The sequence below is a fragment of the Pseudomonas sp. BF-R-30 genome (genome assembly GCF_019956175.1).
GTDB classification, from domain to species: domain Bacteria; phylum Pseudomonadota; class Gammaproteobacteria; order Pseudomonadales; family Pseudomonadaceae; genus Aquipseudomonas; species Aquipseudomonas jessenii.
In genome coordinates, this window is record NZ_JAHBDE010000011.1 from 286386 (window position 1) to 344056 (window position 57671).

Genomic DNA, 57671 nt, shown 5'->3' on the forward strand with positions numbered 1-57671 from the left:
CGACCGTGCACAGCCGCAGCATGGAAGAAGCCATCGCCAAGTGGGACATCACCCAGACCACCGACGAAGCCGTGCACCACTTCTTCAAGGCCGGTCCTGCGGGCATCCCGACGCAAACCGCGTTCAGCCAGTCGACCCGTTGGGAAACCCTGGACGACGACCGTGAAAACGGCTGCATCCGCAGTGTCGAGCACGCCTACTCGCAAGAAGGTGGCCTGGCCGTCCTCTACGGCAACATCGCTCTGGATGGCTGTGTGGTGAAAACCGCTGGCGTCGACGAATCGATCCACGTGTTCGAAGGCAACGCGAAGATCTTCGAAAGCCAGGACAGCGCCGTACGCGGCATCCTCGCCGACGAAGTGAAAGAAGGCGACATCGTCATCATTCGCTACGAAGGCCCGAAAGGTGGCCCGGGCATGCAGGAAATGCTCTACCCGACTTCGTACCTGAAATCCAAAGGCCTGGGCAAAGCCTGCGCCCTGCTCACCGACGGTCGTTTCTCCGGCGGTACTTCCGGTCTGTCCATCGGCCACGCTTCGCCTGAAGCGGCTGCCGGCGGCGCGATTGGCCTGGTGCAGGACGGCGACAAAGTGCTGATCGACATTCCGAACCGCTCGATCAACCTGTTGGTCAGCGACGAAGAACTGGCGGCACGCCGGGTCGAGCAGGACAAGAAAGGCTGGAAATCGGTGGAAGTGCGTCCACGTAAAGTGACCACCGCCCTGAAAGCCTACGCCCTGCTGGCCACCAGCGCCGACAAGGGTGCTGTGCGTAACAAGGCGATGCTCGACGGGCTGTAAGGCTTAACCGTCGGACAAAAAATGCCCCGCCCAGTGCGGGGCATTTTTGTTTCTGCCGGTCACCTATCACCTGTAGGAGCGAGCCTGCTCGCGATGGACTGGAGAACGCCGCTGGGTGTCAGGCTTCCAACGTTATCGTTAACGACCATCGCGAGCAGGCTCGCTCCTACAAGGGCAGAACTATTCCTGTGGATCGAGATTATCGAGAGCCTGATTCACCGCCAGCTCGCCCAGCATGATGACCTGCGCAATCCCCAGCATCGTGCTGCGTTGGGAGCCTTCCAGCAGGCCGGCAAAATCGTTGGCCATGACATTGGCCGAGGCGAGTGATTCGCAGGCGTGGGCCAACAGGGTTTCGGTGTCGAGGCCGGGCGCAATCAAAAATGTTCGGCTGGGTTTGCGCGGGGTGGCGTTGATGTGGGCGCAGAGGTTGTTTGATTCGGGAGGATCGGGGGTAATTTTTAGCATTGATAAAACTCCTTACACCATAAGACAAGGAGCCTTCACCCTCGCTACCAAACGAAGGTGGCGGCCATGCGCAGGTTGGTAGACCGGGGTGTAAGGAAACCGGCGCGCCCGAAAGCGCCCTGTGCATGACCACCATAAAAAGCAGAGACGCAAGAACGTCTGCAAATCATGATGCTTTGCACCCTACACAGCCGGGCTACCAAACCCGATCACTGATGTTCAGCGACAGGTAGACGGTAGAGTCCGGGAGTAAGGCGCACAAGCCGGCGGATTCTGGCGTAGTCGTAGTCCCTTACGCAAGAAAGCGTAGGTTGCGACTGTCAGGGGATGGCGATCAAACAGAGGCTTTCATTGCACCGACTGGCCTCTTCGCGAGCAAGCCCGCTCCCACAGGGGATCTGCTTTGATCACTGGATTGGGGAACAACACTGATCAAACTGTAGGAGCGAGCTTGCTCGCGATGAACGCAAGGACACCGCGTCAAATCAGACAGCACGCGTCATCGTTAACGACCATCGCGAGCAAGCTCGCTCCTACAATTACTGGATTTCTTCAGGCTTGACGATCACCCAGTTCTTGTCGGCAGTCACCGTCATCCCTTCCTTGGCCTGGGCCGCGGCATTCTTGGCCATCATGCCGTTAATCTGGGTCATGTACTTGTCCTTGCGGTTGACCCACAGGTGGATGCCACCCTTGGCCACGTCAACACTGTGGAACAACATGTAACCATCACTGGTCGGGGTATCGCCGCCGACCAGCACCGGTTTTTTCCACTCGTCGATGTAGGTCAGGATTGCCGCGTGCTTGCCGGCCATCCAGGTCGCCGGGGTCCACAGGTACGGGGTCAGTTCAAGGCCGAGGTTGGCCTTCTCGTCATACTTGCCGGCGGTGATCTGCTTGCGCGCAGTGGTCAGCTCGCCCGTCTTCGGGTCCTTGAGCAGCAGCGACACGCCGATCACGTTCTGCGGCTTGACGTTGTAGCCGTACTTCGGATCGGCCGCGACCATGCGCACCAGTTCTTCGGAGGCGGCGGTCATCACGTAGACCTCGATGCCGTTCTCCATCAGTTTGTTGTACAGCTCTTGCTGGCCCGTGAAGATTTTCGGCGGGTTGACGTCGAGCTTCTTGACCACATCGCCTTCGTAATAGGTGGCCGGCACCGGTTTGCCGGACGCCATCATCTCGTCGACGTAGCCCTTGAGCTCCTTGAGCGTAAAGCCGGAGAACACTTGGGCGACCCATGGATAGCAAACCATGTCGTCGAGTTCACAGAGGCGGTAGTAGTAGCTGAACAGGCTTTCCTTGTGGTCGGCGGTGTCCTTGAACGGCATCAGTTTCAGGGAGGGATCGAGCTTGTCGCGGGTGATCAGGCCCTTGTTCTCCATGAACGGCAGCAACGACTCTTCCAGGTCATAGCGGTAACTGGTGTTGTCCATGTCAAACACCGCGTAGTTACCTTTGTTGGCGTTGGCCGCGATCATCGCGTCCAGTGCCTTGGCCTGATCGGCTGGCCAGTGTTTCAGATCCGTTGCGAAAACCTGGCCGGCAAGGCCCAGGCAAAGTGCTGCAGCCAGTAATTTCGGTGCGAACTTCATTAGCGTTTCTCCCTGAATGTGAAAGAGATCGACGCTAACAAATAAGTGTGACAGTCCCCGCCTGTCAGCGACCGCCTGTGTCCCTTTCGCGCCAGTTGCATTTCTGACAGCGACATCCGCTTATTCCAAAAACGACGGATACCATACGTTTTTGATATTAATTCATTAGTTTTCAAGCTGTTAGGCTTGCCGGTTCGCAGCTGCCCCGGAAGGCAGCTGGCAAAAGTCTAATGGGAGTTCCAATGAATCTGCCGCTGATTCTCAATCTGCTGGTGTTCCTCGCCCTGCTCCTGGGTCTGGCGCAAACCCGCCACACCACTTGGAGCCTGGCGAAAAAAGTCCTGCTCGCACTGGTGCTGGGCGTGGCATTCGGTGTGGCCTTGCACACTGTTTACGGTGCCGGTAATCCGGTGCTGAAAGCCTCGATCGGCTGGTTCGATCTGGTGGGCAACGGCTATGTGCAATTGCTGCAAATGATCGTGATCCCGCTGGTGTTCGCCTCGATCCTCAGCGCCGTGGCCCGCCTGCACAACGCCTCATCGCTGGGCAAGATCAGCTTCCTGACCATCGGCACGCTGCTGTTCACCACGGCCATCGCGGCGTTGATCGGCATCGGCCTGACCAACCTGTTCGGCTTGACCGCCGAAGGCCTGGTGGCCGGCACCCAGGAAATGGCGCGCCTGCAAACCATCCAGACCGATTACGCCGGCAAGGTCGCCGACCTGAATGTGCCGCAGCTGTTGCTGTCGTTCATTCCGCAAAACCCGTTCGCCGACCTGGCGCGAGCCAAGCCGACGTCGATCATCAGTGTGGTGATTTTCGCTGCGTTCCTGGGTGTCGCGGCGCTACAACTGCTCAAGGACGATGTCGAGAAAGGTCAGAAAGTGATCAACGCCATCGACACCCTGCAAGCCTGGGTGATGCGCCTGGTGCGTCTGGTGATGAAGCTGACCCCGTACGGCGTGCTGGCACTGATGACCAAAGTGGTCGCCGGCTCCAACCTGCAAGACATCATCAAGCTCGGCAGTTTCGTCGTGGTGTCTTACATCGGCCTTGGCCTGATGTTTGTGGTGCATGGCGTGCTGGTGTCGGCCGCCGGGATCAATCCGCTGCGCTTCTTCCGCAAGATCTGGCCGGTGCTGACGTTTGCCTTCACCAGCCGCTCCAGCGCTGCGACGATTCCGTTGAGCATCGAAGCGCAGACCAGTCGTTTGGGCATCCCGCAGTCCATCGCCAGTTTCGCCGCTTCGTTCGGCGCGACCATCGGCCAGAATGGCTGTGCCGGTCTGTACCCGGCGATGTTGGCGGTGATGGTGGCGCCGACCGTGGGCATCAACCCGCTGGACCCACTGTGGATCGCGACGCTGGTGGCGATTGTCACGCTGAGCTCGGCCGGTGTGGCCGGAGTGGGTGGCGGCGCGACGTTTGCGGCGCTGATCGTGCTGCCGGCGATGGGCTTGCCGGTGTCACTGGTGGCGTTGCTGATTTCGGTCGAGCCACTGATTGATATGGGGCGTACGGCATTGAACGTCAGTGGTTCGATGACGGCTGGGGCGATTACCAGCCAAGTGATGCAGCAGACTGATAAAGAATTGCTGGATGCGGATGAGCATTCGGCGTTGGCTCAGGCTTAAGTTCTTTAGCGACTGAGCGGGCCTCTTCGCGAGCAAGCCCGCTCCCACAGGGGATTTGTGTCGCTCACAGATCCAATGTGGGAGCGGGCTTGCTCGCGAAGCTTTTAGGCTTTTTCCCACACTTCGAAGCTGTACGCCGGTTTGTCACCTTCGGCCGGGTTCGGCACATTCGAAACCAGCTTCCACTGGCCCAAATCAAACTCCGGAAACCACGCATCCCCTTCCGGGCTCAGCGCCACGCGAGTCAGGTACAACCGATCAGCCTGTGCCAAGCCTTGCGCATACAGCTGCGCGCCGCCAATCAGCATCAACTCATCAACGCCCTGTTCCTTCGCCCATGCTTCGGCGCGGACAACGGCGGCTTCCAGCGACGGATAAACCTCCGCGCCTTCGAGCTGCAGATCCGCCTGACGGCTGACCACGATGTTCAAGCGGCCCGGCAACGGACGACCGAGTGAGTCCCAGGTCTTGCGCCCCATGATGATCGGCTTGCCCAGGGTGGTGGCCTTGAAATATTTGAAGTCCCCCGGCAAGTGCCAGGGCATGCTGTTGTCGACGCCGATCACACGGTTTTCACCGAGGGCTGCGATCAGGCTGAGGGGGAGTGATTTAGTCATGCCGGCGAGGATACCAGAGCCTCGCTTTCGCCGATAAGCGTCACAGCGGTTATGCTCACAGCTCAATTAAGCGACGGGATGCCGCGTGACTGAACTCAATACCCTCTGGCTGACAGAAACCATCCGACTGCGCGAAGAACACGCAGGCCCCTTGGAAGACCTTGAAGCCAACCGGCTGGCCCGCAGCGTCGGCGGTGATTTGCCGTCGCGCATTCAACGCCGGGCCCTGTGGCTGGCTGAACGCGATGGCCTGACCGCAGCCCTCCAACACTGGCTGCAGGGCGCACGACTGGCGCTGATCGTAATGGCGGTGCTGGCGGTGATCAGCGGCGCCGGCCTGGCCTTTGCTGCAATGGGCGATGGCCTGCACCCGGTGAATGTGTTCTGGGCCTTGGGCAGCCTGCTCGGGCTCAACCTGATCCTGCTGCTGAGTTGGGCCTTGGGCCTGGCGTTTGCCGGAGAACACGGCGCCAGCCTCGGGCGACTATGGCTGTGGCTAAGTGAAAAACTCGCCCGGGACGCCAAGGCCACGCAACTGGCCCCCGCCCTGCTCCTGTTGTTGCAACGGCAGAAGCTCAATCGCTGGGCCATCGGCGTAGTGGTCAACGGCCTGTGGTTGCTGGCGATGATCAGCGCCTTGGTCATTCTGCTGACACTGATGGCAACCCGGCGCTACGGCTTCGTCTGGGAAACCACCATCCTCAGTGCCGACACCTTTATTGCCGTAACCCAGGCGCTTGGCGCCCTGCCGGCCCTGCTCGGTTTCAGTGTTCCCACCGAGCAGATGATCCGTGCCAGCGGCGACGCCGCACTGAGTATCGAAAGCGCCCGCCAGGCCTGGGCAGCATGGCTGGTTGGCGTTCTGCTGGTTTATGGGATTTTGCCGCGCCTGCTGCTCGCACTGTTTTGCCTGTGGCGCTGGAAATCCGGGCAAACGGCGCTCCGCCTGGATTTGAACCTGCCCGGCTACGCACAGCTTCGCGAACGCTTGATGCCCACCAGCGAGCGTCTCGGCATCAGCGATGCGGCGCCTGAGCAACTGCATCGCGTGGAAAGCGGCGTCAGCGAACAACAAAGTGATGGTGCTCTATTGGTCGCCATCGAGCTGGACGACGACCGCCCGTGGCCACCGCAATTGCCGAAAAACGTCAGCAACGCTGGCATCCTCGACAGCCGCGAATCGCGACACAAACTCCTCGAACAATTGACCCGCTTTCCCCCGGCACGCCTGGCCATTGCGTGCGATCCACGGCGCTCGCCGGATCGCGGCAGCCTGGCCCTGATTGCCGAACTGGCCCGTAGCGCCAGCGCCACCCGCGTGTGGTTGTTGCAGGCGCCCCCCGGTGAAGCGCTGGACGCCGAACGCCTGGGCGACTGGCACGTGGCGCTGCAACAGCTTGAGCTGCCGTTTGCCGATTGTGCACCGATGAACTGGCTGGAGACGGGTCATGACTAATCCCCTGAAACTCGCCGTGGTCGGCCACACCAACGTCGGAAAAACCTCACTGCTGCGCACCCTGACCCGCGACGTCGGCTTCGGTGAAGTGTCCCATCGTCCCAGCACCACGCGGCATGTCGAGGGCGCACGGCTATCGGTGGACGGCGAGCCCTTGCTCGATCTCTACGACACTCCCGGCCTGGAAGATGCCATCGCCCTGCTCGACTACCTCGAACGCCTGGAGCGGCCTGGCGAACGCCTCGACGGCCCCGCGCGGCTGGCGCGTTTCCTGGATGGCAGCGAAGCCCGGCAACGCTTCGAACAGGAAGCCAAGGTGCTGCGCCAGTTACTGGCGTCGGACGCCGGGCTCTACGTGATCGACGCCAGGGAACCGGTACTGGCCAAGTATCGCGACGAGCTGGAAGTGCTGGCCGGTTGCGGCAAACCCTTGCTGCCGGTGCTGAATTTCGTCAGCAGCGCCAACCACCGCGAACCGGCCTGGCGTGAAGCGCTGGCGCGGCTGGGCTTGCATGCCTTGGTGCGCTTCGACAGCGTCGCGCCGCCGGAGGATGGCGAGCGTCGACTCTATGAAAGTCTCGCCTTGTTACTGGAAACTGCCCGGCCGCAACTCGAACGACTGATTGCCGATCAGCAAGCCCAGCGTCTGGCTCGCCAACAAAGCGCAGAGCGATTGATTGCCGAATTATTGATCGATTGCGCGGCCTGCCGGCGTAGCGTGGTCAGTGAAGCCGAGCAGGAACAAAAGGCAATCAGCGAACTGCGCAAAGCCGTGCGCCAGCGTGAGCAGCGTTGCGTCGAGGCCCTGCTCAAGCTGTACGCCTTCCGCCCACAGGATGCCGCGGCCGGTGATTTGCCGCTGCTAGACGGTCGTTGGGGCGACGATTTGTTCAACCCGGAAACCCTGAAACAACTGGGCGTTCGGGTCGGTGGTGGTATCGCAGCGGGTGCCGCTGCCGGGGCCGGGGTCGATTTGCTGGTGGGCGGCATTACGCTAGGCGCGGCGGCATTGGCCGGAGCGATTGCCGGCGGCGCGCTGCAAACCGCCCGCAGTTATGGCAGTCGCTTGCTCGGCAAGCTCAAGGGCCAGCGCGAACTGACGGTGGATGACAACGTGTTGCGCCTGTTGGCGCTGCGCCAGAGGCAATTGCTGCAAGCGCTCAATGCCCGTGGGCACGCGGCGATGGACAGCATTCAGGTGGCCACGCCACAGGATAAAACCTGGCGCGAAGGCAAACTGCCCGAAGCGCTGAACAAGGCACGGGCGCATCCGCAGTGGTCGTCGCTCAATCCTCATTCAAAATTGAATCAGGCGGAGCGGCAGGAGCAGGTTGAGGCCTTGGCGCAGCAGCTTTAGTGGCTTGATTGATGATGCATGGTGTCAGCGCTGGCCTCTTCGCGAGCAAGCCCGCTCCCACAGGGGATGTGCGTCGGTCACAAATCCAATGTGGGAGCGGGCTTGCTCGCGAAGGCAGCCACTCGGTGCCGAGACTTACGCAGCCAACAATCGCACCGCCTTGTCCTTCAACACCGCCAGATCAATCACCGGCACATGCATCTCTTTCGCCAGCTCATCCCACTGGCGCATGCGCAAGCTCACGGCACACAACGGGTCCTGCTCGAACGCCTCAGCCTCTTCAGCCGTCATCACCCCGCCCTGATATTCCAGGGTTCGGCGACTGGCTTCGCTCAAGCGTTCGTAATACCCCGGTTCCTTGAGCGTCAGATAGCGCTTGGCTTGAACGTGGTACTCCACCAACCGCGCCATGCGTTCGCTGAAGCCAGCGCGACGCAGGTAGTCGGCGCCGAGCCGCTCATGGCTGACCACGCCGAAGCCACCCATGTTCTCCGCGCTTTCAGCGCAGATATGCCCGATGTCGTGGAAGAACGCCGCCAGCACCACCTCATCGTCGTAGCCTTCGGCCATGGCCAGTTCCGCCGCCTGGGACATGTGCTCGATCTGCGACACCGGCTCGCCGATGTAGTCGCTGTCGCCAAAGCGCTCGTACAGACCGAACACCTCGGCAATCACCTGTTCATTGCGCTCCATCAGATTTCCTCCAATACGGTGGCAACGTTGCGTTCAGCCATCGCCGGCCCGACGCTCATGCCGACACCGGTGTGCATCAACGCCACGCTCAGGCCTTTTGCCGGGCGCAGGAACGAAAACGGTCCCGGCCCCCGTGAACCATAGACCCCCTGCCAGCGTTCGACCACTTGCACCTTGCAGCCCAGGGTCTGCTCAGCCAGCTCGATCATCCAGTCGTCGACCTGCTCGGCATTGAAGGGTGACGGATCGCTGCCGTAATGGTGCGAATCACCAATGATCAATTCGCCATAGGGTGTCGGGCTGATCAGCAGGTGGATACCGTTTTCGTGCAGGTGCGGCGCGTACTGCAGGATTTCTGCCTGTACCGCCGCGGCCTCCGGCAAGTCGGCGAAGGCGCCGTAGTGCACGCAGCTCAAACCGGTGAGCAACGCGTGTTGCAGGTTGAGGTGGATTTGCGGTCGGGCGCGGAGCATTTGCAGGCGGCAAATTTGCGGCTCGAGTTCAGCGATCTGTTCGGCCAGTAACGTCTGATAATCGTGGCCGGAGCAGACAATGATCTGCTCGGCACTGAAGCTGCCGGCGGTGCTGTGCAGGCGACCCGGCTCGATATCGCGCACCAGGGCAGAAAAGTGAAACTTGACCCCCAGGTCGCGGCGCAGGAAGTCGATCAGCGCCGGAATCGCTTCGCGGGAATACAACTGCTGATCGTCCATGCCATGCAACGCAGCGCGATGATGGCGGAACTGACCGTTGTACAAATCGCGCAATGCGGCACCGCGCAACAGGTCGACACGGTAACCGTGCTCCACCGCGCGGCCGTCGCAAAAGGCTTGCAGCAGCTGTTCTTCCGCCTCGGTGCGGGCGAACAGGTACGAGCCATTGCGCTTGAGTTGCAGGCCGGCGAGCTGGGCCCAATCACCCCAGATTCCGCGACTGGCGCGGGCCAGTTCCAGCATCGGCCCTGGCGGCTGGCCAGTGACCAGTGCCTGGCCGAAGTTGCGCACCGAAGCGCCGAGGGGCGTTGCGCTGCGCTCGAAAACCGTGACCTTGAGACCGCGCTTGGCGGCGGCATACGCGTGGGACAAACCCAGGATGCCGGCGCCGACGATCAGCATGTCGTTGTGTTGTGTCATGGGGTCTTGTCCTGAATTCGAGACCGCTTTCGCGAGCAAGCCCGCTCCCACATTGGAATGCGTACTCCTGTGGGAGCGGGCTTGCTCGCGAAGAGGCCCTTTCAGCCGATAAAGATCTTACTTGGCCGCCACTTTCTCGGACTTGCCGTCATAACGCTTGCGCCACTCGGTCAGGATCTCGTCGCGGTTCTTCGAGGCCCAGGCGAAGTCGTTCTTGATCAGGCGCTGTTCGTAGTCGGCTGGCAGTTCGGTCTGTGGCTTGGCGATGCCAGGCTGGGCGAGCACGGCGAAGTTTTCCTTGTAGAGCTCCATCGCCTCAGGGCTGGCCGAGAAGTCAGCCAGTTTCTTCGCCGCCTCTTCGTGGGCAGTGCCCTTGATCACGGCAGTCGCTTCGATCTCCCAACCCAGGCCTTCCTTCGGCAGGATGATGTCCAGCGGTGCGCCCTGGCGTTTCAGTTGAACAGCCGGGTACTCGAAGGAAATACCGATCGGGAATTCACCAGCAGCCGCCAGTTTGCAAGGCTTGGAACCGGAATGAACGTACTGGCCGATGTTCTGGTGCAGGCCATCCATGTAGGCCCAGCCCTGCTTCTCGCCGAAGGTCTGCAGCCAGGCGCTGACGTCGAGGAAACCGGTGCCGGACGATGCCGGGTTTGGCATGACGATCTTGCCTTTGTACTCAGGCTTGGTCAGGTCCTGCCAGCTCACGGGCTTGGTCAGGCCCTGCTTCTCGGCTTCGACGGTGTTGAAGCAAATGGTCGCGGCCCACACGTCCATGCCGACCCAGGCTGGTGGGTTGGCCGCGTCGCGGTAGTTGGCGCCGATCTTGCCCAGGTCTTTCGGTGCGTAGCTTTGCAGCATGCCTTGCTGATCGAGAATCGCCAGGCTCGAAGCGGCCAGGCCCCACACGGCATCAGCCTGCGGACGGGCTTTTTCGGCCAGCAGTTTGGCGGTGATGATGCCGGTGGAATCACGCACCCATTTGATTTCGACGTCCGGGTTGGCCTTTTCGAACGCTTGCTTGTAGGTCTTCAGTTGTTCGGCTTCGAGAGCGGTGTACACCGTCAACTCGGTTTTCGCCGCAAAGGCGTTCAGGCTGAAAGCGGTGAGGACAGCAGCGGCCAGGGCCATAGGCTTGAACATGATCTTTTCCTGTTTTTGAGTTGAGGGGTTGTGCAGATTCAATGACCGGGTGTGGTCTGCCGCCAGGCCTGGGAGCGGCGCAGCAAACCGCGCGAGGCCCAGGCCAGTAGCAGGGACACGCCCGCCGAGGTAATCAGGATCAGGGTCGACATCGCTGCCGCACCGCCGACGTTGCCGGCGTCATCCATGTTCAGCACCGCCACTGCCGCGAGGATGGTGTCGGGGCTGTAGAGGAAGATCGCCGCCGAGACGGTGGTCATGGCCGAGACGAACAGGTAGCGCACGATGTCCAGTAGCGCCGGCAGGCAGATCGGCACGGTGACGCGCAGGTAGTGGCGGTACAGCGGCGCCTTGAGCGACATCGCGGCGGCTTCGAACTCGGCATCGAGTTGACGCAGCGCGGTGGTGGCGGTCATTTGTGCGGTGGTCAAATAGTGAGCAATGGTGCAGACGATCAGCAGTGTCATGCTGCCGTAGAGCACGTGCAGCGGGTTGCCGGTGAGGTTGAAGAAGAAGACGTAACCCAACCCCAGCACCAGGCCTGGCACCGCCATCGGTACGAAACTGAGCATGCGCAGGGTCAGGTTCAGGCCGCGCTGACCCTTGGTTTTTTCCATCAGGTAGGCGCCGGTGAAGATCAGCAGGCTGCCGATCAACGCCGTGCCCAAGGCCATCTTCAGGCTGTTGCCATAGGCCAGCCAGCCACCGCCGGCGGTTTCGTTGAACTGATAATGGTTGAGCGACAGCGACAGGTTGTACGGCCAGAACTTCACCAGGGACGAGAACACCGCCATGCCGAACACCAGCAGCAACGCGGCGCAGATCAGCAGGACGATAGCCAGGTAGCAGCTGTCGCGCAGCTTCGACGGCGCGGGTTTGAACACCTGGGCACGACCGCTCATGGAATCACCGTGACGCCGACGCAACCAGGCATCGACCCCGAAGCTGAACAGCGCCGGTAGCAGCAACACCATGCCGATCAACGCGCCACGACCGAACTGTTGCTGGCCGACCACCGCCTTGTAGGCCTCCAGCGCCAACACTTGATAGTCGCCACCGACAACCACTGGTACGCCGAAGTCAGTGATGGTCAGGGTGAACACCAGACAGAATGCGGCGAACACGGCCTGACGGGTCGCCGGCCAGGTGATGCTGCGGAAGGCTTTTGCAGGACTCGCGCCCATGCTGGAGGCGGCATCGAACAGTCGTGCATCGGCCAGGGACAGGGCCGACAGAAGAATCATCAAGGCGTGCGGGAAGGTGTAGATGACTTCGCCAAGCACAATGCCCCAGAAGCCGTAGATGTTGTCCGAGAGCAGGCCACGCAGCATGCCCTGGTTGCCGAACAGATAAACCAGCGCGATGCCGGGCAACATCGACGGCGCCATCAATGGCAGCAGGGAAATGCCCCGCCAAATGCCTTTGGCGGGAATCAAGGTTCGTTGCAGCGCGTAGGCAAACAGGTAGGCCAGCGGTACGACAATGGCCGCGACACTGAGGGAAACCTTCAGGCTGTTACCGAGCAACCAGTGGAAGTTCTCGCTGGTCACCAGCTCTTTCGCTGCGACCCAGCCACCGCCCTGCCCGGCCTCGGCGCTGAAACCACGCCAGAAGATCGCCAGCAGCGGCATCAATACGGCAACGCCCAACAACACCAGCATGAGGACTTTGCCGCCGACCACGAACAACCGGTCACCGATCTCGGCGCGGGTGGCCTGCCGAACCTGCTTGTGCGGCAGCGGCAGCGCGATGTTCGCGCTCATCAGGCAAACACCTGCAGGCTACGCGGCGGCAAGGCGACCATGATCTGCTGAGCACCAAGGCGCGGCATGGCTTCTGGCGCCAACTCCGCCAACAGCGGGTGCCCCGGCAACTGATCGAGCTCGAAGCTCATGCGGCAGCGATTGCCGAGGAAGGTGATTTCACGAACCTTGGCCGGGAACAGGTTTTCCTCGTGCACCAGTGGGTTGACGTTGATCGCTTCCGGCCGGCAGAACAAACGGCCCGACGCGGACTTGGCGCTGCCTTCGGCCAGACGCATGTTCATCCCGCCGACTTGGGCGTGGCTGTCGCTGTTGCGCTGGAAAGGTAGCCAGTTACCCTGGCCGACGAACTCCGCCACGAATGGCGTGGCCGGGCGGTTGTAGATTTCCTGCGGCGTGGCGTACTGCTCGACCTTGCCGTTGTTCATCACGGCGATACGGTCGGCCATCAGCATGGCCTCGTCCTGGTTATGGGTGACCATCAGGGTGGTGATGCCGAGGTTGCGTTGCAGTTGGCGCAGTTCGGTACACAGATGCTCGCGCACCCGGGCATCGAGGGCCGACATCGGTTCGTCCAGCAGCAACAGCGAAGGTGCCGGGGCCAGGGCGCGAGCCAGTGCAACCCGCTGCTGCTGGCCGCCGGACAACTGGCCGGGATACTTTTTCTCGCTGCCGCCCAGACCGACCAATTCCAGCATCTGGCCGACTCGACGGCGCACTTCGTCACGACCGCTGCCGGCGAGGCCGTAGGCAATGTTCGCTTCGACGGTGAGATTGGGAAACAACGCGTAGGACTGGAACAGAATGCCGTAGTCCCGCGCCTGGGGCGCCAGGTGGGAAACGTCGCGATCGCCCAGGTACAACTCGCCGCTGTCCTGCTTCTCCAGACCGGCGATGCAGCGTAGCAAGGTGGTCTTGCCACAGCCCGACGGCCCCAGCAGACACACCAGCTCACCGGCCGCCACGTCGAGGGACACGTTATCCAGCGCGGTGAAGGCGCCAAAACGCTTCTGTACACCACGCACTTTCATCGGTGCGCCGGGGTTGGTCAGGGCAGTTGCGATCGAGTTGTTCATGGACGGACCTCATCGAGCAGATGGGGGCCATCCTAGAGTTGTAATGAGTCCGTCATGTGGCAGTAAGGCAAAAACTGCCGATAGTGGTATTCGGGATTTTTGGTTAAGCCTTCAAGCCCTGCGTTGTTTGATCTGGCGCCTTCGCGAGCAAGCCCGCTCCCACAGTTAATCGCGGTCCCCTGTGGGAGCGGGCTTGCTCGCGAAGGGGCCGGTACTGTCACCACTGATCTCAGGCCGGAGCCATTTCCTGCGCCAACCCCAGAAACGCCGCCGGCAGCCGCGCGTTTTTGCGCTCCTTGAGGCAGTACAGGTATTCGGGAATCTGCGGCGCATTCTCGATGGTCAGCACCCGCAGTTGCGGATCATGGGGCACTTCCTGACGGGCAATGATGCTGATACCGATGTTGCGCAGCACTGCTTCGCGGATCGATTCACGACTGCCGATCTCCAGTAGCGGGCCGAAACACACCCCGGCACTGGCCAGCAACTCTTCGGTCAGGCGACGGGTGGTCGAGCCCGGTTCACGCATCAGCAGGGTATGCCCGGCCAAGGCACCGAGCGGTACGTGATCATGAACCGCCAGCGGATGATTGCGATGCACCGCCAGCACCAGCGGATCGCTGCCGAGTACCCGGCGAATCAACCGCGCATCCTCCAGTAACTGCGAAGAGGCGGCGACATCGACACGGTAATCCTCCAATGCTTCGAGCACTTGCTGGGAGTTGCCGATTTCCACTGACACCTCCACCTGCGGCAGGCGCTCGCGGAACGTTTTCACTAGGTCGAGGATGTAATACGGCGCCGTGGCGGCAATACGCAGCGTGCCCTGGACCTGACCGCAGTTACGCAGGAAAAACTCGATGTCGGCTTCCTGTTGCATCAGCACCTTGACCATAGGCAGCAGCCGCGCGCCCTCCTCACTGACGCTGAGACGCCGGCCGCCGCGATAGAACAGCTCGACCGAGTACTGACTTTCGAGGTTGCGGATCTGCGTCGTCACCGTCGGCTGGCTCAGGCCGAGCTTTTTGGCAGCCTGGGTAATGCTGCCCAGGCGGGCCACCATGTAAAACGCCTTCAGCTCCGCACTCAGCACAACCGTCCCTCATCCTTTACTTGCGCAGCAGGCGCAAACCGTTGAACACCACCAGCAAACTCACGCCCATATCGGCGAACACTGCCATCCACATGGTAGCGATCCCGGCAAAGGTTACCCCAAGAAAGATCGCCTTGATGACCAAAGCCAGGGCGATGTTCTGTTTGAGGATGCTCGAAGTCTGCCGGGACAGGCGAATAAATGCCGGGATTTTGCGCAGATCGTCGTCCATCAGGGCGACATCGGCGGTTTCGATCGCGGTATCGGTGCCCGCAGCGGCCATGGCGAAGCCGATTTCGGAACGCGCCAGTGCAGGCGCATCATTGATGCCGTCGCCAACCATGCCGACCCGATGCCCTTGAGCATAGAGAGTTTCGATAGCCTGCAATTTGTCCCCCGGCAACAGGTCGCCCTTGGCCTCGTCGATGCCGACTTGTGCTGCAATGGCCTGCGCGGTGTGGACGTTATCGCCCGTGAGCATCAGGGTTTTGATACCCAGGTCATGCAGTTGCCGGATCGCTTCGCGGCTGGACTCTTTTACCGTGTCCGCCACGGCAAACAGCGCCAACGGGCCGGACGAATCAAGCAGCAGCACCACCGACTTGCCCTGCTTTTCCAGGGCAAACAGCTTTTCTTCCAGCGCTGGCGAACACAGGCCCAGATCCTCCACAAGACGATGGTTGCCCAGATGGTAGAGCTGGCCGTTGATCTCGCCGCGCACCCCGCGCCCGCCCAGCGCTTCGAAGTTATCCACAATCAGCGTCGCGGCCTGGTTATCCACAGCCGCCTTGGCGATGGCCAGGGAAACCGGGTGATCCGAGCGCCCGGCCAGCGCGGCGGCAATGGCGGGCGCCGAGTCGTCGGCGGTCGGGTCCAGCGACAGGTAATCGGTCTGCACCGGTTTGCCGTGGGTGATGGTGCCGGTCTTGTCCAAGGCCAGGTAGTCGAGCTTGTAACCGCCCTCCAGATAAACGCCGCCCTTGACCAATATGCCTTTACGCGCCGCCGCCGCGAGGCCGCTGACGATGGTCACCGGCGTGGAGATCACCAGCGCACACGGGCAGGCCACCACCAGCAGCACCAGCGCCCGGTAGATCCAGTCGAACCACAACTCGCCCATGAACAATGGCGGGATCACCGCCACGGCCAGGGCCAGGACGAACACTGCCGGGGTGTAGATTTTCGAGAAACTGTCGACGAAACGCTGGGTCGGCGCACGCGCGCCCTGGGCCTGCTCGACGGCGTGGATGATGCGGGCCAGGGTCGAGTTATCCGCCGCGGCGTTCACCTCGTACTCCAGGGACCCGGCCTGATTGATGGTGCCGGCGAAGACTTTGTCGCCGACGGTTTTTTCCACCGGCAGGCTTTCACCGGTAATTGGCGCCTGATCGATGGTCGAGCGACCGGACAGCACTTCGCCGTCCAGGCCGATACGCTCGCCGGGGCGCACCCGCACCCGCGCGCCGAGCCCAATGTTTTTGACATCCTGCTCAAGCCAGACACCGTCAGCCTGCAACACCGTTGCCGTGTCCGGCGTCATCTGCATCAAACCGCTGATGGCATTGCGCGCTCGGTCAAGGGACCTGGCTTCGATCAACTCGGCCACGGTGAACAGGAACATCACCATCGCCGCTTCCGGCCACTGGCCGATCAGCACCGCGCCGGTCACGGCAATGCTCATCAGCGCGTTGATGTTCAGATTGCGGTTTTTAAGGGCGATCCAGCCTTTTTTGTAAGTACCGAGGCCACCACTGAGAATCGAGACCAGCGCGATAACCGCCACCACCCAGTTCGGCGCGAAACCGGTGAAGTGGATAACTTCTGCCAGCAATGCACCAACACCGGACAGTGCCAGGGGCCACCACGGCTTTTTCCGGGGCGCGGGCACCGGGGTTTCATCACCCTGGTCCATCGGCTCGGCCTGCATGCCCAAGGATTTGATGGCCTCGACGATCGGCTCGGTACCGGGCAAATCGTGGGTTACGCCGAGCACCCGATTAATCAGATTGAACTCAAGCTGCTGCACGCCGGTCAGTTTGCTTAGCTTGTTCTGAATCAGCGTCTGTTCAGTTGGACAGTCCATTGCCTCGATGCGGAAACTGCTCAGTCGGGCTCCGGGCGTCGGCGATTCGCTCAGTTTTACCAGCGCAGGCGCTGCCGCTTTAGATGAGCAGCAGGCGTCGCCGTGACCGCCGTGGCCATGTTTTTGCACGGGCTTGAGCTTGTGGCTGTGCTCGTGCTCAGCCCCGGGTTTGTGGGAGTGCAGGGAATCGCTCATTGGTTGCGTCCATAAGAGTGCCTGTTGCCAAGTAAAGACCCTGTAGCCACTATAGGGTCAAGCACCCTTTCTGGAGTTTTGGAGATTGGCGTCATGAAAATTGGAGAGTTGGCGAAACTCACGGACTGCGCCGTGGAAACGATCCGCTACTACGAGCGCGAGAACCTTCTGCCGGAACCGGCCCGCAGTGACGGCAATTATCGCGTCTATACCCAGGCCCACGCCGAGCGCCTGACCTTCATCCGCAACTGTCGCACCCTCGACATGACGCTCGAAGAAATCCGCAGCCTGCTGGCGTTTCGCGACAGTCCGCAGGATCAGTGCGAAAGCGTCAACGCGCTGATTGACGAACACATCCACCATGTAAAGGCGCGGATCGACGGCTTGCTGGCCTTGCAGACGCAACTGCTCGACCTGCGCCAACGCTGCGGCGAAGGGCCAAGTATCGATCAATGCGGGATTTTGCAGCGGCTGGAAGTGAGCGGCGGGGTGGTGGCGACGGAGGTGGAGCATTCTCATGTAGGCCGCAGTCACGGCCACTAGGAACACCGCAAACCAGATGTGGGAGCGGGCTTGCTCGCGAAGGGGCCGTGTCAGTTGACAGATATGTCACTGACAGACCGCTTTCGCGAGCAAGCCCGCTCCCACATTGGTTCGATGCTGTGCGTCAGACCGCCATCGGCGCGGTCATCGGCGCGTGGTGTTCGTAGCCTTCCAGCGAAAAATCGCCCGGCTCCACCAGCTCCAGCCATTCCGGCTGGTAAACACCCGTCTTGGCAAACTCCGGCACACGGTCGGAAATCACCAGTTTCGGCATCGGGAACGGCTCGCGCTTGAGCTGTTCGTTGAGCATGTCCAGGTGGTTTTCGTAGACGTGGGCATCACCGATGAAATAGGTGAACCAACGCGGCGTGTAGCCCGTCAGACGACCGATCAGGCTCAGCAGCGCAGCGCCTTCGGTGAGGTTGAACGGCGTACCCAGGCCCAGGTCGTTGGAGCGGATGTAGAGGGTCAGGGAAATCTCCCTGGTCTCGACATTCGGGTGGAACTGATACAGCAAGTGGCACGGCGGCAAGGCCATTTCATCGAGCTGGGCGCAGTTCCAGCCGTGGAACAGGATGCGGCGGCTGCCCGGGTCCTTGATGATGGTATCGACGCACTGGCGAACCTGGTCGATGGCCTTGTACAGCACCACGTAGGCCTGACCGTCTTCCTCGCCTTCGGCAATCTGGCGATAACCCTGGCTCAGGGTCTGCTCGATGGCAGCCGGGTTGCTGAGCGGAATCTGCTTGTACGCCGGCCATTTGCGCCATTGCACGCCGTAGATTTCGCCGAGGTCGTCTTCGCCCTGACGGAACGGGTTGGCCAGCCACTGGGCGTTTTCGTTGGCGTTCTGGTCCCAGACCTTGCAGCCCAGGGCGCGGAACTCGGCAGCGTTATTTACGCCCCGCAAGAATCCGCACATTTCGCCGATGGCCGATTTGAACGCCATTTTGCGCGTGGTAATCGCCGGGAAACCTTCCTGCAGGTCATAACGCAGCATCGCACCGGGAAAACTGATGGTGTTCACGCCGGTACGATTGGCCTGTTTGGTGCCGTTCTTGATGACGTGGGCGACCAGTTCGAGATATTGCTTCATGAATTACCTGTGTCCTTGAACCCGCAACCATCGCTGCGGGGTCCGAATTTTATACGGCTGCCGCTGGAGTCGCCGGGGCGCGGTGATACGCCAGCCAGATCAGGAACAGCCCGCCGACGATCATCGGCACGCACAGTACCTGCCCCATGGTCAGCCAGTTCCAGGCCAGATAGCCCAACTGGGCGTCCGGTACGCGGACAAACTCGACGATGAAACGGAAGATGCCATAGAACAGCGCGAACATCCCCGATACCGCCATAGTCGGCCGTGGCTTGCGCGAGAACAGCCACAGGATCAGGAACAGTGCCACGCCTTCGAGGGCGAACTGGTACAACTGCGACGGATGACGCGCCAGTTGCGCCGGATCGGTCGGAAAGACCATCGCCCACGGCACGTCGGTTGCCTTGCCCCACAACTCGGCGTTGATGAAGTTGCCAATACGCCCGGCGCCCAGGCCAATCGGCACCATCGGCGCAACGAAATCCATCAGCTGGAAGAACGACTTGTTGTTCTTCTTGCCGAACCACAATGCCGCCAGCATCACGCCGATGAAACCGCCGTGGAACGACATACCGCCCTTCCACACTTCGAAGATCAGCGTCGGGTTGGCCAGATAGGCGCCCAGATCGTAGAACAGCACATAACCCAAGCGCCCGCCGACAATCACCCCCATCGACATCCAGAACACCATGTCGGAGAGTTTTTCCTTGGTCCAGGTCGGGTCGAAGCGGTTCAACCGGCGGGAGGCCAGCAGCCAGGCGCCGCCGATGCCGATCAGGTACATCAGACCGTACCAGTGGATTTTCAGCGGACCGATGGCCAGGGCCACCGGGTCGATCTGCGGGTAAGGCAGCATTGCGACTCCTCGTTAGAGTTCAAATCTTAAAAATTCCCGGGCGACGCTGCCACCTCAGGATTAAGCCAGGATTGCGCTGCCCGTCAGAGCAGATGCTTCAGACTAGAAAGTTCAGGCCGACGCAGAACAGCAAAGCGGCAAACAGCCGTTTCAGCAACCTCGGCGACAACCTGTGGGCCAATCGCGCGCCCAAGCGGGCGAACACCATGCTGGTCAGGGCAACGCCCAGCAACGCCGGCAAATAAATGAAACCGAGACTATGGGCCGGGAGCAACGGATCGTGCCAGCCCAGAATCATGAAACTTAATGCACTGGCCAGGGCAATCGGCAGACCGCAGGCCGATGAAGTGGCCACAGCTTGCTGCATCGGCACACTGCGCCAGGTCAGGAATGGCACGGTCAACGAACCGCCGCCAATGCCGAAAATCGCCGAAGCCCAGCCAATCACGCTGCCGGCCACGGTCAGACCGAGTTTGCCCGGCACCGTTCGGCTGGCCTTGGGTTTGACCTCAAGCGCCAGCTGAGCCGCGATCACCAGGGCGAAAACACCAATGAGCTTCTGCAGGTTGGGGCCGGAAATCGCTTCGGCCGTCAGCGCGCCAAACCCGGCACCGACCAGAATGCCGACGGTCATCCACATGAAGATCGGCCAACGCACGGCGCCACGGCGATGATGCTCGCGTACCGCGTTGACCGAGGTAAAGATGATCGTCGCCAGGGAGGTACCCACCGCCAGGTGCGTGAGGATCGACGGATCGAACCCTTGGGCCTTGAAGCTGAACACCAGTACCGGGACGATGATGATCCCGCCGCCCACGCCAAACAGCCCGGCGAGTACACCTGCACAGGCGCCGAGCGCCAGATAGAGCAGAAATTCCATGTCGTCCCGCCCGCATCCCCAAAACCGGAGCGGCATGGTAACGGATGCATGGCCTCAAGCTCCACTGCGCAAGGCGATGGATCGATGAGCGATGTCTGCGTAGAGTGAGCAAAAAACACACAAGGACAGCCTGATGTGCCTGATTGTTTTTGCCTGGCGACCGGGTCATGCCCAGCCGCTGGTCGTGGCGGCCAATCGCGATGAATTCTACGCCCGCCCCAGCCTGCCCCTGGCGCCATGGCCCGAAGCGCCGCATGTGCATGCCGGGCGCGACCTCGAGGCCGGTGGCACCTGGCTCGGTGTCGGTGCCAACGGACGATTTGCGGCGCTGACCAACATCCGCGATCCCCATCGACCGCCGGGACGCAAGTCTCGTGGGGAGCTGGTCGCGCGATTCCTTGAGGGCGATTGCTCGATTGATGACTATTTGGCCGACGTTGTCAGACGTTCGCCTGAATATGGCGGTTTCAATCTACTGGTTGGCAACAGGAACGAGCTCTGGCACTTCAACGCCCGGGAGACGGAAGCCGTGATGCTGCAACCGGGAGTCTACGGCGTGTCGAACGCCGGACTGGATACGCCGTGGCCGAAGCTGCTCAAGGCCAAGGCTGCATTGAGCGAGGTGCTGGATGATCCGCAGCCTCAGGCGCTGCTGGCGTTATTGAGCGATGCGCAGACCGCGCCGTTTGCCGAGTTGCCGGATACCGGAGTGGGGCTGGTCACCGAAACGTTGTTGTCGAGCGTGTTCATTGCCAGTCAGAGTTATGGAACGCGGGCGAGTACGGCGTTGATTGTGCAGGCGGATGGGGCGCTGCATATGGTCGAGCGCAGTTTCGGGCCGTATGGCGGGCATCTTGGGGAAGTGGAGATCAGGCTTTAGTTTTGTGTTGCCAGCACAGGCCTCATCGCGAGCAAGCTCGCTCCCACAGGGGATTTGCGGCGTTCACAGATCCAGTGTGGGAGCGAGCTTGCTCGCGATGGGGCCATCAGCGTTTTAGAGGGGCTTGATTGCTGCCGGATTGATCATCCGCGCCAACCCGAGGTTCTTCAGTGCCAGCTGCAACGAGCTGTGAATCACTTGCGGGTTATCGATGGTCATTAGCTCAGCCAGCAATTCCCTGGCCTTGCTCAGGTTGATCTGGCGCAGCATCCACTTCACTTTCGGCAAGTTGGTGGCGTTCATCGACAGGCTGTCGAACCCCATCGCCATCAACAGCACCGCCGCCGCCGGATCACCGGCCATTTCACCGCAGATGCTCACTGGCTTGCCTTCGGCGTGGGCATCACGCACCACGTTCTGCAGCGCCTGAAGCACCGCCGGGTGCAGGTAATCGTAAAGGTCGGCCACCCGCGGGTTGTTGCGGTCCACGGCCAGCAGGTACTGGGTCAGGTCGTTGGAACCGACCGACAGGAAATCCACTTGCCGCGCCAGTTCTTTGGTCTGGTACACCGCCGCCGGAATCTCGATCATCACGCCAATCGGCGGCATCGGCACGTCGCAGCCTTCGTCGCGTACTTCGCCCCAGGCGCGGTGGATCAGGTGCAGCGCTTCTTCCAATTCATGGGTGCCGGAGATCATCGGCAGCAGAATCCGCAGGTTGTTCAGGCCTTCGCTGGCCTTGAGCATGGCACGGGTCTGCACCAGGAAGATTTCCGGGTGGTCGAGGGTGACGCGAATGCCGCGCCAGCCGAGGAACGGGTTATCTTCCTTGATCGGGAAGTACGACAGTGACTTGTCGCCGCCGATATCCAGGGTGCGCATGGTGACGGGTTGCGGGTGGAACGCAGACAGTTGCTCGCGGTAGATCGCCAGTTGTTCCTTTTCGCTCGGGAAACGCTGGTTGATCATGAACGGCACTTCGGTGCGGTACAGGCCCACGCCTTCGGCACCACGCTTCTGCGCACGCGCCACATCCGCCAGCAGGCCGGTGTTGACCCACAGCGGCATGCGGTGACCATCGACCGTCACGCACGGCAGATCGCGCAGCGCATCCAGCCCCAGGGCCAGTTGTTTCTCTTCCTCGACCACCTCGGCGAACTGCTTGCGCAGCACTTCACTCGGGTTGGTGTAGACCTCGCCGTGGTAGCCGTCGACGATCATCTGGATGCCGTCGACCTTGGAGTACGGCAGGTCGACCAGGCCCATCACGGTCGGGATGCCCATGGCGCGGGCCAGGATCGCGACGTGGGAGTTACCGGAACCGAGTACCGACACCAGGCCGGCCAGCTTGCCTTCCGGCACCTCGCCGAGCATCGCCGGCGTCAGTTCTTCGCTGACCAGAATGGTGTTGTCGGGGTAGACCAGGGTTTGCTGGCGCTCTTCCTGCAAATAAGCCAGCAAGCGACGACCGAGATCCTTGACGTCCGATGCTCGCTCGCGCAGGTAAGCGTCGTCCATCAATTCGAAACGGTTGACGTGATCGGTGACCACCTGGCGCAACGCACCCTGGGCCCACTGGCCGGTCTTGATCACGGTGGTCACTTCGCTGCCCAGCGCAGCATCGTCGAGCATCATCAGGTAGACGTCGAACAAGGCCCGCTCTTCCGGGCGCAACTGCGTGGCAAGCTTGGCGGACAAGGTGCGCATGTCGGCGCGCACGCCCTCGATGGCGGTCTTGAACAGCCCCAGTTCAGCGTCGATGTCGGTGATGGTCTTGTCCGGCACCACGTCCAGGTCAGCGGGCGGCAGCATGACCACCGCAGTACCGACCGCGGCACCCGGTGAGCCCGGCACGCCGACGAACTTGGCTTCCTGGATGCCCTTGCCCTGACGACCCAGGCCACGGATGGAGCCTGTGGCCTCGGCATGGGCGATAACGCCGGCCAACTGCGCGCTCATCGTCACGAGGAAGGCTTCTTCCCCTTCATCGAACTGGCGACGCTCTTTTTGCTGGATGACCAACACGCCGACGACGCGACGGTGGTGGATGATCGGCGCCCCGAGGAACGAAGCGAAACGCTCTTCACCGGTTTCGGCGAAGTAGCGATAGCGCGGGTGGTCCGCGGCGTTTTCGAGGTTCAGGGGTTCTTCACGCGTGCCGACCAGACCCACCAGACCTTCGTTGGGGGCCATGCTGACCTTGCCGATCGAGCGCTTGTTCAAGCCCTCGGTGGCCATCAGTACGAACCGGTTGGTCTCCGGATCAAGCAGGTAGACCGAGCAGACCTGGCTGCCCATGGCCTCTTTGACGCGCAACACAATAATCCCCAACGCCGCCTTGAGATCCTTGGCGGAGTTAACTTCCTGGACGATCTTGCGCAGCGTATTGAGCATGGCTCGGGGTCGAACTCCGTCGTCAGTCGCGCGCTAAAAGGCGCGGGGCAAGCTCTTTGAGAGCGCGTCGATACACCTCGCGCTTGAATGTCACCACCTGGCCCAACGGATACCAATAGCTGACCCAACGCCAGCCATCGAATTCCGGTTTACCGGTCAAATCCATCCGCACCCGCTGCTCGTTGGAGACCAGGCGCAGGAGAAACCATTTCTGTTTCTGGCCGATGCACAGCGGTTGGCTGTGGGTACGTACCAGACGTTGCGGCAAACGATAGCGCAACCAGCCCCGGGTGCAGGCGAGAATTTCAACATCTTCGCGCTCAAGGCCCACTTCTTCGTTCAGCTCGCGGTACAAGGCGTCTTCCGGCGTCTCTTCGGGGTTGATTCCCCCCTGCGGAAACTGCCAGGCATCTTGATTGATTCGGCGAGCCCATAGCACCTGGCCGGCGTCATTCGTCAGAATGATCCCGACATTGGGGCGAAAACCATCGGGGTCGATCACGGCAACAACCTCGCAAACGCATGTCGCCGCATTGTTCCACAAAGGTTGTGAAGGCGGCAACGAAGGTTCCTACCTTATGTGCACTCTTGTGAAAAGACCGTATTCTTGTCGCCTTTTTACTGACTTTTCAGCGGGTAACTGCAATGCGCCTGGCTTTATTCGATTTGGACAACACCCTTCTGGGCGGTGACAGCGATCACGCCTGGGGCGATTACCTGTGCGAGCGCGGCTTTCTCGACGCCGTCGCCTACAAGGCTCGCAACGATGCGTTCTACCAGGATTACCTGGCCGGCAAACTGGATAACGCTGCTTACCTGAACTTCTGCCTGGAAGTACTCGGTCGCACCGAAATGGCCACGCTGGATCAGTGGCACAGCGATTACATGCGCGACTGCATCGAACCGATCGTGCTGCCCAAGGGACTTGAGCTGCTGAAGAAGCACCGCGATGCCGGCGACAAACTGGTGATCATCACGGCGACCAACCGCTTCGTCACAGGCCCCATTGCCGAGCGTCTGGGGGTCGAAACCCTGATCGCCACAGAATGCGAAATGGTCGATGGCCGCTACACCGGGCGCAGCACCGACGTGCCGTGCTTCCGCGAGGGCAAGGTAACGCGCTTGAATCGCTGGCTGGAGGAAACCGGGTTTACGCTGGAAGACAGCTACTTCTATAGCGATTCGATGAATGATTTTCCGTTGCTGGAGCAGGTGACCCATCCGGTGGCGGTCGATCCGGATCCGAACCTGCGGGCCGAGGCCGAGAAGCGTGGCTGGCCGGTGATCAGCCTGCGCGGTTGATATCGCCTTACTGTAGGAGCGAGCTTGCTCGCGATGGTCGTTAACGATAACGCGGGGCACCTGATGCCCCGCGGCGATCTTGAGTTTTTCGCGAGCAATCGAGCGTCGACCGGCTGCTCCTACACAGGCTTCGCGCCCATCAACCCGGCAATGGCGACAAAGCAGACAAAGCTGAACAACGCCAAGGCAAAGGTGAATTTCCCCACGCCACCCGGTGTCTTGCGCAGTTTGTTGAGCCGCACCAGCAGCCAGAACCACGCCAGTGCCGCCACGGTGTACAACACGCTGGAGGCCAGCAACCAGGTCTGCCCCAGCGGCCAGCCCACCAGGTGCACCATCCACCAGCCGGTAAACGGCATGCTCAGCAGTGCCAGGCCCATCAGCAGCCAGACAAACACCCTTGGCCGCTGCAAGGTGCGACTACCCGCCGTCGCGTCACCCTTGCGCCGCGCCAGCAAAACCCAGACTCCCAGCCCCAGCGCACAAGCCAGCAGTACAACTGTCGCCACCATGTGCGCCGCTTTCAGAGCAGTTAACGTTTCCATTGTCAGATTTCCTTATTGCCTTGCCCGTCAGCGTAGCCGTTCAGCCAAGAAACAGCTGATAGGCCGGGTTGTCGCTTTCGTCCCAGTACGGGTAACCGATTTCTTCCAGCGCCGCCGGCACCAGGTGGCGCTCGTCGTGGGGCACCTGCAGGCCCGCGACGACCCGGCCATCCGCCGCGCCATGGTTGCGGTAGTGGAACATTGAGATGTTCCAACGCCCGCCCAGCTTGTTGAGGAAGTTGAACAGCGCGCCCGGACGCTCCGGGAATTCGAAACGCAGGATCACTTCATCGACCACATGCGCCGCACGCCCGCCGACCATGTGACGGATGTGCAGCTTGGCCAGTTCGTTGTCGGTCAGGTCCAGCACCGGGAAACCCTGCTCGCTCAGGCTGGCGATCAGCGCGCTGCGCGGGTCGTTTTCCGGGTGGGTCTGCACGCCGACAAAGATGTGCGCTTCGCTGCCGGTGTTGTAGCGGTAGTTGAATTCGGTGATCTGGCGCTTGCCTATGGCCTCGCAGAACGCCTTGAAGCTGCCCGGTTTCTCGGGAATGGTCACGGCGATGATCGCTTCGCGGCCCTCGCCCAGCTCCGCACGCTCGGCGACGTGGCGCAGGCGATCGAAGTTGACGTTGGCCCCGGAGTCGATGGCCACGAAGGTCTGGCCGCTGACGCCGCGCTGCTCGACATACTTCTTGATCCCGGCCACGCCCAAGGCGCCGGCAGGTTCGGTGATCGAGCGGGTATCGTCGTAGATATCCTTGATGGCGGCGCAGATTTCATCGGTGCTGACGGTGATCACTTCGTCGACATGGTCTTTGCAGATGTCAAAGGTGTGCTGACCGATCTGGGCCACCGCAACACCGTCGGCGAAGAGGCCTACGGTCGGCAGTACCACGCGCTCGCCGGCCGCCATGGCCGCTTGCAGGCAATTGGAGTCATCCGGTTCGACGCCGATGATCTTGATGTCCGGGCGCAGGTACTTCACGTACGCCGCGATGCCGGCGATCAGGCCGCCACCACCCACCGGGACGAAAATCGCATCCAATGGCTGCGGGTGCTGGCGCAGAATCTCCATCGCCACGGTGCCCTGCCCGGCAATGGTGTGGGGATCGTCGTACGGGTGAATGTAGACGTAGCCTTTTTCGTCGACCAGTTTCAGCGAGTAGGCCAGGGCTTCCGGGAACGAGTCGCCGTGCAGCACCACTTTGCCGCCACGGGAGCGCACGCCTTCGACCTTGATCTCCGGGGTGGTCTTGGGCATGACAATGGTCGCTTTCACACCCAGCACCTTCGCCGCCAGGGCCAGGCCTTGTGCATGGTTGCCCGCCGACGCGGTGACCACGCCGCGAGCGCGTTCTTCGTCGCTCAACTGGGTCAACTTGTTGTAGGCGCCGCGAATCTTGAACGAGAACACCGGCTGCAAGTCTTCGCGCTTGAGCCAAATGCTGTTGCCCAGCCGCTCGGAGAGCTGGCGGGCAGACTGCAACGGAGTTTCTACGGCAACGTCATAAACGCGCGAGGTGAGGATCTTTTTGACGTACTGTTCAAGCATCGGAAAGCATCACTGAGCGGGTTGGGCAGGACCAAGGAGTCTAACCCGGCTTTCAGGCGTGCGACCACCCTGTAGGAGCGAGCCTGCTCGCGAAAAACTCGAGGGCGCCGCTGGCTGTCCGGTTTTACGCGTTATCGTTCACGACCATCGCGAGCAGGCTCGCTCCTACAGGGAACAGTCACAACCTGCCAATCGGGCAATGACCTTCCCCGCCCCGAAGCCTATAATGCCGGCCTTTCGTCCCCTCCCAGGCACCCCGGAGCCCGCATGAACCAGGATCAACTCAAACAGGCAGTGGCTCAGGCCGCCGTCGACTTCATCCTTCCGAAACTCGACGACAAGAGCATCGTCGGGGTCGGCACCGGCTCCACCGCCAACTGCTTCATCGACGCGCTGGCCAAGCACAAGGGCGCATTCGACGGCGCCGTCGCCAGTTCCGAAGCCACTGCCGCGCGTCTCAAGGGCCACGGGATTCCGGTGTACGAACTGAACACCGTCAGCGATCTGGAGTTCTACGTCGACGGCGCCGATGAAAGCGACGAGCACCTGAACCTGATCAAGGGCGGCGGCGCTGCCCTGACCCGCGAGAAGATTGTCGCGGCCGTGGCCAAGACCTTCATCTGCATCGCCGACGCCAGCAAACTGGTGCCGGTCCTCGGTACTTTCCCGCTACCGGTGGAAGTGATCCCGATGGCCCGCAGCCACGTGGCCCGCGAACTGGTGAAGCTCGGCGGCGACCCGGTTTACCGCGAAGGCGTGCTGACCGACAACGGCAACATCATCCTCGACGTGTTCAACATGCAGATCACCAATCCGGTGGAGCTGGAAACGCAGATCAATGCGATCGTCGGCGTGGTCACCAACGGTTTGTTCGCGGCACGTCCGGCGGATCTGTTGTTGCTGGGGACCAGCGAAGGCGTGAAGACCCTGCGCGCCGAGTAACCAGGACCGCCCACATTTTTGTGGGCAGATGAAAAAACCTGTGGGAGCGGGCTTGCTCGCGAAAGCGGTCTCTCAGTTGATATCTCTGTCGACTGACACGACCCCTTCGCGAGCAAGCCCGCTCCCACAGTCGTTTTGGGGTGTTAGTTAGAGTTGCGTGGGTTTCTTGAACACGTAGAACAGGTTCGGCTCGCTGACGATGTACAGCGTACCGTCGTCGTCCACGGCGATCCCCTCCGCTTGCGGCACGGTTTTTTGCAGGCCATGGCGTCCCTTGCCCAATGACATTGTGCTCAGCGGCCGCCCATCCACATCCAGCTCCAGAATCAATCGCGACTCATCCGACAGCGCCAGCAAATGCCCGCTGCGCTCATCGTATTGCAGGCTCGACAGATCCCGCACGAACATCCCGGCATCACGCTTGGGGTCGTTGATCACGTGCACCGAGTAGGATTCTTCAGGATTGAAGCGCGGAAAACCGTGCACCTCGTAGATCAGCATCGGGTTGCGCTCCTTGGCGACGAACAGGCGCTTGCCCACTGAATCGTAAGCCAGGCCCTCGAAGCCCTTGTTGCCGCCCATGTGAACGCCAATGGTCATCTGCTCGGCATCTGCCGCATCAACGAAAGTGGTGTCCTGCTCCAGACGAATCTTGATCAGCCGCTGCTGACTTTCGTCAGTGACCACGTAGATGTCTTCGCTGATGAACTCCACCGCCTCCGGATCGCCGAAACCGACCAGCGCCACACGACGCAAGATCCTGCCGTCGAGGGACAACTCGATCAGCTCGCTTCGTTTGTTGGTGACGGTGAACAGGCTTTTGCGTACCGGGTCGTAAGTCAGCGCTGAAACGTTGTCGGCCAGGCCATCGATCACCTGCGCCTCGGTCACGACCTGGTATTGGTCCAGGCCCATGGACCGGGAACTCACCGGCTGCCACAGCGTATGCAGATTGAACCAGGTACGCTCGAACAGGCGCATGTACTGGGCGATCGCGATCAATGCGATCAGCAAGATCACCGACAGGATCAGGATCAGGGATTTGGGGCGGGCAAATCGACGCATTCGGGTGGGCTCGGGGTCAAAACAGGCGGATGAAATATCACGCCCGTCTGAACTGAAGCTTAATGGCCGCTGGCCTTTTACGTACAGGCAATCAGCGCAGGCGTTTGTTACTTCTGTTTTTCGAAGCGATAAAACAGGTTCGGCTCACTCACCATGTACAGCGTGCCCGCTTCATCCATGGTCACGCCTTCGGCACGGGGAATGGTATTTTTCAGGCCGTTGAAGCCACGCAGCAGGGTGATGAAACTGACCTGCTCACCCTTCTTGTCCAGCTCCAGCAACAGGTGCGAGTCGGCGGACAACACCAGCATGTGGCCAGTCCGCGGGTCGACGGCCAAGGCAGACAGGTTGCGCATGTCCAGCGCATGGCTGGCCAGCTTCAGCTTGTCGCCGGTCAGGACCTTGCCGTCACCTTTCCAGGCAAACAATGCCGGCGGGCGCTCTTCGCCCAGCAGCAGTTGCTGATTGCTCGGGTCCCAGGTGACACCCTCGAACGCCTTGTTCTGGTCGCTGGAAGGCCCGAGGTCGTATTTCGGGAAATCGGCCATATTCAATTCGCGGGTATCGGCATCGACCTTCACGATAGAAATCAGATGCTCGCGCTCATCGACAATGGCCAGCCGGCCGTCGCCCAGCACGGTGACGCCCTCAGGGTTGCTCCAGCCCACCAACGGCATTTTGCGCAGCACATCGCCCTGCAAGTTCAATTCGACCAGGAACGGGTTCTTGCCCATGACCGAAAACAGAGTCTTGGTCTGAGGGTCGTAGACCATGTCCGATGCTTCATCCTTCTCCATGCCCGGCAACGGCTTGGCATCGATCACCACCCGGTAGTCCGCAAGCCAGATACTCGCCTGGCGCTCGGCCGGGCTCTTGAATTGCTCCTTCACCCAGAGCACGCCCCGTGAATCCCAGTGCATGGCGAATGCAACGCCGTAGGCGACAACAGCCACCAGCAGCAGCCAGGTGTGCCAACGCAGGGCGAAGCGCGAACGGCGGACAGGTTCAAGCGTGGAAAGCGGAGAAGTGGCCATCGGGGAATGCGTTCCAGAAATTCAGGCTAGGGGTAATAGCACAGTTTGGGGCCGGCTCAGAGGCCGAAAGCCCTGAAATTATCCAGACAGGATGTGAAAAAAACGGGAAATGACAGGGCGAGTCATTTATAGGCCACCACAAAACCAATGTGGGAGCGGGCTTGCTCGCGAAAGCGGTGTGCCAGGCAACACTTAGTCGACTGTCACGCCCTCTTCGCGAGCAAGCCCGCTCCCACAGGGTTTGGCGGTGCCTGGACTAGCGAACGCTGCTGGTGAAACTGCTGGCGCCCGGCAATTCCAGAACGATCTCGTCACCGACATTCAGCGGGCCAACGCCCACTGGCGTGCCGGTGAGGATCACGTCCCCGGCCTGCAACGAAAAGCAGCCGGCCATGTGCTGGATCATCGGCACGATCGGGTTGAGCATCGCGCTGCTGTTGCCGTCCTGGCGCACTTCACCGTTGATGGTCAGGCGGATGCCGATGTCGGTCAGGTCGGCAAACGTGCTGCCGGACACGAACGGAGCAAGCACTGCCGCGCCGTCGAAGGACTTGGCGATTTCCCAGGGCAGGCCCTTGGATTTCAGCTCGGCCTGCTTGTCGCGCAGGGTCAGGTCCAGGGCTGGAGCGAAACCGGAGATGGCGTCGAGCACTTCTTCGCGGCTCGGTTTGGTCGACAACGGCTTGCCGATCAACACCGCGATTTCCGCTTCGTAATGCACCGAACCGCGTTCGGTCGGAATGCTGAAACCACCTTCCAGCGGCACCACGCAACTGCCCGGCTTGATGAACAGCAGTGGCTCGGTCGGCACCGGATTGTCCAGTTCCTTGGCGTGTTCGGCGTAGTTACGGCCGATGCACACCACTTTCCCCAACGGGAAGTGAATGCGCGTACCGTCGACATACTGGTGCTGATAGCTCATTACCGACTCCTGCTTCGTTGGCTCTTAAAGTTCGAAAATCAAACAGCGAAAATCTTGCCCGGGTTCATGATGCCGTTCGGGTCGAACACCGCCTTGACGGCTTTCATGTACTCGATCTCGACCGGCGAGCGGCTGTAGGTCAGGTAGTCACGCTTGGTCATGCCCACGCCGTGCTCGGCGGAGATCGAACCGTTGTACTTCTCGACGGTTTCGAACACCCACTTGTTGACGGTGGCGCACTTGGCGAAGAACTCATCCTTGCTCAGGTTATCCGGCTTGAGGATGTTCAAGTGCAGGTTGCCGTCGCCGATGTGGCCGAACCAGACGATTTCGAAATCCGGGTAGTGTTCACCGACGATCGCGTCGATTTCCTTCAGGAATGCCGGAACTTTCGATACGGTGACCGAAATGTCGTTCTTGTACGGCGTCCAGTGGGAAATGGTTTCGGAGATGTATTCGCGCAGCTTCCACAGGTTCTGCAACTGTGTTTCGCTCTGGCTCATCACGCCGTCCAGTACCCAGCCCTGCTCGACGCAGTGCTCGAAGGTTTCCAGGGCGTGGTTGGCCACTTCTTCGGTGGTCGCTTCGAATTCCAGCAGCGCATAGAACGGGCAGTCGGATTCGAACGGCGCCGGCACATCGCCACGGGCCATGACTTTGGCCAGGGCTTTGTCGGAGAAGAATTCGAAGGCGGTCAGGTCGAGCTTGCTCTGGAACGCGTGCAGCACCGGCATGATCGAGTCGAAATCGGCGGTGCCGAGGACCATGGCGGTGAGATTTTTCGGCGCGCGGTCCAGGCGCATGGTCGCTTCGACCACGAACCCGAGGGTGCCTTCGGCGCCGATGAACAGCTGACGCATGTCGTAGCCGGTGGCGTTCTTGATCAGGTCACGGTTCAGCTCCAGCACATCGCCCTTGCCGGTGACGACTTTCATGCCGGCAACCCAGTTACGGGTCATGCCGTAGCGAATCACCTTGATCCCGCCGGCATTGGTGCCGATATTGCCGCCAATCTGGCTCGAACCTGCCGAAGCGAAGTCCACCGGGTAGTACAGGCCGTTTTCTTCGGCCACGTTCTGCAGGTGCTCGGTGACCACGCCCGGCTGGCAAACGGCCGTGCGGTCAGTGAGGTTCACGTCGAGGATCTGGTTCATGTAGTCGAACGACACGACCACTTCACCATTGGCCGCCACCGCTGCCGCGGAAAGACCGGTACGACCACCCGACGGCACCAGCGCCACCTTGTGTTTGTTGGCCCACAGGACTATGGCCTGGACCTGCTCGGTGGTCTTGGGGAACACGATGGCGGTCGGGGCCGGGGCGAAATGCTTGGTCCAATCCTTTCCGTAAGCATTCAGGGAGTCGGCATCGGTCAGCACCTTGCCAGGCTCAACCAGGGTCTTCAGCTCTTCAATCAGGGCAGGATTGGTCATCGACAGAACTCTCGAACAATTCATGGTCATCCTGAGAACGCTTCACGTCGCAGGAATGAGTGTTTAGCGGGGTGCATATGCTAGCATAACGACCCCGCAGGATAGTGCCCAAGGGCTGTTCTGCGGTGACGGCTTTCCTGCCGTGCGGGTCAGCTCCGGGCTGCTCCCTTTCCTGCCATTTTTCTCCGGGATACAGGTTTACGCAGATGAGCAAGACTTCTCTCGATAAGAGCAAGATCAAGTTCCTTCTTCTCGAAGGCGTCCACCAATCGGCTGTCGACGTCCTCAAGGCGGCGGGCTACACCAGCATCGAGTACCTCACTGGTTCTCTGCCGGAAGCCCAGCTCAAGGAAAAGATCGCTGATGCTCACTTCATCGGCATTCGCTCCCGCACTCAACTGACCGAAGAGATCTTCGATCACGCGAAGAAGCTCGTGGCTGTAGGGTGTTTCTGCATCGGCACCAACCAGGTCGACCTGGACGCGGCCCGCGAACGCGGCATCGCGGTGTTCAACGCACCGTACTCCAACACCCGTTCCGTAGCGGAGCTGGTGCTGGCCGAAGCAATCCTGCTGCTGCGCGGCATCCCTGAGAAGAACGCTTCCTGCCACCGTGGCGGCTGGATCAAGAGCGCGGCCAATTCCTTCGAGATCCGCGGCAAGAAGCTGGGCATCGTCGGTTACGGCTCGATCGGTACTCAACTGTCGGTCCTGGCGGAAGGCCTGGGCATGCAGGTGTACTTCTACGACACCATCACCAAGCTGCCACTGGGTAACGCCACTCAGGTAGGCAACCTGCACGAGCTGCTGGCGATGTCCGACATCGTTTCGCTGCACGTACCGGAAACCGCCGCCACCCAGTGGATGATGGGCGAGAAGGAAATCCGCGCCATCAAGAAAGGCGGCATCCTGATCAACGCCGCCCGCGGCACCGTGGTCGAACTGGACCACCTGGCGGCTGCCATCAAGGACAAGCACCTGATCGGCGCGGCCATCGACGTATTCCCGGTGGAGCCACGCTCCAACGACGAAGAGTTCGAAAGCCCGCTGCGTGGCCTGGACAACGTGATCCTGACCCCGCACATCGGTGGCTCCACCGCTGAAGCCCAGGCCAACATCGGTCTGGAAGTGGCGGAAAAACTGGTCAAGTACAGCGACAACGGTACTTCGGTATCGTCCGTGAACTTCCCGGAAGTGGCCCTGCCGGCTCACCCTGGCAAGCACCGCCTGCTGCACATCCACGAAAACATTCCGGGCGTGCTCAGCGAGATCAACAAAGTCTTCGCCGAAAACGGCATCAACATCTCCGGTCAGTTCCTGCAGACCAACGAGAAGGTCGGCTACGTGGTGATCGACGTCGACGCCGAGTACTCGGACCTGGCGCAAGAGAAGCTGCAACACGTCAAGGGCACCATCCGTAGCCGGGTGCTGTTCTGATCGCGACTTGAGCGACAAAAAAAAGGGAGCCTTCGGGCTCCCTTTTTCATTCACGCTACAACGTTACTTGACGTTGACGGTGATCTTCTCGGAAACGATCGGCGGATCGAACGGCATGTGGTTGCTATCGCCCAGCTCAAGCTGCAAGGTGTGTTTGCCCGGCGTGAGCGTTACTTCAGCCTGGGTCTGCGCGTTGCCGAAATGCTGGTGGTTGGCATCTTTGGGAATCGGCGCACCGGCGGCTGGCAGTTCGTCGACGTCGATCAGCAAGTGGTGATGACCGGTGTTCTTGGTGGTATTGCCCGCCGGTGCCAGGGCAACGTTCTCGACAGCGAACTTGACGACGACCGTCTGTGGAACCGTCGCGCCATCCTTGGGAGACACGATAGACACTTCGGCGCCCTTCGGAGCCGGCGTTGCAGTGGCCAGCACCGAAACACCCATCAACAGGCCAGCCAAAGCAGCACGTGACATAAAGGTTTTCATTCTCTTCTCCAGTTTTTCCGTAAAATTCGCGTGACCATGACAACTTCACGGCCATTCGTTGTCGAAGGCACTCGACAACCATAGCAAAGCGAGCCTGAATCAGAGGATCGCGATAATAAATTCAAAGGAGTGACCATGCGCTTTCTGCCTGGCCTGATCTGCCTGCTACCCCTTCTGAGCCCTTTGGCTCATGCCGAATTGATTGATGACGTCAACGACCGGGGCGAATTGCGCATTGCCGTTGAAGCCAACACTCCCCCGTTCAATTTCAAGGATGACGACAAGCTCACCGGCTTCGAAATCGAGTTGGGCCAACTGCTCGCAAGTGAACTCGATGTCCGGGCCGACTTCGTCGTCACCGACGGCAGCGATCTGCTGACCGGCGTCGAAAGCGGCAAATACGACATCGCTATCAACCACATAGCAGTGACCCCGGATCTCAAGGATCGTTTCGACTTCAGCGAACCTTACATTCAAACCAATGCGCAATTGATCGCGCAGAAAGAAGAGCCTCGCTCCATTTTGCTGGTCCAGTCGCTGACGGAAGAGAAGCCCAAAACCAACCCGGCCGTGAACCTGGCGATTCCGTTTCAGAAGGGTAATCCGGCGTTCCAAGCCAGCCTGGAAAACGCATTGCAACGAATCAAGGATGACGGGCGACTGCAAGCGCTGGAACAGAAGTGGCTGGGGGCGGATGCGGGTGTGACGCCCAAGCCGAAAGAACAATGAAACCCAACTGTGGGAGCGGGCTTGCTCGCGAAGGCGGTGTATCAGTCAGCATCCCTTTCGACTGACATGCCCCCTTCGCGAGCAAGCCCGCTCCCACATTGGTTTTGTGGCGGTTGTCAGTCCAGCGTCAATAAAGCCTGTGCCGCCTGCGGCAACTCCAGCTCACTGAACACCTGCACCCCGTGACGGTTGAGTAGCGCCGCCGTCACGCCCTCGCCACTGACTTTCACGCCGCTGAACGTCCCGTCATAGGTCAGCAAATTGCCGCAGGACGGGCTGTTGGCCTTGAGGACGGCGATGCGGATGCCATGCTTTTTTACCAGTTCCAGTGCCTGATACGCCCCCGACAGAAACTGCGCACTGACGTCCTCGCCCTCGGTGGTGATCACCAACGCCTGACCATCGAGGACTTGCGTGCCCTGCCCGCCTGGGATTTCCGCCGCCGCCCGAGGTGTTGGCAATCCACCAGCCACCTCGGGGCACAACGGTACGACCCGACCCTCATCAAGCCACTGCTGAAGCTGATCGAACGGCCCGCTGGCCCCGCCGTCGTAACGGACGCGGTGGCCCAACAGGCATCGGCTGACGAGAATTTTCTGCATGATCAGAACGGCTCGTTGCCGCGCCGACGGAACCAGCCGGTCAACGACAGGCGATCCCGAGTCGCGGGCAGGACTTCGTGGGGAACCTCGCCGGAGAGAAACACCACCAGGCAGCCGCCGGTAGGCTGCACGTCGTGGACGCGATCATTGTCGAGGTACATGCGCAACTGGCCACCGTGTTCGGGAAGCCAGCCGTCATTGAGGTAAACCACCGCCGAAACCATGCGCCGGTCGTCATCGCGAAAGCGGTCGACGTGCTTCAGGTAGAAGGCGCCGGGCGGGTACATCGCAAAATGGCTTTCGAAATCCTCCAGGCCGAGAAACAGACCGCGATTGATCGCCTCGCGCAGGCTGTCCATCAAACTCAGATAGCTGTCGCACGCCTCGGCCTGGCCGGGGTCGATCCACTGGATATGGTCGCCACGAATCCCTTCGCGGATCTCCGATGACGGCCCACGGCCCACGGCGGCCGGAGCCAGCTGACCCTCGGCAGCACGTTTGCGACACTCGGCCGCCAGCTCTCGGGTCAAGTCCTGAGGCAGGAAAATATTCTGCTGCGACCAGCCGTGCTCGGCCAGGTCGTCGACGATTCGTAGCAGCAGCGGGTGATCAGAGGATATTTGCATGGCGCGCATAGTATTCCTGTGCCCGGAAATCCGACAGAGCCGCGCAGCGGGTTGATACGAATTCTCGACAAGCAGGGGTGCCACACGGAGAATAGTCGCCTGCTGACTGGAGTCCCTATGCGCCGTTTGCTTTTATCCCTGCTGATGTTCTGCGTTTTGCCCGCCTGGGCAGACGGCCACGATCAGTTGTACAAGGTCGCCGGCTGGCCGGAACAACGCGCGCATTTCAGCGATGCCCTCTCGGCTGCTCAGCAACGCTACCAGGGCAGCCTGCCTCCGGCGGTGTTTCAGGCACTGGTCAGCAACAGCAATCAGCGATTTTCCGCCAAGGCCGTGGACCAGCGCGCCGAAGCGCAATTGCGCAAGAACCTCGCCGACCCCAAACCCGCGCTGACGTTTTTCCAGTCGCCCCTGGGCAAGAAAATCGTCGCCGCCGAGTTGCTGGCGACCCGTCGCGACCAACTGGCAAAAAACGCCAAGGGTCTGCCGAAGATGCAGGCCAGCGACAGCCGCATGTTGATCATCGGCCATTTGGCACAAGCCCTGCCCGCACGCGAGGCCGGCGCGGAAGTCAGCCTGGCGATTGCCGGGGTTGCCGCCGACAGCCTGAGCTCGATGATCCCGGGATTGCTCGGTGCCGGTCAGGCCCAGGGCATGCTCAACGGCCAGCGCCAGCGCCTGATGGAGCAGATCGGTAGCGACCTTAACAACACACTGCTGTATGTCTATCGCGACCTGTCGGACAACGAACTGGAAGAGTTCGCGACCTTTGCCGAATCGGCGGAAGGCCAGGCTTATTATCAAGCGGCGCTGGCGGCGATTCGGGCGGGGTTGGCGGTGGGGCAGAGCAATTCGAACTTGACCCAGTGATTTTCGTTTCCAAATAGACCGCTTTCGCGAGCAAGCCCGCTCCCACATTGGACCTGTGCACACCGCCCCTCTGTGGGAGCGGGCTTGCTCGCGAAGGGGCCAGAACAGGCGCTAGGAATTACGGCCTTTTATCCGTCTGGTCAAAAACCCGAAATACTCCTGCCGCATCACCAGCGTCTCATTCGCCAGATGATGTCGTGCCTCGGGCAGCATCAGCACCTGCGGCCGATCAAATTTGCCCCGCAACACTTCCAGGTTGTGCTCCCAATCCACCGTCATGTCGGCCTGCCCCTGCACGATCAGCGGCCGGCGGGTGCTCATGGGTGCGGCCTCGATGCGTTTGATCCAGCGCGCCAACGCACCCACCCAGGCTGTCGGCAGGCGCAACGGCTGCAACGGATCGGCCTGCAGAAACGGCAGAAAGGCCGGGTCGCTGGAGTTCTCGCTGAAACGCCGGGCGATGGCTTTGACGAAAGGCTTGAGCAGGTAATAACTCAGTTGCGACCAACCCCACGCCCGCGGCCGCACCAGCGGCGACAGCAAAATCACCTGGCCCTGGGCCGGGCTGCTCGCCCCTGCATTCAACACATGATCGATCACGATCGCCCCGCCGGTGCTCTGCCCGCACAAGTGCCACGGCTGCGGCAAGTCGAGGGATTGCGCCTCGCGGAACAACCCTTGCAATGCGTCCTGATACTCGGCGAAATCCTTGATGCTCGCCCGTTCGCCACTGGACAGGCCATGCCCCGGCAAGTCGCAGGCAATCACCGCAAAGCCCTGGTCCAGCGCCCACTCGATCACATGCCGATAGAGCCCGGTGTGGTCGTAGAAACCGTGGATGACAAACAGCGTCGCCTTGGCTCGCTCGGGCCACCAGAACTGGCTGACCAGCTCATAACCGTCGACCTCGAATCGCCCAAGGCCGCTGCGCACCTGACGCGAGGCAAAATCCAGCCCGTAGAATTGCTGGTAAGCCTGCGCCTGCGCCGACAACGCCTGCCCGGCAGCCAATGGCAGCAGGCTTGCACGTAGAAGATCAGGGTCGAAAGTAGCCGGCATGGACGATTCCAGAACGTGAAACGGACTTTATAGGCCTGCGATATTCATCTGTCGCGGCAAGCATGGCAAGCTAGCCACCCTTCGAGGATTGAACCGATGCGCTCGCCCCTTCGCGCCCCCCTGTTTGCCAGCCTGCTCGCCGTGGTGTGTGCTGGCGTATTGTGGGCGGCCTACGACTGGTTTCAGGGGCGTTACCTGCGGGCGTTCAGCGAGCACACCGCGATGTTTTCCGGTGATCCGCTACGCCTTCCCGAATCCCTCGCCGGCCCTGGCGCCATCCGCCTTGTGCATTTCTGGGACCCAGCCTGCCCGTGCAATGTCGGCAATCAACAACACCTGACCGAACTGGTGGAGCGCTACCTACCCCATGGCGTGGAATTCTATGCCGTGCAAAAACCCGGTAGCCACGGCCAATTGCCGAGCACCTTGAGCAGCCTCAAAACCATCGACATCCTGCCCGGCTCCGAACAGATCCCCGCCAGCCCGGCCGTGGCGATCTGGGATCGCAGCGGCAAACTGGCGTACTTCGGCCCCTACAGCGAAGGCCTGACCTGCAACTCGAGCAACAGCTTTATCGAGCCGATCCTGCAAGCGCTGGATGAAGGCCGCGCAGTGAGTGCCACGCACACACTGGCCGTGGGTTGTTACTGCCCGTGGCCTGTCGATCCAACTAAATAGGGAAAGACGGGGTAATACGAATCCCTCCTACGGGCGATGCGCCAAATCGGCACCCCGTGTTACACAGTGGCATCAGGAATCACAATAACAACAAGGACTCTTATGAAACGCAGCCTGACCGCTCTCGCTCTGTTGATCGTCGTGCTGGCCTCCGGAGCCGGCTGGTACCTCTACAGCAAGCAGCCGTCACGCCAGGGCATGGTGGAACTGCAACACCTGCAAGGCTCCGTCACCGTGCGCTACGACGAGCGTGGCATCCCGCACATCCGCGCCGACAACGAAACCGACCTGTACCGCGCCCTCGGCTACGTGCATGCCCAGGACCGCCTGTTCCAGATGGAAGTCCTGCGCCGCCTGGCCCGTGGCGAGCTGGCTGAAGTGCTCGGGCCGAAGCTGCTCGACACCGACAAACTGATGCGCAGCCTGCGCATTCGCGAACGCGCAGAAACTTACCTGGCGAACCTCGACAAGCAGTCGCCCTCCTTCATCGCCATGCAAGCCTATCTGGACGGCATCAACCAGTATCAGGACAGCCACGCCAAACCCGTGGAGTTCGATGTGCTGGGCATTCCAAAACGCCCGTTCACCGCCCAGGACACCATCAGCATCGCCGGCTACATGGCCTACAGTTTTGCTGCGGCATTTCGTACCGAACCCCTGCTGACATTCGTGCGCGATCAACTGGGGCCCCAATACCTGAACATCTTCGATCTCGACTGGCAGCCCAAGGGCGTGCTCAACGGGACCGGCACCACCTTGGCCAGCGCCGACTGGAAAGACCTCAATGCCCTCGCCCGCTTGAGCGAACAAGCCCTGGCTGACAACGGCCTGCCACAGTTCGAGGGCAGCAACGCCTGGGTCGTCGCGGGCAGCCGGACCCAAAGCGGCAAGCCGCTGCTGGCGGGTGATCCGCATATCCGTTTTTCCGCGCCGTCAGTGTGGTACGAAGCGCAGCTCTCGGCGCCCGGCTTCGAACTCTACGGCCACTATCAGGCCTTGATGCCGTTTGCGTCGCTGGGCATGAACCACGACTTCGGCTGGAGCATCACCATGTTCCAGAATGACGACCTCGACCTGATCGCCGAGAAGGTCAACCCGGACAACCCCAATCAGGTCTGGTATCGCGGCAAGTGGGTGGACATGACGACCAGCGAGCAGCAGATCGCAGTCAAGGGCCAGGCACCAGTCACCCTGGTGTTGCGTCAGTCGCCCCACGGCCCGATCGTCAACGATGCCTTGGGCAGCGGCGTCGGTAAAACCCCGATTGCCATGTGGTGGGCATTTCTCGAAAGCCAGAACCCGATCCTGGAGGGTTTCTACCAGCTCAATCGCGCCGACACCCTGGCCAAGGCCCGTGGTGCCGCGGCAAAAATCCAGGCCCCGGGCCTGAACGTTGTCTGGGCCAATGCCAAGGGAGATATCGGCTGGTGGGCGGCGGCACAATTGCCTAAACGCCCGGCGGGTGTACGCCCGTGGTTCATCCTCGATGGCAGCACCGCCGAGGCGGACAAGGATGGCTTCTACCCGTTCAGCGCCAACCCTCAGGAAGAAAACCCGGCCCGGGGCTACATCGTCTCGGCCAACTTCCAGCCGGTGTCGCCAACCGGCATGGAGATTCCCGGCTACTACAACCTTGCCGATCGCGGCCAGCAACTCAATCGCCAGCTCAGCGACAAAGCGATCAAATGGGACCTGGAAAACAGCCAGAAACTGCAACTGGGCACCACTACCGCCTACGGCCCGCGCCTGTTGGCACCGCTGTTGCCGGTGTTGCGCGAAGTGGTGAGCGATCCCGCCGAACTCAAACTGGTGGAGCAACTGGCCCAGTGGAAAGGCGATTACCCGATCGACTCGACCAGTGCCACGCTGTTCAACCAGTTCCTGTTCAACCTGACTGACGCGACGATGCGCGATGAACTGGGTAACGACTTCTTCGAAACGCTGCTCTCGACCCGGGTGATCGACGCCGCGCTCCCCCGCCTGGCCGCCAGTGCCGATTCGCCGTGGTGGGACAACCGCAGCACCCTCGGCAAGGAAACCCGTGCCGACACGGTGAAGGCCGCCTGGCAAGCCAGCCTCGCGCACCTCAAGAGCACCCTCGGCGCAGACGCCTCGCAATGGCAGTGGGGCAGCGCGCACACATTGACCCATGGCCATCCGCTCGGGCAGCAGAAGCCGCTGGACCTGTTCTTCAATGTCGGCCCCTTCGCCGCACCTGGCAGTCATGAAGTGCCGAACAACCTCTCGGCGAAAATCGGACCGGCACCCTGGCCCGTCACCTACGGCCCTTCGACCCGGCGCCTGATCGACTTCGCCGACCCGGCCCACAGCCTGACCATCAACCCGGTCGGCCAGAGCGGAGTCCTGTTCGACAGCCACTATGATGATCAGGCCGAGGCCTACGTCGAGGGGATGTACTTCCAGGCGCATCTCAATGAAGAAGAGATCACGGCCAATACCCGCAGTACGTTGAAGCTGTTGCCGGCGCGGGCTGTACCATAGATTTTTGCTGGCCGGGCTGGCGTCATCGCGAGCAAGCTCGCTCCCACAGGTTTTCTGGTGTTCACAAAATTTGTGTTCAACAAAGACCCCCTGTGGGAGCGAGCTTGCTCGCGATGGGGCCCTGATAGACGCCTACAAATTCAGCTCAAACCATCGCCGCAAAGTTCAGCCGGAACTGCTGCGGCGTCACCCCCAACCTGCGATTGAACACACTGCGCATGTGCTGGGCATCGCGAAAACCGCATTGATAGGCCACGGTCTTGAGCGGCGCACGGGTGCTTTCCAGCAGCGTGCGCGCCGCATCGACCCTCGCTCGCTCGACGAACTCGGCCGGGGTGATTTTCGCTTCCCTGGCAAACACCCGGGAGAAGTTGCGCGCACTCATGTTGGCGGCATTGGCCAGGTCGGCGATGGCCAGGTCGCCCGTCAGGTTGGCCAGCACGTAATGCTGCACCATCGCTACCGCCGAATCCGCTTCGGCGTGGGGTGTGAGGAACGGGCTGAATTGCGACTGCCCGCCCGAACGCTGGGTGAACACCACCAGCCGCTTGGCGACGCTCAGTGCAACTTCCGGCCCGTGATCCCGGCCCAATAGATACAACGACAGATCGATCCCCGCTGTGACCCCGGCCGAGGTGAACAGCTCGCCGTCCTCAACATACAGTCGATCCGCTTCCACCCGGGAGGAGGGACACAGTGCAGCCAGATCCGATGCGTCCTGCCAATGCGTGGTGACCGTGCGCCCCTCCAGCAATCCGGCCCGGGCGAGCATGAACGCGCCGTTGCAGATCGAGCCGAAGCGCTTGGCCCGCGCGCAGGCATCGCGCAACCAGCCGTCGAATGCCATGCCGAAATCCATGAACGGCAACTGCGGCCCGCCCGCCACCAGCAACAGGTCATACGGCTCCAGCGCTTCGCTGAAATGCCGATGGGCATTGAGTGCCAAACCGTTGGAGCACGCCATCATCCCGCGCTCGACGCCGATCACCTCCAGCCGATAGTGATCCTGCGGGGCAAGGAAGCGATTGGCCTCGGAAAACACATCCATGGGGCCGGTGACATCCAGCGACTGAACGCCGGCGAACACCACGATGGCTACGGTTTTACTCATGGTTCGAAGAGCCTCTCATGGCACCGATTGCAACGCTCACCTGTAGGAGCGAGCCTGCTCGCGATGGACGTCAACGATGACGGGAGCTGGCTGGATGTACGCGGTGCCCTCACGTGCATCGCGAGCAAGCTCGCTCCTACAGGGTCTGCATGCACCCTAGCCAATCCACGCCCAACAAGCGAGGTTGGCACGATATGCACGCTCATTGGCCGGGATAGCAGCCATGGATCGATTGTCCGGTTTCCGGGGCCGGAACAGACTTAAACCCTCAGCGCCGCCAAGGCGTTCACGACGAGGAAAACTCCATGAGCACCACCATCGCCGGCATCAAGATCCCCGACAGCGCACTGGCCAAGGCCACCACCGAATACATCCGCGACATCGAGTCTGACCTGCTCTACCACCACTCGCGCCGGGTCTTCCTGTTCGGTGCTCTGAGCGGCGAGCGCAAGCAACTGGCCTACAACCCGGAGTTGCTGTACGTCGGCGCGATGTTCCATGACCTGGGACTGGTGCAAGGTCATCGTAGCGACAACGAGCGCTTCGAAGTCGACGGTGCCAACGCGGCAGCGGCGTTCCTCAAGCCTTACGGATTGAGCGATGACGACATCGAACAGGTCTGGCTATCGATTGCCCTGCACACCACGCCGGGCGTGCCTCAGCATTTACGGCCCACCGTGGCACTGGTCACGGCTGGCGTCGAAATGGACGTGCTGGGCATGGACTACGCGGCGTTTTCCAGCGTGCAGCGCGAAGCGGTGGTGCATGCACATCCACGGGGCGAGGGATTCAAGGAGTGCATCATCTGCGCGTTTGCCGACGGCTTGCGCCATCGTCCGCAGACCACGTTCGGCAATGTGAAGACTGATGTGCTGGTGGATCAGGAGCCGGGGTTCAAGCCGATGAACTTCGTCGAGGTCATTCGTAAATCTCCCTGGGTCACATAAGCAAATGTGGGAGCGGGCTTGCTCGCGAAGGGGTCGTGTCAGTCTACATCCACATTGACTGACACAACGCTTTCGCGAGCAAGCCCGCTCCCACATTTTGGATTGGGTTGATCACAAGAGCGTGGTCAACCCGACGTCAGGCTCAAGCCGCTTCCGGCGCCTGCGCGCGACGCACGTCCGGTTGCTTCCACGAGTCGGCTGCCGCTTCTTCGATCGCCTGCTGGATCGCACGACGACGGCTCTCTTCGGCGCGACGGCTGAAGAACCAGACGAGGAAGGTCACGATGGACACCGCCAGCAGGATCAGGCTGGCCACGGCGTTGATCTCGGGTTTGACCCCCAGACGGACCGCCGAGAACACTTCCATCGGCAGGGTCGTGGAACCCGGGCCGGACACGAAGCTCGCCAGCACGAGGTCATCCAGCGACAGGGCGAACGACATCATGCCGCCCGCTGCCAGCGATGGCGCGATCATCGGGATGGTGATCAGGAAGAACACCTTCCACGGCCGTGCACCGAGGTCCATGGCCGCTTCTTCGATGGACAGGTCCAGCTCACGCAAGCGTGCCGAGACCACCACCGCCACATAGGCCGCACAGAACGTGGTGTGGGCGATCCAGATGGTGACGATGCCGCGTTCCTGCGGCCAGCCGATCATCTGCGCCATGGCCACGAACAGCAGCAACAGCGACAGACCGGTGATCACCTCAGGCATGACCAGCGGCGCAGTGACCAGGCCACCGAACAGGGTACGGCCCTTGAAGCGCGTAATGCGCGTCAGGACGAACGCCGCCAATGTACCCAGTGCCACCGCCGCGATGGCGGTGTAGCAGGCGATTTCCAGCGAGCGCACCACCGAGCCCATCAGTTGGCTGTTGTCGAGCAGGCCGACGTACCACTTGATCGACCAGCCACCCCACACCGTCACCAGTTTCGAGGCGTTGAACGAGTAAATCACCAGGATCAGCATCGGCAGGTAGATGAACAACAGACCCAGTACCAGCATCAGGCTGGAGAAACGGAAGCGCTTCATTCTTTACCCTCCATTTCCTTGGCCTGACTGCGGTTGAACAGGATGATCGGCACAATCAGGATCGCCAGCATCACTACCGCCAGGGCAGACGCCACCGGCCAGTCACGGTTGTTGAAGAACTCTTGCCAGAGCACTTTACCGATCATCAGGGTTTCCGGACCACCGAGCAGTTCCGGGATCACGAACTCACCCACCACCGGGATGAACACCAGCATGCAGCCGGCAATGATGCCGTTTTTCGACAGCGGCACGGTGATTTTCCAGAAGCTGTTGAACGTGCTCGAACCCAAGTCCGACGCAGCTTCCAGCAGGCTCTGGTCGTGCTTCACCAGGTTGGCGTACAGCGGCAGGATCATGAACGGCAGGTAGGAATAAACCACGCCGATGTAGACCGCCAGGTTGGTGTTGAGGATCTGCAGCGGCTCGTCGATCCAGCCCATGCTCATCAGGAACCCGTTGAGCAGGCCGTTATTGCTGAGGATGCCCATCCACGCGTAAACGCGGATCAGGATCGCGGTCCAGGTCGGCATCATGATCAGCAGCACCAGCACCGTTTGCACTTCCTTGCGGGCAACGGAGATGCCGTAGGCCATCGGGTAGCCAATCAGCAGGCAGAGGATGGTGCTGAAAAACGCCATCTTCAACGAGCCGAGGTAAGCGGCGATGTACAGCTCGTCACCGGCCAGCATCGCGTAGTTGCCCAGGTTAAGCAGCAACTGCAACTTCTGCTCGGCGTAGCTGTAGATCTCGGTGTATGGCGGAATGGCCACGTCCGCTTCGGCGAAGCTGATCTTCAGTACGATGAAGAACGGCAGCATGAAGAACAGGAACAGCCAGATGAAGGGAACCCCGATGACCATCTGACGGCCACCGGGAATTATTCGATTGAGTCGACGCTTGAATTTGCGCATGTTCATGAGCGCAGCACCACGCCGCTGTCGTCTTCCCAGTACACGTAGACCTGATCACCCCAGGTCGGACGCTGCCCGCGACGCTCGGCGTTGGCCACGAACGACTGCACCAGCTTGCCGCTTGGCAATTCGACGTAGAACACCGAGTGCCCACCCAGGTAGGCGATGTCGTGCACTTTGCCGCTGGACCAGTTGTACTGGCAGGTCGGCATGTCGGCGGTGACCAGCAGTTTTTCCGGACGGATCGCGTAGGTGACCGACTTGTCCTGCACCGAAGTGCTGATGCCGTGGCCGACGTAGATCTGACGATCCAGGTCTTTGCAGGTAATGATCGCGTGACCTTCGGCGTCGTCGATCACTTCGCCTTCGAAGATGTTCACGTTGCCGATGAATTCGCAGACCAGGCGACTGGTCGGGGTTTCGTAGATGTCGATCGGGCTGCCGATCTGGGCGATCCAGCCCAGGTGCATGATCGCGATACGCTCGGCCATGGTCATGGCCTCTTCCTGATCGTGGGTCACCATCACGCAGGTTACGCCGACGCGCTCGATGATCTCCACCAGCTCCAACTGCATTTGCGAACGCAGTTTTTTATCCAGTGCGCCCATCGGCTCGTCGAGCAGCAGCAGCTTCGGGCGCTTGGCCAGGGAACGGGCCAGGGCCACACGCTGACGCTGACCACCGGACAACTGATGCGGTTTGCGCTTGGCGTACTGGCTCATCTGTACCAGCTTGAGCATGTCGGCCACGCGGGCGTCGATCTCTGACGCCGGCAGTTTGTCCTGCTTGAGGCCAAAGGCGATGTTCTGCGCCACGGTCATGTGCGGGAACAAGGCGTAGGACTGGAACATCATGTTGATCGGCCGCTCGTATGGCGGCATATCAGTGATGTCTACGCCATCGAGGAAAATGCGCCCCTCCGTGGGCCGTTCGAAACCTGCGAGCATGCGCAGCAAAGTGGATTTGCCCGATCCCGAACCGCCGAGCAGGGCGAAAATTTCGCCTTTCTTGATTTCCAGGGACACATCGTCCACGGCAATCGTCTCGTCGAACTTCTTCGTGACCCGGTCGATTTTGACCAGCACCTGTTTAGGTGACTGGTCGCCCTCGAGGGCTTTCTTATAGGCGCCGGAGGCAACTGCCATTTACGAAACTCCCAACAAAATTTTCAGTTCGCTCAAGGTGAGCGAACCTTGGATAGTTTGAGCCTTGAAACTATTTACCCGACTTGACCTTGGTCCAGCTGCGGGTCATCAAACGTTGAATATTCGGCGGTAACTCGACCGACACGTAGGTCTTGTCGAGCACCTCTTGCGGTGGATAAACCGCTTCGTCGGTGCGAATGGACTGTTCCATCAGTTTGTCCGACCCCGGGTTAGGGTTGGCATAGCCGACGTAATCGCTGACCTGGGCAATCACCTCAGGCTTGAGCAAATAGTTGATGAAGGCGTGGGCCTGCTTGACGTTGGCCGAGTCCTTCGGAATCGCCAGCATGTCGAACCAGAGCGCACCACCCTCTTTCGGAATCGAGTAGGCGATGTTCACGCCTTTCTTGGCTTCTTCGGCGCGGTTCTTGGCCTGGAAGATGTCGCCGGAGAAACCGATCGCCACGCAGATATCGCCGTTGGCCAGATCCGCGATGTACTTGGAGGAATGGAAGTAGGTCACGTAAGGCCGCACTGCAAGCAACTTGGCGGTGGCCTTTTCGTAGTCCTTGGGATCAGTGCTGTTAGCGTTCAGGCCCATGTAATTGAGCACTGTCGGCATCATTTCATCGGCGGAGTCGAGGAATGCGACGCCACAGCTTTGCAGTTTCTTGATGTTCTGCGGCTCGAACAGCACGCCCCACGAATCAATCGTATCGACGCCCAGCACAGCCTTGACCTTGTCGACGTTGTAACCGATGCCGTTGGTGCCCCACAGGTACGGCACGGCGTACAGGTTGCCCGGATCGTTCTGTTCCAGGCGCTTGAGCAGCACTGGATCGAGGTTCGAATAGTTCGGCAGCTGCGACTTGTCGAGCTTCTGGAATGCCCCGGCCTTGATCTGCTTGCCGAGGAAGTGGTTCGACGGCACGACCACGTCGTAGCCGGTACGCCCGGCCAGCAATTTACCTTCCAGGGTTTCGTTGGAATCGAAGACGTCATAAACCGGCTTGATACCGGTCTCTTTCTGGAAATCGGCCAGGGTGGTCTCGCCGATGTAGTCGGACCAGTTATAAATATGCACGGTACCGGCGGCCTGGACACTGACAGCAACTGTCAGCCCGGCACCCACCAGCATGGCATTGCGCAACATAGAAAAAATAGGCAAGTGGAGGTCCTCTGAAATTAGTTGGGCCCAAGTTGCCCCGCGCTACATGACAACCGTGGTTGCCCGGCAACAAAACCGGCGCGCAACTTACCCTCGAAAAACCGTTCCAGCAAAACTTTCTGTCATTTAATTACACCTGCTGCCGCCACCGCGCGGGTGACGACAACAGGTTGTTGCATCAAACCGGCTTATTTACCGGATTTGATCTTGGTCCAGCTGCGGGTCATGATTCGCTGGGTCGCGGCCGGCAAGTCGGCAATCGCGTACAGCTTGGCCAGCACGTCCGCCGGCGGGTAAACGCCCGGGTCACTGGTGATGTCTTTATCGACCAACGCAGTTGCAGCCGCATTACCGTTCGGGAAACGCACGGCGTTGGTGATTTCAGCCATGATTTCCGGCTTCTGCAGGAAGGTCATGAACTTGTAGGCGCCTTCGACGTTTTCGGCATCTTTAGGGATGGCGACCATGTCGTAGAAGCTGCCGGCACCTTCTTTGGGAATGTTGTAGCTGACTTTCACCTTGCCACCGGCTTCTTCCGCGCGGGACTTGGCCTGGTAAATGTCACCCGAGTAACCCACGGCCACGCAGATGTTGCCGTTGGCCAGGTCGGAGATGTACTTGGACGAGTGGAAGTAACCTACCGAAGGACGAATTTTCAGGAACAGCGCTTCGGCTTCGGCCAGTTGTTTCTTGTCCTGGCTGTCGGTTGGATAGCCCAGGTAGTGCAATGCCACCGGAATCATCTCGGTTGGCGAATCGAGGAAACTGATACCGCACGCCTTCAACTTCGCGGCGTTTTCAGGTTTGAACAAGAGGTCCCAGGAGTTGGTCGGCGCGTCGGCACCCAGCGCAGCCTTGACCTTCTCGGGATTGAAGCCGATACCGATCGAACCCCACATGTACGGGAAGGCGTGCTCGTTACCCGGGTCGCTCACGGAAACGGCCTTGAGCAGGTCAGTGTTCAGGTTCTTCCAGTTAGGCAGCTTGGACTTGTCCAGCTTCTGGTAGACGCCAGCCTTGATCTGCTTGGCCAGGAAGTTGTTCGACGGTACAACGATGTCGTAACCGGACTTGCCTGCCAGCAACTTGGCTTCAAGGGTTTCGTTGCTGTCGAAGACGTCATAGACAACCTTGATGCCCGACTCGTCTTCAAACTTCTTGACGGTGTCAGGTGCGATGTAGTCGGACCAGTTGTACACGTGCAGTACTTTGTCATCGGCCTGAACCGCGCCGGCCATCAAACCCATTACGGACATGGCAAGCAGAGTCTTGCCAGCGAGCTTTTTACCTAGTGCCTTCATGCGTAATGCTCCAAATTTTTCTTTTTTGAACCACTTGTTCAGCGACCGAACCCGGGCAACTGGAACCGCGGCTAGTCTGGCAAGATCCACATCGGTCTTTCAAGGAAACGGCCACGCTTTCTGACAGTTCTGAGCGAAAGTTCCTACTTCATATGTAGAACTTTGAACCTCCGCTCAGAGCCTAGCACTTAGCCCTGCAATGCACTCAGGGTCAGGTCAAGACACTTGCGAGCCTTGGTCACCAGTTCATCGATTTCCGCCGGTGTAATCACCAGTGGCGGAGCGATGATCATGGTATCGCCGACGGCGCGCATGATCAGGCCGTTATCGAAGCAGAACTGACGGCAGATCATGCCGACGCCCTTGCCTTCGAAACGCTTGCGTGTGGCCTTGTCCTGGACCAGTTCGATGGCCCCCAACAGACCCACCCCACGAACTTCACCCACCAGCGGGTGATCGTTCAGTTCCCGCAGACGCTTTTGCAAATACGGTGCCGTTTCGGACTTCACGCGCTCGACAATTTTTTCGTCGCGCAGGATGCGGATGTTTTCCAGCCCCACAGCCGCTGCCACCGGGTGCCCGGAGTAGGTGAAACCGTGGTTGAAGTCGCCGCCCTCATTGAGCACGTCCACCACTTCGTCACGCACAATCAGACCACCCATCGGGATGTAGCCCGAGGTCAGACCCTTGGCGATGGTCATCATGTCTGGCTTGAGGTCGTAGAAATCGCTGCCGAACCACTCGCCGGTACGACCGAAACCGCAAATCACTTCGTCAGCCACGAACAGAATGTCGTACTTGGCGAGGATTTCCTTGATGCGCGGCCAGTAAGTCTCTGGCGGAATGATCACGCCACCGGCACCCTGGATCGGCTCGGCAATAAAGGCACCGACGTTGTCGACGCCGACTTCCAGAATCTTTTCTTCCAGCTGATTGGCCGCCCACACACCGAACTCTTCCGGGGTCATTTCGCCGCCTTCGCCGAACCAGTACGGCTGGGCAATGTGAACGATGCCCGGGATCGGCAAGTCGCCCTGTTCGTGCATGTACGTCATACCGCCCAGGCTCGCGCCGGCCACGGTGGAACCGTGATAGCCGTTCTTGCGGCTGATGATGACTTTCTTGTTCGGCTGACCCTTGATCGCCCAGTAGTGACGAACCATACGCAGCATGGTGTCGTTGCCTTCGGAGCCGGAACCGGTGAAGAACACGTGGTTCATGCCTTCAGGCGCGATGTCGGCGATAGCCTTGGCCAGTTCCAGTACCGGCGGATGCGCAGTCTGGAAGAACAGGTTGTAGTAAGGCAGTTCGCGCATCTGTTTACTGGCGGCATCGGCCAGTTCATCGCGACCATAACCAATTGCGACACACCACAGGCCGGCCATGCCATCGAGGATCTTGTTGCCTTCGCTGTCCCAGAGGTAAACGCCCTTGGCGTTGGTGATGATCCGCGGGCCTTTCTCTTTCAGCTGCTTGAAATCGCTGAACGGAGCCAGGTGGTGATCATTGCTCAGGGTTTGCCATTCACGGGTTTGCGGATTGTTGCTGGTCATACGAATCTCCTAAAAAAATCACGTGAAGGCGCCGCCAGGCAGCGGCGGCGCCCGGCGTATCAGACGGCAAAGAGCAGGAATTCCCTTTCCCACGAACTGATCACGCGCTTGAAGTTTTCATGCTCGGCCCGCTTGACCGCAACGTAGCCAGTGATGAAATTTTTGCCCAGGTAACGCTCGATGGTCGCGCTGTTTTCCATACGTTCAAGCGCGTCTTCGATGGTCAGCGGCAGGCGCAGGTTGCGGCGTTCATAGCCACGCCCCACTACCGGCGCACTCGGGTTCAGGCCTTCGACCATGCCGATGTAACCGCAGAGCAGGCTCGCGGCAATCGCCAGGTACGGGTTGGCATCGGCGCCCGGCAGGCGGTTTTCCACCCGACGGTTTTGCGGCCCCGCATCCGGCACCCGCAGGCCCACGGTGCGGTTCTCTTCGCCCCACTCCACGTTCACCGGCGCCGAGGTATCCGGCAGGAAGCGGCGGAATGAGTTGACGTTGGGTGCGAACAGCGGCAACAGCTCGGGAATGAGTTTCTGCAGACCACCGATGTGGTGCAGGAACAACTGGCTCATGGTCCCGTCGTCATTGGAGAAGATGTTCTTGCCGGTCTCGATGTCGATGACGCTCTGGTGCAAGTGCATGGCGCTGCCCGGCTCGCCGGTCATTGGCTTGGCCATGAAGGTCGCGGCCACATCGTGCTTGAGCGCGGCTTCGCGCATGGTGCGCTTGAACACCAGGATCTGGTCGGCCAGGGACAGGGCATCGCCGTGACGGAAGTTGATTTCCATCTGCGCCGTGCCGTCCTCGTGGATCAGCGTATCGAGGTCCAGGTCCTGCAATTCGCACCAGTCGTAGACGTCTTCGAACAACGGATCGAATTCGTTCGCGGCTTCAATGGAGAACGACTGGCGACCGATTTCCGGGCGACCGGAGCGGCCGATTGGCGGTTGCAGCGGGTAGTCCGGGTCGTCACTGCGCTTGGTCAGGTAAAACTCCATTTCCGGCGCCACGATCGGCTGCCAGCCTTTGTCGGTATAGAGTTTCAGGACTTTCTTGAGCACGTTGCGCGGCGACAGCTCGATCGGGTTGCCTTGCTTGTCGTAGGTATCGTGGATGACGATGGCGGTCGGCTCGATGGCCCACGGCACCAGGTACACCGCGCTCTGGTCGGGGCGGCAGATCATGTCGATGTCGGCCGGATCGAGCAGTTCGTAATAGATGTCGTCTTCGACGTAGTCGCCGGTCACTGTCTGCAACAGAACGCTTTCTGGCAGGCGCATGCCTTTTTCGGCGATAAATTTGTTGGTCGGCGAAATCTTGCCCCGGGTAATCCCGGTCAAGTCGGCGATCATGCATTCGACTTCTGTGATCTTGTGGTTTTTCAACCAATCGGTGAGCTGGTCGAGGTTGTTACTCATAAATGCCTCTAGGCTTGAGTTGTCTGACCCTTTTGAGGTCAGGCGTTGTTTGACGCATCGGCGTCGCGTTGTAGAGCGTTTGCGCGGCAGATTATCGTGCTTGGCAACACGGCTGCAGAGGCCGGGCGTGCAAAATCGCGAGCGGTGCCCTGAACAATGGTCAGGCCGCTATTGTGAATCGGTTCTATATTGAATGGAGTAACCGTAATGGGGGTGCCATCGCGACCGTCCAGAATATCGGACGGGGACGGTTGAACCGTCACGGATGGGAGGATCACCAGAACCGCCGGGGCCACAGAACGGACGGACGTGTCATCACTGATGTGACAAGCATGCCGACCGACCTGTCTTGAGCAGTCGGTGACGCCGATTATCGGCAGGCGAGACATGAAGCACCCCGGTATTATTGCTGTTATGGGTTTGATTCGAGCTTAGCCTTGTTCATTTTTTTACACAACACCCCCGTAAAAAATACAACACGGCCCGCTCAAGCCTGCGGGCGCCATAGAGGCCAAGGGCATAAAAACGCCCCAAAGTGCCTCAAAAAAGCCACACGGGCGCTTTTTTAGGGCAAAAAAGGCCTCGCTTGACTTCGGCATGCCGTTCGGGTTGACTGGAATCTGAAAAGATCAATGATTGATATTTTTAACAACAAAGGTGTTGCATCATGTCGGTACCCCCGCGTGCCGTTCAGCTTAACGAAGCGAACGCGTTCCTTAAGGAACATCCTGAGGTTCTGTACGTTGACCTTCTGATTGCGGATATGAATGGTGTGGTGCGCGGCAAGCGCATCGAACGCACCAGCCTCCACAAGGTTTACGAGAAAGGCATCAACCTGCCGGCCTCTCTATTTGCTCTGGATATCAATGGCTCGACGGTGGAAAGCACCGGCCTGGGCCTGGACATCGGCGATGCTGACCGAATCTGCTATCCAATCCCCGATACCCTATGCAACGAGCCATGGCAGAAGCGCCCGACCGCGCAACTGTTGATGACCATGCACGAACTCGAAGGCGAACCATTCTTCGCCGACCCGCGTGAAGTGCTGGCCAATGTGGTGCGCAAGTTCGACGAAATGGGCCTGACCATCTGTGCCGCGTTCGAACTGGAGTTCTACCTGATCGACCAGGAGAACGTGAACGGTCGTCCGCAACCGCCGCGCTCGCCGGTTTCCGGCAAACGTCCGCACTCGACTCAGGTCTACCTGATCGACGACCTCGACGAATACGTCGACTGCCTCCAGGACATTCTGGAGGGTGCCAAAGAGCAAGGCATTCCGGCCGACGCCATCGTCAAGGAAAGTGCCCCGGCGCAGTTCGAAGTCAACCTGCACCACGTGGCTGACCCGATCAAGGCCTGCGACTACGCGGTCCTGCTCAAGCGCCTGATCAAGAACATCGCCTACGACCATGAAATGGACACCACCTTCATGGCCAAGCCTTACCCAGGCCAGGCGGGTAATGGTCTGCACGTCCACATCTCGATTCTCGACAAAGACGGCAAGAACATTTTTGCCAGTGAGGATCCCGAGCAGAACGCCGCACTGCGTCACGCGATCGGCGGTGTGCTCGAGACCCTACCGGCGCAGATGGCTTTCCTTTGCCCGAACGTCAACTCCTACCGTCGTTTCGGCGCACAGTTCTACGTGCCGAACTCGCCGTGCTGGGGCCTGGATAACCGCACCGTGGCGATTCGCGTACCGACCGGCTCCGCCGACGCCGTGCGCATCGAACATCGTGTAGCCGGCGCCGATGCCAACCCGTACCTGCTGATGGCTTCGGTCCTGGCAGGCGTGCACCACGGCCTGACCAACAAAATCGAGCCTGGCGCCCCGGTCGAAGGCAACAGCTACGAGCAGAACGAGCAGAGCCTGCCGAACAACCTGCGCGATGCACTGCGCGAGCTGGACGACAGCGAAGTCATGGCCAAGTACATCGATCCGAAATACATCGATATCTTCGTGGCCTGTAAAGAGAGCGAGCTGGAGGAGTTCGAACACTCCATCTCCGACCTCGAGTACAACTGGTACCTGCATACCGTGTAAGCGGCTGCAGTAAAAAAGGAACGCCGCCGGCTGATAAGGCCGGCGGCGTTTTTTTATGGCCAACACCGCCTCCTGTGGCGAGGGGGCTTGTCGGGACGCCGCACCGCCCCGTTGGGCTGCACAGCAGCCCCAAAAAATGCACCCTCATGTGTATCAGACATACCGCGATTACCGGGTTTGGGAGTGCTTCGCCCTCCAACGGGGGCAAGCCCCCTCGCCACAGGGTATGGATCATCCTCGCGCTCTGCGTACAATGCCCGCAGCCCCGCAGGAGACTCCAATGACACGCGTAGCCACCCCCCGCAAACCCCGCGCACGCAGCCAGGCCCGGATCGATTCGATACTCGATGCGGCCCGCACGCTGCTGGCTGCCGAGGGCGTGGCCAGCCTGTCGATCTACAGCGTCGCCGAGCGCGCGGAGATTCCGCCCTCCTCGGTCTACCACTTCTTCGCCAGCGTGCCGGCGTTGCTCGAAGCCTTGACCGCCGACGTCCATGCGGCCTTCCGCGCCTGCCTGCAAGCCCCTATCGACCACCACGCCTTGAATGGCTGGCGCGATCTGTCGCGACTGGTGGAACAACGCATGCTCGACATCTACGCAGAGGATGCTGCCGCCCGCCAACTCATTCTGGCCCAGCACGGCCTGACCGAAGTCACCCAGGCCGACCGCCAGCACGACATCGAACTGGGCGACCTGATGCACAAGCTGTTCGACCATCACTTCGAGCTGCCGACCTTGCCGAGTGATGTCGATGTGTTCGCCCTGGCCATGGAGCTGGGCGACCGGGTGTATGCGCGCTCGGTGCAGCAGCACGGGCAGATTACGCCGCGCATGGCCGAGGAAGGGATGCGGGTGTTTGATGCTTATGTGGGGTTGTATTTGCCACCGTATCTGCCCAAGCGGAACCTCTAGTGCGCTCACTGACCTCATCGCGAGCAAGCTCGCTCCCACAAGGATCTTCAGTGAATTCAGATTCTGTGAACGACAAATAATCCTGTGGGAGCGAGCTTGCTCGCGATGGCCGCACCGCTCAGCTCAAGACAAACACACATGAAAAACCCCGAAGGGCTCAAACCCTTCGGGGTTGTTGTTTACGCATGTGGCTTACAACTTGGCGATCGACACCTCGGTGGATTTCACAAACGCGATCACTTCACTGCCGACCGCCAGTTCCAGCTCTTTCACCGAGCGTGTGGTGATCACCGAAGTGACAATGCCGGACGCGGTCTGCACGTCGATTTCCGACAGCACGTCGCCGAGGACGATTTCCTTGATGGAGCCTTTGAACTGGTTGCGAACGTTGATGGCCTTGATAGTCATGATGTTGATTCCTGTCGTTGGGTAAGACTTGAGTTATTGAGCCCAGCGCAATTGCGTAGGCAAGGGTGAAACAGGTTCCGGTTCCGGCGGTTGGCCGGGCAGCGCCAGCACGCGATTGAGGACTTCGGTTTCCAGTGCCGCCAGCCGATGGGAGCCACGAACCCGAGGGCGCGGCAGTTCCACGTGCAGGTCGAGGCCGACTTCGCCGTCTTCGATCAGGATCACCCGATCGGCAATCGCCACGGCTTCACTGACGTCATGGGTCACCAGCAACACCGTGAAACCGTGCTGCTGCCAGAGCCGTTCAATCAGTTGCTGCATTTCAATTCGGGTTAGGGCATCCAGTGCCCCCAAGGGCTCGTCGAGCAGCAGCAGGCGCGGCTGATGAATCAACGCACGGGCCAACGCCACGCGTTGCTTCTGTCCACCGGACAGCGCTGCCGGCCACTCGTGGGCGCGATCGGCCAGGCCCACCGCCTCCAAAGCTGCAAGCGCTTGCGGCCGCCAGTTGCCCTTGAGGCCCAGACCGACGTTGTCGATGATCTTTTTCCAGGGCAGCAAACGCGCTTCCTGGAACATCAGCCGCGTGTCTTCCCGCGCGTCGCTCAATGGCGCGGCACCGGCGAGCAACTCACCGCCGGTTGGTTGATCAAGACCGGCGAGCAAGCGCAGCAAGGTACTTTTGCCGCAGCCACTGCGACCGACCACGGCAACAAACTGGCCCGCAGGAATGTGCAAGTCGATCTCGCGCAGCACCTGCCGCGAGCCGAAGGTCTTTTGCAGCTTGCGCACCGCCAGCGGAATGCCGCGCAGCAGGCGTGGAGGTTGCTCCGCAATCATGCCGCACCTCCCTTGGCAACCTGATAGGCCGGGTGCCAGCGCAGCCAGACACGCTCAAGTCCACGGGCCGCGAGATCGGCCAGTTTGCCGAGCACCGCGTACAGCAGAATCGCCAGCACCACCACGTCGGTCTGCAAGAACTCCCGGGCATTCATGGCCAGATAGCCGATGCCGGAACTCGCGGAAATGGTTTCCGCCACGATCAACGTCAGCCACATGAAGCCCAGGGCGAAGCGCACGCCGACCAGAATCGAAGGCAGCGCCCCCGGCAGAATCACCTGCCAGAACAGGCTGAAACCGCTCAGGCCATAGCTACGCGCCATCTCCACCAACGCCGGGTCGACGTTGCGGATGCCGTGATAGGTGTTGAGGTAGATCGGGAACAACGTGCCCAGCGCCACCAGGAAAATCTTCGCCGACTCGTCGATGCCGAACCACAGGATCACCAGTGGAATCAGCGCCAGGTGCGGCACATTGCGGATCATCTGCACCGAACTGTCGAGCAGGCGTTCGCCCCACTTCGACAGGCCGGTGATGAAGCCGAGCGTCAGGCCAATACCACCACCGATGGTGAAGCCCAGCGCGGCACGCCAGCCACTGATCGCCAGGTGTGTCCAGATTTCGCCACTGCGCACCAGACTTACACCGGCCTCGATGACGGCGATGGGTGCCGGCAGGATCCGTGTCGACAACCAACCCGCCGACACACTCAACTGCCATACCGCCAGCAACAACACCGGCAACGCCCAGGGCGCCAGGCTGTGGATGATTTTTTTCATGACCGCGCCTCAGCTCTGGGACGCGGCTTTGGGAAGAATGTCGTTGGCGACCATCTCGCCGAACGGGCTGACGTAACCGGCGCTCTTCGGCAGTTCAGGACGCTCGACATCGAGGTGCGGGAACAGCAACTCGGCCACCCGGTACGACTCTTCCAGGTGTGGATAACCGGAGAAGATGAAGGTATCGATGCCCAGGTCCGCGTACTCCTTCACGCGGGCGGCCACGGTCGGACCATCGCCCACCAGCGCCGTACCGGCACCGCCGCGCACCAGACCAACGCCGGCCCACAGGTTAGGGCTGACCTCCAGGTTGTCGCGATTGCCGCCGTGCAATGCGGCCATGCGTTGCTGACCGACCGAATCGAAACGCGCCAGCGAAGCCTGGGCACGAGCGATGGTCTCGTTGTCGAGATGGGAGATCAGCCGATCCGCGGCTTTCCAGGCTTCATCGTTGGTTTCGCGCACGATCACGTGCAGGCGAATGCCGAAGCGCACGGTGCGTCCAAGCTTGGCGGCCTTGGCACGGACCTGTTCGATTTTTTCCGCGACGGCGGCCGGT

53 protein-coding genes (2 of these 53 cut by a window edge) are annotated in these 57671 nt (G+C 60.7%); 16 read left to right on the plus strand and 37 right to left on the minus strand.

Annotation, left to right across the window (positions count from 1 at the left end; all coding sequences use genetic code 11):
• A protein-coding gene (gene ilvD / locus KGB20_RS08110; protein WP_154947440.1) for a dihydroxy-acid dehydratase crosses the window boundary here: on the plus strand, positions 1–800 show its 3' end. Its footprint begins 1042 nt before the window's first position; 800 of the gene's 1842 nt are visible here — the last part of the coding sequence; its start codon lies off the left edge, out of view; its stop codon occupies positions 798–800.
• Positions 801–980: 180 nt separating this feature from the next.
• On the opposite strand, the gene KGB20_RS08115 is transcribed toward ilvD, so the two are convergent.
• Positions 981–1268 (minus strand): DUF6124 family protein, encoded by a 288-nt coding sequence (locus tag KGB20_RS08115; RefSeq protein ID WP_154909941.1) that lies wholly within the window; start codon positions 1266–1268, stop codon positions 981–983.
• Between the two features lie 539 nt (positions 1269–1807).
• On the minus strand, positions 1808–2863 hold the full coding sequence (locus tag KGB20_RS08120) for a phosphorylcholine phosphatase (RefSeq protein WP_090451974.1): 1056 nt from the start codon (positions 2861–2863) through the stop codon (positions 1808–1810).
• Between the two features lie 242 nt (positions 2864–3105).
• On the opposite strand from KGB20_RS08120, the gene KGB20_RS08125 reads away from it, so the two are divergent.
• A complete protein-coding gene (locus KGB20_RS08125; RefSeq protein WP_150815316.1) occupies positions 3106–4497 on the plus strand; it encodes an L-cystine transporter in 1392 nt (463 codons plus the stop codon).
• A gap of 104 nt (positions 4498–4601) precedes the next feature.
• On the opposite strand, the gene KGB20_RS08130 is transcribed toward KGB20_RS08125, so the two are convergent.
• The gene (locus KGB20_RS08130; protein WP_154860951.1) at positions 4602–5114 is read right to left on the minus strand and encodes a dihydrofolate reductase; all 513 of its coding nucleotides are present in this window, start codon (positions 5112–5114) and stop codon (positions 4602–4604) included.
• Between the two features lie 85 nt (positions 5115–5199).
• Between KGB20_RS08130 and KGB20_RS08135 the strand changes: the two genes are divergently transcribed.
• Positions 5200–6570, plus strand: coding sequence for a DUF2868 domain-containing protein (locus KGB20_RS08135; protein WP_154947441.1), 1371 nt, complete (start codon positions 5200–5202; stop codon positions 6568–6570).
• On the plus strand, positions 6563–7927 hold the full coding sequence (locus KGB20_RS08140) for a GTPase/DUF3482 domain-containing protein (RefSeq protein WP_154947442.1): 1365 nt from the start codon (positions 6563–6565) through the stop codon (positions 7925–7927). Before KGB20_RS08135 ends, KGB20_RS08140 begins: the two co-directional genes overlap by 8 nt.
• A 135-nt stretch (positions 7928–8062) precedes the next feature.
• On the opposite strand, the gene KGB20_RS08145 is transcribed toward KGB20_RS08140, so the two are convergent.
• The 7 genes from KGB20_RS08145 to KGB20_RS08175 all read right to left on the minus strand — a co-directional run bounded on the left by KGB20_RS08145 (position 8063) and on the right by KGB20_RS08175 (position 17106).
• Positions 8063–8620 carry a phosphonate degradation HD-domain oxygenase gene (locus KGB20_RS08145; RefSeq protein WP_154947443.1) on the minus strand — a complete coding sequence of 186 codons (558 nt, stop codon included), beginning with the start codon at positions 8618–8620 and terminating at the stop codon, positions 8063–8065.
• Entirely contained in the window at positions 8620–9753 is a 1134-nt protein-coding gene (locus KGB20_RS08150; protein WP_154947444.1) for a TIGR03364 family FAD-dependent oxidoreductase, read from the minus strand. Before KGB20_RS08150 ends, KGB20_RS08145 begins: the two co-directional genes overlap by 1 nt.
• Positions 9754–9870: 117 nt before the next feature.
• Positions 9871–10896, minus strand: coding sequence for a putative 2-aminoethylphosphonate ABC transporter substrate-binding protein (locus KGB20_RS08155; RefSeq protein ID WP_057712880.1), 1026 nt, complete (start codon positions 10894–10896; stop codon positions 9871–9873).
• Between the two features lie 38 nt (positions 10897–10934).
• The gene (locus KGB20_RS08160; RefSeq protein WP_154947445.1) at positions 10935–12659 is read right to left on the minus strand and encodes a putative 2-aminoethylphosphonate ABC transporter permease subunit; all 1725 of its coding nucleotides are present in this window, start codon (positions 12657–12659) and stop codon (positions 10935–10937) included.
• Positions 12659–13735, minus strand: coding sequence for a putative 2-aminoethylphosphonate ABC transporter ATP-binding protein (locus KGB20_RS08165; protein ID WP_057712878.1), 1077 nt, complete (start codon positions 13733–13735; stop codon positions 12659–12661). The genes KGB20_RS08160 and KGB20_RS08165 overlap by 1 nt, the downstream gene beginning before the upstream one ends.
• Before the next feature lie 229 nt (positions 13736–13964).
• Entirely contained in the window at positions 13965–14828 is an 864-nt protein-coding gene (locus KGB20_RS08170) for a LysR family transcriptional regulator (RefSeq protein ID WP_154947447.1), read from the minus strand.
• Positions 14829–14844: 16 nt separating this feature from the next.
• Positions 14845–17106, minus strand: a complete 2262-nt coding sequence (locus KGB20_RS08175) for a heavy metal translocating P-type ATPase (RefSeq protein WP_154947448.1) — start codon at positions 17104–17106, stop codon at positions 14845–14847.
• 93 nt (positions 17107–17199) lie between these two features.
• Between KGB20_RS08175 and cadR the strand changes: the two genes are divergently transcribed.
• Positions 17200–17649, plus strand: a complete 450-nt coding sequence (cadR, locus tag KGB20_RS08180; protein ID WP_057712875.1) for a Cd(II)/Pb(II)-responsive transcriptional regulator — start codon at positions 17200–17202, stop codon at positions 17647–17649.
• Positions 17650–17773: 124 nt separating this feature from the next.
• Here cadR and KGB20_RS08185 read toward each other — a convergent pair whose 3' ends face one another.
• From KGB20_RS08185 to KGB20_RS08195, 3 genes are all read right to left on the minus strand, one after another.
• Positions 17774–18745 carry a thymidylate synthase gene (locus tag KGB20_RS08185; protein ID WP_154947449.1) on the minus strand — a complete coding sequence of 324 codons (972 nt, stop codon included), beginning with the start codon at positions 18743–18745 and terminating at the stop codon, positions 17774–17776.
• Positions 18746–18794: 49 nt separating this feature from the next.
• The gene (gene lgt / locus KGB20_RS08190) at positions 18795–19601 is read right to left on the minus strand and encodes a prolipoprotein diacylglyceryl transferase (RefSeq protein WP_057712873.1); all 807 of its coding nucleotides are present in this window, start codon (positions 19599–19601) and stop codon (positions 18795–18797) included.
• 97 nt (positions 19602–19698) lie between these two features.
• Positions 19699–20481 carry a sulfite exporter TauE/SafE family protein gene (locus KGB20_RS08195; protein ID WP_057712872.1) on the minus strand — a complete coding sequence of 261 codons (783 nt, stop codon included), beginning with the start codon at positions 20479–20481 and terminating at the stop codon, positions 19699–19701.
• 133 nt (positions 20482–20614) lie between these two features.
• On the opposite strand from KGB20_RS08195, the gene KGB20_RS08200 reads away from it, so the two are divergent.
• On the plus strand, positions 20615–21361 hold the full coding sequence (locus KGB20_RS08200; RefSeq protein WP_154947450.1) for an NRDE family protein: 747 nt from the start codon (positions 20615–20617) through the stop codon (positions 21359–21361).
• A 114-nt stretch (positions 21362–21475) separates the two neighbouring features.
• On the opposite strand, the gene ptsP is transcribed toward KGB20_RS08200, so the two are convergent.
• Together ptsP and KGB20_RS08210 are read right to left on the minus strand one after the other, a co-directional pair.
• On the minus strand, positions 21476–23755 hold the full coding sequence (ptsP, locus tag KGB20_RS08205) for a phosphoenolpyruvate--protein phosphotransferase (RefSeq protein ID WP_057712870.1): 2280 nt from the start codon (positions 23753–23755) through the stop codon (positions 21476–21478).
• A 22-nt stretch (positions 23756–23777) separates the two neighbouring features.
• Positions 23778–24257 carry an RNA pyrophosphohydrolase gene (locus KGB20_RS08210; protein ID WP_053163553.1) on the minus strand — a complete coding sequence of 160 codons (480 nt, stop codon included), beginning with the start codon at positions 24255–24257 and terminating at the stop codon, positions 23778–23780.
• 143 nt (positions 24258–24400) lie between these two features.
• On the opposite strand from KGB20_RS08210, the gene KGB20_RS08215 reads away from it, so the two are divergent.
• Positions 24401–25057, plus strand: a complete 657-nt coding sequence (locus KGB20_RS08215) for an HAD family hydrolase (RefSeq protein ID WP_150813768.1) — start codon at positions 24401–24403, stop codon at positions 25055–25057.
• 119 nt (positions 25058–25176) lie between these two features.
• Here KGB20_RS08215 and KGB20_RS08220 read toward each other — a convergent pair whose 3' ends face one another.
• Entirely contained in the window at positions 25177–25602 is a 426-nt protein-coding gene (locus KGB20_RS08220) for a DUF2269 domain-containing protein (RefSeq protein ID WP_057712868.1), read from the minus strand.
• A gap of 40 nt (positions 25603–25642) precedes the next feature.
• The gene (gene ilvA / locus KGB20_RS08225) at positions 25643–27157 is read right to left on the minus strand and encodes a threonine ammonia-lyase, biosynthetic (protein ID WP_057712867.1); all 1515 of its coding nucleotides are present in this window, start codon (positions 27155–27157) and stop codon (positions 25643–25645) included.
• Between the two features lie 267 nt (positions 27158–27424).
• Here ilvA and rpiA point away from each other — a divergent pair, with 267 nt between their 5' ends.
• The gene (rpiA, locus tag KGB20_RS08230) at positions 27425–28099 is read left to right on the plus strand and encodes a ribose-5-phosphate isomerase RpiA (RefSeq protein WP_046039153.1); all 675 of its coding nucleotides are present in this window, start codon (positions 27425–27427) and stop codon (positions 28097–28099) included.
• A gap of 147 nt (positions 28100–28246) precedes the next feature.
• On the opposite strand, the gene KGB20_RS08235 is transcribed toward rpiA, so the two are convergent.
• The 4 genes from KGB20_RS08235 to KGB20_RS08250 form a co-directional block, all read right to left on the minus strand.
• Positions 28247–29164, minus strand: a complete 918-nt coding sequence (locus KGB20_RS08235; protein ID WP_154909956.1) for an SdiA-regulated domain-containing protein — start codon at positions 29162–29164, stop codon at positions 28247–28249.
• A gap of 107 nt (positions 29165–29271) precedes the next feature.
• Entirely contained in the window at positions 29272–30198 is a 927-nt protein-coding gene (locus KGB20_RS08240) for an SdiA-regulated domain-containing protein (protein WP_154909957.1), read from the minus strand.
• A gap of 256 nt (positions 30199–30454) precedes the next feature.
• Positions 30455–31120, minus strand: a complete 666-nt coding sequence (locus KGB20_RS08245; RefSeq protein WP_056726437.1) for a fumarylacetoacetate hydrolase family protein — start codon at positions 31118–31120, stop codon at positions 30455–30457.
• A 38-nt stretch (positions 31121–31158) separates the two neighbouring features.
• On the minus strand, positions 31159–32553 hold the full coding sequence (locus KGB20_RS08250) for an FAD-binding oxidoreductase (protein ID WP_032829505.1): 1395 nt from the start codon (positions 32551–32553) through the stop codon (positions 31159–31161).
• A 206-nt stretch (positions 32554–32759) separates the two neighbouring features.
• Between KGB20_RS08250 and serA the strand changes: the two genes are divergently transcribed.
• Positions 32760–33989, plus strand: coding sequence for a phosphoglycerate dehydrogenase (serA, locus tag KGB20_RS08255; protein WP_007976393.1), 1230 nt, complete (start codon positions 32760–32762; stop codon positions 33987–33989).
• A gap of 63 nt (positions 33990–34052) precedes the next feature.
• On the opposite strand, the gene KGB20_RS08260 is transcribed toward serA, so the two are convergent.
• Entirely contained in the window at positions 34053–34475 is a 423-nt protein-coding gene (locus KGB20_RS08260) for a DUF4399 domain-containing protein (protein WP_154947451.1), read from the minus strand.
• A gap of 135 nt (positions 34476–34610) precedes the next feature.
• On the opposite strand from KGB20_RS08260, the gene KGB20_RS08265 reads away from it, so the two are divergent.
• A complete protein-coding gene (locus KGB20_RS08265) occupies positions 34611–35204 on the plus strand; it encodes a transporter substrate-binding domain-containing protein (RefSeq protein WP_154860936.1) in 594 nt (197 codons plus the stop codon).
• 116 nt (positions 35205–35320) lie between these two features.
• Here KGB20_RS08265 and KGB20_RS08270 read toward each other — a convergent pair whose 3' ends face one another.
• On the minus strand, positions 35321–35806 hold the full coding sequence (locus KGB20_RS08270) for a DUF523 domain-containing protein (RefSeq protein ID WP_150813763.1): 486 nt from the start codon (positions 35804–35806) through the stop codon (positions 35321–35323).
• 2 nt (positions 35807–35808) lie between these two features.
• Positions 35809–36441 carry a 2OG-Fe(II) oxygenase gene (locus tag KGB20_RS08275; protein ID WP_154860935.1) on the minus strand — a complete coding sequence of 211 codons (633 nt, stop codon included), beginning with the start codon at positions 36439–36441 and terminating at the stop codon, positions 35809–35811.
• Positions 36442–36549: 108 nt separating this feature from the next.
• Between KGB20_RS08275 and KGB20_RS08280 the strand changes: the two genes are divergently transcribed.
• Complete coding sequence (locus KGB20_RS08280; RefSeq protein ID WP_057712860.1) at positions 36550–37302, plus strand: DUF2059 domain-containing protein; 753 nt, start codon at positions 36550–36552, stop codon at positions 37300–37302.
• A 111-nt stretch (positions 37303–37413) separates the two neighbouring features.
• Here KGB20_RS08280 and KGB20_RS08285 read toward each other — a convergent pair whose 3' ends face one another.
• Positions 37414–38361, minus strand: coding sequence for an alpha/beta hydrolase (locus KGB20_RS08285; protein ID WP_154860934.1), 948 nt, complete (start codon positions 38359–38361; stop codon positions 37414–37416).
• A gap of 96 nt (positions 38362–38457) precedes the next feature.
• Here KGB20_RS08285 and KGB20_RS08290 point away from each other — a divergent pair, with 96 nt between their 5' ends.
• Positions 38458–39039 (plus strand): DUF6436 domain-containing protein, encoded by a 582-nt coding sequence (locus KGB20_RS08290; RefSeq protein WP_057712858.1) that lies wholly within the window; start codon positions 38458–38460, stop codon positions 39037–39039.
• A gap of 102 nt (positions 39040–39141) precedes the next feature.
• On the plus strand, positions 39142–41541 hold the full coding sequence (locus KGB20_RS08295) for a penicillin acylase family protein (protein WP_154909958.1): 2400 nt from the start codon (positions 39142–39144) through the stop codon (positions 41539–41541).
• 145 nt (positions 41542–41686) lie between these two features.
• Here KGB20_RS08295 and KGB20_RS08300 read toward each other — a convergent pair whose 3' ends face one another.
• On the minus strand, positions 41687–42652 hold the full coding sequence (locus tag KGB20_RS08300; RefSeq protein ID WP_057712856.1) for a GlxA family transcriptional regulator: 966 nt from the start codon (positions 42650–42652) through the stop codon (positions 41687–41689).
• A gap of 305 nt (positions 42653–42957) precedes the next feature.
• On the opposite strand from KGB20_RS08300, the gene KGB20_RS08305 reads away from it, so the two are divergent.
• Entirely contained in the window at positions 42958–43599 is a 642-nt protein-coding gene (locus KGB20_RS08305; protein ID WP_154909959.1) for an HD domain-containing protein, read from the plus strand.
• 142 nt (positions 43600–43741) lie between these two features.
• Here KGB20_RS08305 and KGB20_RS08310 read toward each other — a convergent pair whose 3' ends face one another.
• The 7 genes from KGB20_RS08310 to KGB20_RS08340 all read right to left on the minus strand — a co-directional run bounded on the left by KGB20_RS08310 (position 43742) and on the right by KGB20_RS08340 (position 52128).
• Positions 43742–44632, minus strand: a complete 891-nt coding sequence (locus tag KGB20_RS08310) for an ABC transporter permease subunit (protein WP_057712854.1) — start codon at positions 44630–44632, stop codon at positions 43742–43744.
• On the minus strand, positions 44629–45510 hold the full coding sequence (locus tag KGB20_RS08315; RefSeq protein ID WP_173677919.1) for an ABC transporter permease subunit: 882 nt from the start codon (positions 45508–45510) through the stop codon (positions 44629–44631). Before KGB20_RS08315 ends, KGB20_RS08310 begins: the two co-directional genes overlap by 4 nt.
• A 35-nt stretch (positions 45511–45545) precedes the next feature.
• Positions 45546–46688 carry an ABC transporter ATP-binding protein gene (locus KGB20_RS08320; RefSeq protein ID WP_090452027.1) on the minus strand — a complete coding sequence of 381 codons (1143 nt, stop codon included), beginning with the start codon at positions 46686–46688 and terminating at the stop codon, positions 45546–45548.
• Between the two features lie 70 nt (positions 46689–46758).
• On the minus strand, positions 46759–47856 hold the full coding sequence (locus KGB20_RS08325; protein WP_057712852.1) for a polyamine ABC transporter substrate-binding protein: 1098 nt from the start codon (positions 47854–47856) through the stop codon (positions 46759–46761).
• Between the two features lie 188 nt (positions 47857–48044).
• Complete coding sequence (locus tag KGB20_RS08330; protein ID WP_090452031.1) at positions 48045–49157, minus strand: polyamine ABC transporter substrate-binding protein; 1113 nt, start codon at positions 49155–49157, stop codon at positions 48045–48047.
• 188 nt (positions 49158–49345) lie between these two features.
• Positions 49346–50710, minus strand: a complete 1365-nt coding sequence (locus KGB20_RS08335; protein WP_154860929.1) for an aspartate aminotransferase family protein — start codon at positions 50708–50710, stop codon at positions 49346–49348.
• A gap of 59 nt (positions 50711–50769) precedes the next feature.
• Complete coding sequence (locus tag KGB20_RS08340; protein ID WP_150813754.1) at positions 50770–52128, minus strand: glutamine synthetase family protein; 1359 nt, start codon at positions 52126–52128, stop codon at positions 50770–50772.
• Positions 52129–52795: 667 nt separating this feature from the next.
• Here KGB20_RS08340 and KGB20_RS08345 point away from each other — a divergent pair.
• Positions 52796–54172, plus strand: coding sequence for a glutamine synthetase family protein (locus KGB20_RS08345; protein WP_053163627.1), 1377 nt, complete (start codon positions 52796–52798; stop codon positions 54170–54172).
• Positions 54173–54452: 280 nt separating this feature from the next.
• Positions 54453–55085, plus strand: coding sequence for a TetR/AcrR family transcriptional regulator (locus tag KGB20_RS08350; protein ID WP_057712848.1), 633 nt, complete (start codon positions 54453–54455; stop codon positions 55083–55085).
• A gap of 192 nt (positions 55086–55277) precedes the next feature.
• Here the strand turns inward: KGB20_RS08350 and KGB20_RS08355 are convergent, their stop codons facing one another.
• The 4 genes in view from KGB20_RS08355 to ssuD are tightly spaced (at most 33 nt apart) and all read right to left on the minus strand, a layout consistent with a single transcriptional unit that may run on beyond the window.
• Complete coding sequence (locus KGB20_RS08355) at positions 55278–55493, minus strand: molybdopterin-binding protein (protein ID WP_007967989.1); 216 nt, start codon at positions 55491–55493, stop codon at positions 55278–55280.
• Between the two features lie 33 nt (positions 55494–55526).
• Positions 55527–56333, minus strand: coding sequence for an aliphatic sulfonates ABC transporter ATP-binding protein (gene ssuB, locus KGB20_RS08360; protein WP_090452038.1), 807 nt, complete (start codon positions 56331–56333; stop codon positions 55527–55529).
• Positions 56330–57112, minus strand: a complete 783-nt coding sequence (ssuC, locus tag KGB20_RS08365) for an aliphatic sulfonate ABC transporter permease SsuC (protein WP_057712846.1) — start codon at positions 57110–57112, stop codon at positions 56330–56332. Before ssuC ends, ssuB begins: the two co-directional genes overlap by 4 nt.
• A 9-nt stretch (positions 57113–57121) precedes the next feature.
• Positions 57122–57671, minus strand: the end of a protein-coding gene (ssuD, locus tag KGB20_RS08370; RefSeq protein WP_057712845.1) for an FMNH2-dependent alkanesulfonate monooxygenase. The gene runs 599 nt beyond the window's last position; only the last 550 of its 1149 coding nucleotides appear in the window; the start codon falls outside the window, past its right edge; its stop codon occupies positions 57122–57124.

Coding starts and splice junctions, on each gene's coding strand:
- KGB20_RS08115 (WP_154909941.1), bottom strand. CDS start 1,268: ATGCTAAAAATTACCCCCGATCCTCCCGAATCAAACAACCTCTGCGCC.
- KGB20_RS08120 (WP_090451974.1), bottom strand. CDS start 2,863: ATGAAGTTCGCACCGAAATTACTGGCTGCAGCACTTTGCCTGGGCCTT.
- KGB20_RS08125 (WP_150815316.1), top strand. CDS start 3,106: ATGAATCTGCCGCTGATTCTCAATCTGCTGGTGTTCCTCGCCCTGCTC.
- KGB20_RS08130 (WP_154860951.1), bottom strand. CDS start 5,114: ATGACTAAATCACTCCCCCTCAGCCTGATCGCAGCCCTCGGTGAAAAC.
- KGB20_RS08140 (WP_154947442.1), top strand. CDS start 6,563: ATGACTAATCCCCTGAAACTCGCCGTGGTCGGCCACACCAACGTCGGA.
- KGB20_RS08145 (WP_154947443.1), bottom strand. CDS start 8,620: ATGGAGCGCAATGAACAGGTGATTGCCGAGGTGTTCGGTCTGTACGAG.
- KGB20_RS08150 (WP_154947444.1), bottom strand. CDS start 9,753: ATGACACAACACAACGACATGCTGATCGTCGGCGCCGGCATCCTGGGT.
- KGB20_RS08155 (WP_057712880.1), bottom strand. CDS start 10,896: ATGTTCAAGCCTATGGCCCTGGCCGCTGCTGTCCTCACCGCTTTCAGC.
- KGB20_RS08160 (WP_154947445.1), bottom strand. CDS start 12,659: ATGAGCGCGAACATCGCGCTGCCGCTGCCGCACAAGCAGGTTCGGCAG.
- KGB20_RS08165 (WP_057712878.1), bottom strand. CDS start 13,735: ATGAACAACTCGATCGCAACTGCCCTGACCAACCCCGGCGCACCGATG.
- KGB20_RS08175 (WP_154947448.1), bottom strand. CDS start 17,106: ATGAGCGATTCCCTGCACTCCCACAAACCCGGGGCTGAGCACGAGCAC.
- cadR (WP_057712875.1), top strand. CDS start 17,200: ATGAAAATTGGAGAGTTGGCGAAACTCACGGACTGCGCCGTGGAAACG.
- KGB20_RS08185 (WP_154947449.1), bottom strand. CDS start 18,745: ATGAAGCAATATCTCGAACTGGTCGCCCACGTCATCAAGAACGGCACC.
- lgt (WP_057712873.1), bottom strand. CDS start 19,601: ATGCTGCCTTACCCGCAGATCGACCCGGTGGCCCTGGCCATCGGTCCG.
- KGB20_RS08195 (WP_057712872.1), bottom strand. CDS start 20,481: ATGGAATTTCTGCTCTATCTGGCGCTCGGCGCCTGTGCAGGTGTACTC.
- KGB20_RS08200 (WP_154947450.1), top strand. CDS start 20,615: ATGTGCCTGATTGTTTTTGCCTGGCGACCGGGTCATGCCCAGCCGCTG.
- ptsP (WP_057712870.1), bottom strand. CDS start 23,755: ATGCTCAATACGCTGCGCAAGATCGTCCAGGAAGTTAACTCCGCCAAG.
- KGB20_RS08215 (WP_150813768.1), top strand. CDS start 24,401: ATGCGCCTGGCTTTATTCGATTTGGACAACACCCTTCTGGGCGGTGAC.
- KGB20_RS08220 (WP_057712868.1), bottom strand. CDS start 25,602: ATGGAAACGTTAACTGCTCTGAAAGCGGCGCACATGGTGGCGACAGTT.
- ilvA (WP_057712867.1), bottom strand. CDS start 27,157: ATGCTTGAACAGTACGTCAAAAAGATCCTCACCTCGCGCGTTTATGAC.
- rpiA (WP_046039153.1), top strand. CDS start 27,425: ATGAACCAGGATCAACTCAAACAGGCAGTGGCTCAGGCCGCCGTCGAC.
- KGB20_RS08235 (WP_154909956.1), bottom strand. CDS start 29,164: ATGCGTCGATTTGCCCGCCCCAAATCCCTGATCCTGATCCTGTCGGTG.
- KGB20_RS08240 (WP_154909957.1), bottom strand. CDS start 30,198: ATGGCCACTTCTCCGCTTTCCACGCTTGAACCTGTCCGCCGTTCGCGC.
- KGB20_RS08245 (WP_056726437.1), bottom strand. CDS start 31,120: ATGAGCTATCAGCACCAGTATGTCGACGGTACGCGCATTCACTTCCCG.
- KGB20_RS08250 (WP_032829505.1), bottom strand. CDS start 32,553: ATGACCAATCCTGCCCTGATTGAAGAGCTGAAGACCCTGGTTGAGCCT.
- serA (WP_007976393.1), top strand. CDS start 32,760: ATGAGCAAGACTTCTCTCGATAAGAGCAAGATCAAGTTCCTTCTTCTC.
- KGB20_RS08260 (WP_154947451.1), bottom strand. CDS start 34,475: ATGAAAACCTTTATGTCACGTGCTGCTTTGGCTGGCCTGTTGATGGGT.
- KGB20_RS08265 (WP_154860936.1), top strand. CDS start 34,611: ATGCGCTTTCTGCCTGGCCTGATCTGCCTGCTACCCCTTCTGAGCCCT.
- KGB20_RS08270 (WP_150813763.1), bottom strand. CDS start 35,806: ATGCAGAAAATTCTCGTCAGCCGATGCCTGTTGGGCCACCGCGTCCGT.
- KGB20_RS08275 (WP_154860935.1), bottom strand. CDS start 36,441: ATGCGCGCCATGCAAATATCCTCTGATCACCCGCTGCTGCTACGAATC.
- KGB20_RS08280 (WP_057712860.1), top strand. CDS start 36,550: ATGCGCCGTTTGCTTTTATCCCTGCTGATGTTCTGCGTTTTGCCCGCC.
- KGB20_RS08285 (WP_154860934.1), bottom strand. CDS start 38,361: ATGCCGGCTACTTTCGACCCTGATCTTCTACGTGCAAGCCTGCTGCCA.
- KGB20_RS08290 (WP_057712858.1), top strand. CDS start 38,458: ATGCGCTCGCCCCTTCGCGCCCCCCTGTTTGCCAGCCTGCTCGCCGTG.
- KGB20_RS08295 (WP_154909958.1), top strand. CDS start 39,142: ATGAAACGCAGCCTGACCGCTCTCGCTCTGTTGATCGTCGTGCTGGCC.
- KGB20_RS08300 (WP_057712856.1), bottom strand. CDS start 42,652: ATGAGTAAAACCGTAGCCATCGTGGTGTTCGCCGGCGTTCAGTCGCTG.
- KGB20_RS08305 (WP_154909959.1), top strand. CDS start 42,958: ATGAGCACCACCATCGCCGGCATCAAGATCCCCGACAGCGCACTGGCC.
- KGB20_RS08310 (WP_057712854.1), bottom strand. CDS start 44,632: ATGAAGCGCTTCCGTTTCTCCAGCCTGATGCTGGTACTGGGTCTGTTG.
- KGB20_RS08320 (WP_090452027.1), bottom strand. CDS start 46,688: ATGGCAGTTGCCTCCGGCGCCTATAAGAAAGCCCTCGAGGGCGACCAG.
- KGB20_RS08330 (WP_090452031.1), bottom strand. CDS start 49,157: ATGAAGGCACTAGGTAAAAAGCTCGCTGGCAAGACTCTGCTTGCCATG.
- KGB20_RS08335 (WP_154860929.1), bottom strand. CDS start 50,710: ATGACCAGCAACAATCCGCAAACCCGTGAATGGCAAACCCTGAGCAAT.
- KGB20_RS08340 (WP_150813754.1), bottom strand. CDS start 52,128: ATGAGTAACAACCTCGACCAGCTCACCGATTGGTTGAAAAACCACAAG.
- KGB20_RS08345 (WP_053163627.1), top strand. CDS start 52,796: ATGTCGGTACCCCCGCGTGCCGTTCAGCTTAACGAAGCGAACGCGTTC.
- KGB20_RS08350 (WP_057712848.1), top strand. CDS start 54,453: ATGACACGCGTAGCCACCCCCCGCAAACCCCGCGCACGCAGCCAGGCC.
- KGB20_RS08355 (WP_007967989.1), bottom strand. CDS start 55,493: ATGACTATCAAGGCCATCAACGTTCGCAACCAGTTCAAAGGCTCCATC.
- ssuB (WP_090452038.1), bottom strand. CDS start 56,333: ATGATTGCGGAGCAACCTCCACGCCTGCTGCGCGGCATTCCGCTGGCG.
- ssuC (WP_057712846.1), bottom strand. CDS start 57,112: ATGAAAAAAATCATCCACAGCCTGGCGCCCTGGGCGTTGCCGGTGTTG.